Raw genomic sequence first — 55,819 nt, 5'->3', positions numbered from 1 at the left:
CGACAAGGCCGGCCGCAAGACCGAGCAGCCGCGCGAACTGATCGCCGCGCTGGAGTACGACAAGCTGGTGGAGGAACGCAGGCGCACCGAACGCCGCGCCGCGCTGACGCAGGTGGCCGAACGCGCCGCCGCCGAACAGCGGCGGCAGGAACTGCGCCTGGTCAACGCCGAGCTGAAGCAGGCACAGGCCGACGTGAACCGTCTGCAGGCCTCCATCGCGGCGCTCAACCTGCCCGCGCCGCGCGACGGCGTGATCATGCACAAGAGCAACTGGAACGGCGAGAAGTTCGACGTGGGTTCACAGGTCTGGCGTGGCCAGACCGTGGCCGAGATTCCCGACCCGGCCACGCTGGCGGTGCGCGCGCAGCTGCCCGAGCGCGACCTGCAACGGGTGAAGGTGGGCGTGCCCGCGCGCATCGTGGTGGAAGGCGGTGGCGGCAGCGTGCACCACGGCAAGGTGGCCGGCATCGGGCGCGCCGTACGCAGCAAATCGCAGGTGCAGCCGGTGCCGGTTCTCGACCTGGAGATCCGGCTGGACGACGCGAAGGCGAAGCTGCGTCCCGGCCAGGCGGTGCGCGTGGAACTGACCGTGCCCGACATCGGGGGAGGAGCGAAATGATGCCGATCACGCGCGTCGCGTCCGTGCTGGCATGCGCCCTGGCGGTGACGGCCTGCGGTGCGCCGGAAGTGCCCGTTGCCAGTGAGACCGTCGCGCGGGGCGCGCTGACCCTCAGCGTGCGGGGCGAAGGCGAACTGCGTTCGGCCAAGCCCACGCCGCTGATCGTGCCCGGCAAGAACTGGTCCGCGCGCCAGGTGGAATGGATGGTGCCGGAAGGCAGCCTGGTGAAGAAGGGCGACCTGCTGGCGCGCTTCATCTCGCCCGAAGGCGAGCAGCAGCTGGCGCAGGCGATGATCGACCTGCAGCGCAATGCGCTGGCGCGCGCGGCGAAGGAAAGCGGACTGGACGCCACCCAGGGCCGCGTGGAAGTGGACCTGTCGCAGGTGGCCGTGCAGCTGGGCATCGCCCAGCGCTACGCCGAAGCCGACCTGAGCACCGTGGCGCGCAACCAGGTGCTGGATGCCATCGAGGACAAGGAATACCTGCAGGTGCGGCAGGGCGTGCTGCAATGGCAGCGCGACCAGTCGGACGTGCGCGGCGGCGCGGAACTGGCCGTGCTGGACGCGCAGCGCGCCACCTTCGACATGAATGCGCAGACCCGCAAGGGCGACCTGGATGCGCTGGAACTGCGCGCGCCCAACGACGGCGTGCTGCTGCTCGCCGCCAACTGGTCCGGCGACAAGCCGATGGTGGGTGCGAACCTGCGCGCGGGCTTCGAGTTCGGCAGCCTGCCGGATACCTCGGCGATGGAAGTGGAGATCGAGCTGCCGCAGATCGAGGCGCAGGGCGTGCAGGCGGGCGATGCGGTGGTGCTGCACCCGCTGGGCCGGCCCGACCAGCGCATCGACAGCAAGCTCTCGTGGGTGGCCAGCGCGGCCAAGGTGCGCAATCGCGAGAGCCCGGTGAAGTTCCTGTCGATGCGCGCACCGATTCCGTCCTCGGCGGTGGAGAAGTACCGCCTGATCCCCGGCCAGCGTTTCGCCGCCGCCGTGGTGCTGCTGGAGGCGAAGGACGCAATGGCGGTACCGAACGTGGCCATCGAACAACGCGACGACCGCCATTGGGTGCAGGTGAAGCAGGGCAACGACTACGTGGCGCGCGAAGTGAAACTCGGCGTGCGCGGTACCGCGCGTTCGCAGGTGCTGTCGGGATTGAAACCCGGCGACCAGGTACGCCTGTCGCAGATCGAAGTGCCTGCACCCGGCGACGACGACAAGGAACAGGACAAGACCGACGACGCCGGTGACGATGCCGAAGGGAAGAACGCATGACCGGACTGCTCAACCGCCTGCCCACCGTCTGGCGTGAAGCGGTGGAAGAACTGTGGCGGCGGCGCCTGCGTACGCTGCTCACCTTGCTGGGCATGATCTTCGGCGTGGGCGCCATCGTGGCGATGCAGGCGGTGGGCGAAGGCAGCCGGCGCGAAGCGCTGCGCCTGGTGGAAGGCCTGGGCCTGCACAACCTGATCGCCGAGGCCAAGCCCCAGGACGAGGACACGCTGAAGGAGACGCGCGAGCGCAGCGTCGGCCTGACCGTCGCCGATGCGGACGCTGCGCTCAGCGTGGTGCCCGGTGCCGAACGCCATGCCGCCGAAAAACAGGTACGCACGCATACGGTCTTCAGCGACACCGGCCGCAGCGATGCGCAGGCCAGCGGCGTGAGCGCGAACTGGTTCGACCTGTCGTCGCTGAAGATCGCGCAGGGCCGCGCGTTCACCGCCGACGACGAGGCCGCGCTGGCGCCCGTCGCGGTGCTGGGCCACCAGGCGGCCATCAGCCTGTTTCCGAAAGGCGGTGCCGTGGGTGGGCTGGTGAAGGTCAACCATGTCTGGCTGGAGGTGATCGGTGTGCTGACCGACCGCGACCTGGGCCAGGACGATTTCGAGGGCGTGCAACTGGGCTCGGAGAGCAACCGCATCTACGTGCCGCTGGCGAGCGCGCGCGCACGCTTCCGCTTCCAGCCGCAGGAAGACGAAGTGGACCGCTTCCTGCTGCGCCTGGACGATCCGCAGCGGCTGGCGGCCGGCGCGGGCGTGCTGTCGGCGGTGCTGGACCAGCGCCACGCCGGCATGGCGGACTATCAGCTGATCGTGCCGCAGCAGCTGTTCCAGCAGCATCAGCAGACGCAGCGCATCTTCCAGGTGGTGATGGGCGCGATCGCCGGTGTCAGCCTGCTGGTGGGCGGCATCGGCATCATGAACATCATGCTGGCCAATGTGCTGGAACGGCGCCGCGAGATCGGCCTGCTGCGTGCGTTGGGCGCGCGCAGGCGCGACGTGATCGCGCAGTTCCTGCGCGAGGCCACGGTCATCTGCATCGCCGGGGCGTTGCTGGGCCTGGTGTTCGGCGGCGTGCTGGCTTACCTGATCGCCACGTTCGCCGACTGGCAGGTCGCGTGGGCCCCGGTGCCGATCCTGCTGTCGGCGGGTTTCTGCGCGGTGGTCGGCCTGGGCTTCGGCGTGTACCCGGCGCGGCAAGCGGCGCAGCTGGACCCCATCGCGGCGCTGCGGCATGACTGAGTCAGGGTGTGGCGGGTGCCGGACATCGTGACGGCTCGCGGCAAGGCACCGTCGCGCGCTGGGTTATATTCCAGATCATCCTTTGTCGGAATCGCCGCCATGCGCGTGCACGCTTCGTGCGGCCTTGCTCTCTTGCTGGCCATGCTGCAGATCGCCGCTCCCGCGCGCGCCGACAGCTGGCGCGCGCCGACCACACTGCAGTACCGCTCCGCTGACGGCACGTGGCGACTCACCGTCGAGCCTCGCGCACTGTCGGACCAGCGCACCTTTTTCCGCGACCAGCTCGACGGCAAGGATCGGCCCGGCGGTGTCGTCGGCGATACCCGGACAGCCGCGATCGGCACGATGGAGCACTGCATTCGGGACGCCTGCAAGCGGGCATGGCAGCGCAACCTGCTCAATGGCGTGGCCCCGGTAAATGCCATCGTGACGGACAGCGGCCACGTGATGACGTTCGACAACTGGCACAGCATGGGCTTCGGTCCGCATGCCGTCGTGCTGTACGACCCCGCGGGATCTCTGGTTGCGAATTACGCCCTGACCGACTTCTTGCCCAAGGAGTACGTGATGGCCCTGCCCCGTAGCGTGAGCTCGCTGCACTGGCGCAGCAGCCCGCGGGTCCACGAAGACGGCGTGCGGATCGTGGTGCCCGTGGTCGTGCCTTCCGAGGCCGCCGAAGAAGAGGACGATGCACACACGAGGTACGTGAGTGTGATATTCGACCCGCGCGACGGAGCGGTGGCGCTGCCGGCGGCGGATGTCTGGGCTCCGGCCTTGCAGCAGGCAGCGTCGGCGCTGGCTTTACAGCGTGTAGTGCTCGCCGGGGAGATCGAGAAAGCACTTGCCCCCCTGCTTCCGCCTGACTCCATTGATCTCACCGACTGGCATGCCTACCTGCGGGATGCGTATTGGCGGCTGGAAGAAGACAACACCGGATTTCCCGCCACCCTCGTCCTGCCGCAGCCGGCGGCGCCCGACTACGAGAAGGAAGCGAAAAGGTTCCGTACCCGCCTCTATGAGACGCACGACCCTGACGTGATCATGCTTGCAGCGCTTTCGCAGGACACGCTGCTGGATGTGCTGAGGCAGGAAGCCACCAAGTTCCGACGTGGCGTGCCTGCGTGGCCGCGCATCTACCTGCTGCTCGACGAGAAACGCTTCCAGCAAGCAAGCGTGCTGCTCGCGCCCTCACGCGCCACGCTGATACGACTCGATCCGACGCGCGCGATCCTGCAACGACCGGACTACCTCGAGGCGTGGGAGGATTACCTGCAGGGCAGACCGGACAGCCAATGACGGCCTGGCGGCCAATAGGGGAACAACGCTGCCGCCAAACGCGCGCCCGCTTCACTGAACCCCCTGCGATGGGTATCGCCTGCGGCTCCCCCCATCCTGCGTGCTGAGTCAGGCCGCGACGTCCATCTGCACCGCAGTGCCGCTCACGCGGATGCCATCGCGCGGATCATCCGGCACCTGGACATGCAGCAGGCTGGGCCGGCCAATGTCTTCGCCCTGGTGAATGGTGAAGCGGCGCGTGGCAGGCAGCGCGCCACGTGCCGCGAGATACGCGCCCAGTGCAGCCGCCGCGGCGCCGGTCGCGGGGTCTTCCACCACGCCGCCGGGCGGGAATGGATTGCGGGCGTGCACCGTGTGGGCATCCTCGCGCCACACCAGGTTCACCGTGGTCCAGCCGCGTGCCGCCATCAACGCGGCCAGCGTTTCGAAGTCGTAGTGCAGGTCCGCCAAGCGTGCGCGCGAAGCCGCCACGATGACGGGATGCCACGCGCCGGCATAGGACAGCTGCGGCGGCAGGGCAGGATCTAGGTCGTCGCGGTGCCAGTTGAGCGCCTTCAGGAGCAGGTCGAGATCACCGGCGTCCAGCGCTTCGACACGCGGCGTCACGCTCGTCAGGGTGGCGACGCAGGCGGCATCGACCGACACGCGCACACGCCCGGCAAGCGCATGCAGGACGAAGTCGCCCGGAGCATGGTGGCGTGCATGCGCCACCATCGCCGCGATGGTGGCATGTCCGCAGAAGCTCACTTCGGCCAGCGGACTGAAATAGCGCACATCGAGATCCCCGTCCGCGCGCGGCAGAAGGAAGGCGGTTTCCGAATAGCCCACCTCGGTGGCGATGCGCTGCATGGCGTCGCCGTCGAGGCCACGCGCGTCCAGCACCACGCCGGCGGGATTGCCGCCCTGCGGATCGGTGGTGAACGCGCTGTAGCGCAGGATCACAGGGGTCATCGTGTTTCTCCTTCGAGCACGACGGTCGCCGGCTTTTCCAGACGCACCACCAGGTAGCGCAGGAAGAATTGCGTCAGCGGCCCCACGCCGAAGGCGAACACCAGCGTGCCCACGCCCACGACGCCGCCAAGCAACACACCGATGGCGAGTACGGCGACTTCGATCAGCGTGCGGATACTGCGGATCGACCAGCCGGTACGGCGCGCGAGTCCCGTCATCAATCCGTCGCGCGGACCCGGTCCCAGCTGCGCGCCGATGTACATCGCCGTGGCGAGGGCGCAGGCCACCACGCCGGCCAGCAGGTAGGCGCAGCGCAGGGGCAGGCTCTCCGGCGTAACGAGCAGGGCGAGGTTGAGGTCCGCGAACGGACCCAGCAGCAGCGTGTTGGCCACCGTCCCCAGGCCGGGCATCTGGCGCAGGGGAATCCAGGCCAGCAACACGGCGACGGCGGTGACCACCATGACCATGCCGAAGGACAGCGGCACGTGCTGCGATACACCCAGGTGGAAGACATCCCAGGGCGAAGCGCCGACGGCCCCTTCGATCATCAGCGCGATGGCCAGGCCATACAGCCACAGGCCCACGCCCAGCCGCAGCAGGCGTTCGGGCAGGCGGCCGGCCTTCAGTTGCGCGAGCGGTCCGAGATTGGCGAGTCCGACGGGAGAGGTGAGCGGTTTCATGGGGCCACCATCGTTCCGATTGGCTCTTTCTGATAGAGCCAATTCTGCGATAGTGGCTCCATGGACAGATCCCTGGCACCCGGCCACCTCGCCACCCTCGTGGGTGATTTCCCGCGCACCCCGGCCTACCGGGGCCTGCGCAAGGCGCTGGAGGAACTGATCGGCGATGGCCGCATCCCGCTCGGCACCCGCCTGCCCAGCGAGCGCGCCGTCACCCAGGTGCTGGGCGTGTCCCGCAACACTGTCACCCGGGCCTACGCGGACCTGGTCGCGGCCGGGTTCGCCACCGCCCGCCAAGGGGCCGGCACGTATGCGGCCGTACCGCTCGACCGCCGGCGCGCACACGACCATGCCCTGCACGCCCTCGGCACGGCGTCGTCGACGGAAGGCGTGATCGACCTCAACTGCGCCGCCGGTGCGGCCACGCCCGGCGTCGCCGCAGCCTACGAGCGCGCCATGGCCGCACTGCCGGCCTACCTGGCCAGCGACGGCTACCTGCCCTCGGGCCTGCCGGCGCTGCGCGCGCTCATCGCGGCATCGTACGTGCGGCGGGGACTGCCCACCGCGCCTGAGCAGATCGTGATCACCTCGGGGGCGCTGTCGGCCATCGCCATCATCGCGCGCGCACTGTCGCGACCCGGCGACCGCATCATGATCGAGTCGCCGGTGTATTCGAACGCGATCGAAGCGCTGCGCCTGGGCGGTGGCCGCCTGGTGAGCGCGCCGATGGCCGATCCGCTCGGCGACGAAGGCTGGGACCTGGCGGCCATCGAGGCCACGCTCAGGCAGACATCGCCACGCGCGGCCTACCTGATTCCGGATTTCCAGAACCCCACCGGCTTCCTGATGCGCGACGGCCAGCGTGCCCACTACGCCGCCGCGCTGCAGGCGACACGGACGACCGCGATCATCGACGAGACGCTGCAGTCGACCTGCCTGTCGGACGATCCCATGCCCGCGCCCTTCGCCGCGCACGCGACGGATGCCTTCACCATCGGCAGTGCATCGAAGCTGTGCTGGGGTGGCCTGCGCGTGGGCTGGATCCGCGCACCACGGCCGGCGGTCGACCGCATCATCGCCGCGCGCGTGCAGATGGACCTGGGCAGTTCCCTGTTCGACCAGTTGGTGGTCGCGGAAATGCTCGAGGCGGACAGCGCACTCGCCACCCGGCGCACGCAGCTGCGGCAACGGCGCGACGCGCTGGCGCAGGCACTGCATGAGCACCTGCCCGGGTGGTGTTTCCGCCTGCCAGACGGCGGCCTGACGTTATGGGTGAAGATGCCGCATGGCAGCGCCACGCAGCTGGCCGCCGACGTGGAGCGCAAGGGCGTCTATCTGGCGCCGGGCCCCGTCTTCAGCGTGGAAGGTGGCGCCGACACCTGGTTGCGGATTCCGTATGCCAAGCCGGAAGAGCAGCTGGTGCAGGCGGTCCGGATCATCGCCGAGGCGTGGTCGGAGAGCGCCCGCGATACCGGGCACCGCCGCAACGCCACGCGGCGACTGATCGCGTGATGATCGCCATCGCGCTGTCCGGCGAGCTTCGCGACGCCTGACCGTTAGCCCGCGTCATCGCGCCGTGTCACGCGACGCTCCAGCCACGCGAGCAGCGACAACACACCGAAGGTCAGCAGCGTGGCGAGCAGGGCCAGCCAGCCGTGACCGAAGCCGACCGCCACGCCGATCACCGCCACCATCAGCAGCGAGGCGGCCGTGGTGATGCCGGCGACCACGCGGCCGCGGTGCGCGATCATGGTGCCCGCACCGATGAAGGCGACACCGGCGATCACCGCTTCCACCAGCCGGAAGGGATCGATCTGCACGCGACCGTCATGGCCGTGCTGCGCCTGCGCCAGCATCATGTCGCCCATGCCGGTGAGCATGGCCGCCGCACCGGCCACCAGCGTGTGCGTACGGAAGCCGGCCGGCCGGTCCTTCATCTCGCGCTCCAGGCCGATGACACCCCCCAGCAGCATGGCGAACGCGATGCGTGCGACCACCGCCGCCTGCGCTTCCCATCCATCGAACATGGCGTGATCCTCCTGCGGCGATGCTTCCATCGGCCAGGTCAACGCGATGCGAAGGCGGATGCCGGTGTCTGCCTGCTCAGGCGAACCGCCCCACCACCCACGCCCACAACGGCAGCGTGACCAGCGACAGCAGGATGCCGTAGCCCACCAGCGCGGCGGCCAGGCGCGGGGCAAGCTGGTGCGAAATCGCGAGCGCCGCCGCCGTGATCATGGTGGGCATGGCCGATTCCAGCACGTTGGCCTGCAGCATCTCGCCGGTCATGCCGAAGGCGAGCGACAGCGGCAGCGCGAGGGCCGGCATGACGATGAGCCGCAGCAGCAGGCCGACCGCGAGCGGCTTCACCTCGTCGCGCGGCAGCTTCAGCTGGATGGTCAGGCCCACCGCCAGCATCACCAGCGGCAGCAGCGCGTCGGCAAGCTTCTGCAATGCGGACGCGATCCAGGCCGGCGGCTGTTCCGGCATCAGTGTCAGCCCGAACAGCAGCGCCCATACCGGCGGGAACTTCACGATGCGCAGGCCGATCTCGCGCGCGGTCGGGGGCGCATCGCCGCCGTAGCGCGCTAGCACGTACAGGCCGAAGGTGGACAGAAGGACGAAGGTGCCGAACTGGTCGTAGACGACCGCGTAAGGCAGCGCGTGCTCGCCCAGCAGCGCGCGCACCATCGGATAGCCGATGAAACTGCTGTTGCACAGCGCCACACAGAGCAGCAGCACGGCATGCTCGTCGCGGCGGAACCTGAAGATACGCGTGGCCAGCGCGACCAGCGCCACGGTGGCGACGGTCAGCACCCACGGCGTGGCGATCACGCCGAGCAGCGAAGCATCCACGTGCAGGCGTGGCACGTACGTCAGCACGGCGGCGGGCAGGCAGACGTACAGCACCACACGATTCAGCACATCCGCCGCGTTGTCGGGGAACACGCGCAGGCGCGCGAACACCATGCCGAGCGCCAGCATGGTGAGGATCAGGGCGAAGGCATCGAATGCCATGGACATCGGAGCATTGCGTGGGGATGGCAGGATCGCACAGGCGCTTACGGGTGCGCCTGCGCCTTTCGTCGATACTCGCGCATTCCGCAGGCGCCGCATCGCCGCGGGCCGCGCCTGACCGCGATGCGGGCAACCATCACGCTTCCCTCCCGGATGGAAGCACGCCCATGGCACGCACGATCCCGGTTCCTGCCGGTTCCAACACGGTCAACCCGTTCCTGATCACCGATCACGCCAGCGACCTGATCGCGTTTCTTGTCGAGGTCTTCGGCGCGGTAGAGGTCCCCGAAGCGCGCACACTGGATGCCGACGGCCTGGTCCTGCACGCCGAACTGCGGATCGGCGATTCGCTGCTGACCCTCGCCGACCGCAAACCGGGCTGGCCGTTCACGCCGGCGCTGACGCGTGTCTACGTGGCGGATGCGGCCGCGACCCTGGTGCACGCCGTGCAATGCGGCGCACACGTGGTGACGCGACCCACGCCGTTCTTCGGCGACACGCTGGCGCGCTTCCAGGATCCTTCCGGCAACCTGTGGTGGATCCAGCAGCACGATCCCCTCGCGGTCACCTCGTGGGACGACGGAGCGGGCACCCTGGAGGATGCGCACGGCGATGGGTGGGCATATTCGAATCCGGATCTGGACGAGATCCACGCCACCCTGATGGTCGCCATGGCCCGCCTGCGCGATCCGCGCACCGCGCCCGGCTGATCCCACCGCGCCGTGCCGGCGCACCGGCCGCGGCCCTGCTGGCTCTGGGCTTATCATGGCGGCATGAACGCCCCTGCATTCCCCACCGCGTCCAGCCCGATCACGCTGGCAGGCCCCGAGGGCCCCTTGGAAGCCCACGTCGACTGGCCCGAAGACGGCGAACCGGTAAAGCCGGTCACCGCCGTGATCTGCCATCCGCTGCCCACCGAGGGCGGCACGATGCACAACAAGGTCGTGGTGATGGCAGCACGCAGCCTGCGCGAGCTCGGCGCGGTGACGGTACGGTTCAACTTCCGCGGCACCGGGGCGTCCGCCGGATTGTTCGACCAGGGCGATGGCGAAGTGGATGACCTGCGCGCCGTGGTGCAGTGGATTCGCGAACAGCGGCCCGGCACACAACTGTGGCTGGCCGGTTTCAGTTTCGGCGCCTATGTGTCGCTGCGCGCCACCGAAGGACTGCAGCCCGATGCGCTGGTGTCGATCGCGCCGCCCGCCGGGCGCTGGGATTTCAAGGCGATCACGCCGCCGGCCTGCCCGTGGCTGGTGATCCAGGGCGAGGAGGACGAGATCGTCGAACCGCAGGCGGTGTACGACTGGATCGATTCGCTGAAGCAGCCGCCGGAACTGATCCGCATGCCGGAAACCAGTCACTTCTTCCACCGCAAGCTGATGGACCTGCGCGGCGCCATCAAGCACGCCATGAAAGCCTACGTGCCGGCGTGATGGGGGACGACGCACGGGGGGCGACATCCACGCCGTCGCAGGTCTACGCGCGCGGCGCCTCGGAAGGCCAATGGCAGGACGACCCGGCGCAACATCCCGCGCTGGCCGAGCTCGACCGCATCCATGCGGCGCTGCTGGCGGAGCCGGCGTCGCCCGGCCTGTTCGGCAGGCTGTTCGGCAAGCCACCGGAAACCGTCAAGGGGCTGTACTACTGGGGCGAGGTCGGTCGCGGCAAGACGTTCCTGGTGGACCTGTTCTACGACAACCTGCCGCTGCCCACCTATTCGGTCTCGCAGAACAAGGCGCATGGCGAAGGCGGGGGCAAGTACCGCACCCACTTCCACCGCTTCATGCGCGGCGTGCACGAACGCCTGCGCCTGCATGCGGGTGAAAGCGACCCGCTGGCGAAGATCGTGCGCGAGGTGCGCGGCAAGCTGCGGGTGCTGGTGCTGGACGAGTTCTTCGTCACCGACATCGGCGACGCGATGCTGCTGGCGCGACTGCTGGAGCGCATGTTCGCCGAGGGCATCGCGCTGGTGACCACGTCCAACACCGCGCCGGAGAACCTGTACCGTGACGGGCTGCAGCGTGCCGGGTTCCTGCCCGCCATCGACCTGCTGCAGCAGCACTGCGTGGTGCTGCGCTCGGACGGGCAGGAAGACTACCGCCTGCGCGCGCTGACGCGTTCGCCGGTATACCGCGCGCCACTGGACGGCGCGGCCGACGACTGGCTGGCGATGCGCTGGCGCGAACTCAGTGGCGGCGAAGCGGCACACGGCGGCAACATCGAGATCGACAGCCGCAAGATTCCGGTACGCGGGCGTGGCAAGAGCATCGCGTGGTTCGATTTCGGCGCGCTGTGCGAAGGTCCTCGCGGCACCACGGACTACATCGAGATCGCGCACGAGTTCAATACCCTGCTGCTCGGCGACATCCCGCGCTTCGATGCGCTGAATGAAGATGCCGCGCGCCGCTTCGTCAACCTGGTCGACGAGCTCTACGACCGCCACGTCAACCTGGTCTGCACCGCGGCGGAAGCGCCGACGGCGCTGTACACCGGCACGCGGCTGCAGGGCGCGTTCGAGCGTACCGCCTCGCGCCTGATCGAGATGCAGAGCGCCGAGTACCTGGCCACGCCGCACAAGGCCTGAGCACATGCGCGCCGTGCCCGCCGCGATCGACGACGTGCTGCATCGGACGATCGACAACGGCGGCCACGTCTGCGTGCTGACCGGCGCCGGCATGTCGGCCGAGAGCGGCATCCCCACCTTCCGCGGTACCCACGACAGCCTGTGGTCGCGGTTCGATCCGATACGGTTGGCGACGGCCGGGGCGTGGCGCGAGGATCCTGCGCTGGTCTGGGGCTGGTACCGCTGGCGGATGCACCGGGTCCGCGAGGCGCAGCCGAATGCCGGCCATCGTGCGCTCGCGCAGCTGGCGCGCCGCGTGCCGCTTTGGCTGGTCACCCAGAATGTGGACGACCTGCACGAGCGCGGCGGCAGCACGATCGACGCACATGTGCACGGCAGCCTGTTCGCGTTGCGCTGCTTCGCCTGCGGGCGCACGCACGAGGGCCCGCTCGACGAGTACGTGGACGATGCGCAGCGTGTCGAGCCGATGCGTTGCGTCGCCTGCGGTGATCGCATCCGCCCGGGCGTGGTGTGGTTCGGCGAGATGCTGCCCGAGGATGCCTGGTCAACGGCGGTGGACGCGGCAACGTGTTGCTCGCTGATGCTGGTGGTGGGCACGTCGGGGCTGGTGTATCCCGCGGCAGGTCTCCCCGCGCTCGCCCGCCGCCATGGCGCGGTCGTGGTGGAGATCAATCCCGAGCCGACCGCGCTGTCTGCGGACGCGGATCATGTGTGGTGCGCGACGGCGGCGCAGGCGCTGCCGTTGCTGGCGCGCTAGGGATTGCTGCTTTCCTTCTCCCCGCAAGCGGGGAGACGGTGCCCGGAGAGCCTGCCCCGTACTGGATAGGGGGGCGGATGAGGGGCGAGTGCGGTGTGGGCGGATACGTCGCTCTGGGGTTCACCGTCATGCATGGTGCGACGCCAGCGGCACGCATGAAACACGACGCCGTTCGCCCCTCACCCGCCTTCGGCACCCTCTCCCCGCTGCGCAGGGAGAGGGGAGTTGCCTCGCTGTGCTTGTGCCTGAAAGAAAACGACGCTCTCGTGTCCTTCTCCCCGCAAGCGGGGAGAAGGTGCCCGAAGAGCCTGTCCCGTACTGGATACGGGAGTGGATGAGGGGCGCTCTTCGCGCAGAACGCTTGGTGTTCGTTGAAGGCGGGCATGCGCAACCACCTCAACGCTTCCTGCTGCGCCTGAATCAAGACAGTTGCTCTCCCCGAGCACGGGGAGAGGGATACTTCGTGCTGCGGGGATGCCTAGTGCAGCTGTCTATGGACAAACGCATCCACCGCGTCCGTGTAACCGGAAGGCGTCCCCAGCAATCGATTCACTTCCGCATGCGAAAGATCCTCGGGCAGCACCTCCATCGCCACCCCCAACGTCTTCGCCTTCTCCACCATCGCGCGGCCCTGCGGACAGGCGTCCTTGCGGCGCGAGGAGCAGACGAACAGCATCGGCACGGCATCGCGGGTGAGCTGGTGGTAGGGCGATGCGGCGATCCAGTCGCCGCGGTTCCTGCCGAACGCGCGGTCGTAGATGCCGGGCAGCGGCGGCTTCTGCATGGTCAGCGGCACGTCCAGCGCTCCGCTGTCCAGCGACACCACGCCACGCGGCTTCGTTGCGCCAGCCTCGCGCCAGAGCGTGGAGGAGGCGCCGACCAGCGCGGCCAGGTGTGCGCCGGCGGAATGTCCCATCAACAGCACGCGCAAGCGATCGGCGTTCCATTCCGGCGCGCGCTGCTGCACGGCGGCCAGCGCGCGCGCCACGTCGCGCGCCTGCTCCAGCGGCGCGGTGTCCGGCCGCATGCGGTAATTCGTGGACACGAGGATGTACCCCTTCGGCAGCCAGTACGCCGCCTTGTTTTCCACCACCCCGGGATTGTCCTTGTTGCCGTTCTCCCAGCCACCGCCGTGTACGAACAGGATCACCGGCGCGTTGCGCGGCTGCGCGGGCAGGTAGACATCGAACCGCTGGCGCGGATCCGCGCCATAGGCGATATCGCGCAGCGCGCGCGCACCCGCTGGCAGCACGGGCGCACGCGCGGCGGGCTGGCGCGAAGCCTCACGCGCCTGTTGCAGGCGTTCGCGGAAGGTCTGCGCGGCCAGCGGCGGCAGCGCAGCGAGCAAGGCGCATGCCACCAGGCCCGTGCGGAACAGCATCGTCTTCATGGCATCACCTCGATGGGGAGATCAGCCCGCGCGCAACCACAATTGCGCACGCAGGCCGTAGGGGGTGTTCGGCAGCAGGCGCAGTTCGCCGCCGTGCTGGCGGGCCACGCGGTCGACGATGGGCAGGCCCAGCCCGCTGCCGCCCTGCGCCTGGTCGTGGACGAACGGCTGGCGTGCGCGTTCGGCCGCTTCGGCGGAGAGACCGGAGCCGCCGTCGGCGACCTCGACCACCCATGCCGATCCTTCGGCGCACAGCTGCAGTGACAAGGGCAACGCGCCATGCCGCTCGGCGTTGACCAGCAGGTTCTCCACCGCGCGCAGCAGCGCCATCGGCTTGCCGGGGAGCAGCGCATGTTCCGGCAGGTCCACCCGCCAGGCTTTCGAAGCGGCGGCGACCGCATGGCGGCAGATCGCGGCCAGGTCGACGCTCTCGCTGCCTTCGTCGCGGCCATCGCGTGCGAAGGCGATGAACTGGCCGAGGATGGCATCCATCTCGGCGATGTCGCGATGCATGCTGCGGGTCAGGCCGGGATCGGTGTCCGGCACCATCTCCAGCGCGAACTGCAGGCGCGTGAGCGGTGTGCGCAGGTCGTGCGAGATGCCGGCGAGCAGCAGCGCGCGTTCTTCCGCCGCCGCGCGTACATCGCGGCTGGCCTCGCCCAGCGCGTGTGCCAGGTCCGCCACTTCGCGCGGGCCACTTGCGTGCACCGGCGGCGGCGCATCGCCACGCACGATGGCCGGGGCCGCGGCCGCAAGCTGGCGCAACGGCTGCACGAGCCGGCGCGCGAAGTACGCGGCGGCCAGCCATACCAGCGCCACGCAACCAACCAGCATGAACACGGAGAAACGACGCATGCCGGTGGCCGGGCGGTCATAGGCGAACGACACCCACAGCGGTTCGCGCGTGGCCGGTTTCAGCCAGATCACCCGCAATCCACGCCCGGCATCCATCCGCAGTTCGCGCCCGGCGCCCAGCGTGCCTGCTGCCTGTTCGCGCAGTTCGCGCAGCAAGGGGGCGAAGCGCGGTCGTGCATCGGCGGGTGGCGTGCTGCGCACCTCCAGCCCGGCGTCACGCAGCTGCGCGACGGTGCGCGCATGCGACTGGTGGTGATCGAGCGCTTCGACGACTTCGGCGAACCCCTGCATCGCGCGCAGCAACTGGTCGGCCGCCGGCCGCGTGGCCAGTTCGCGCCCCAACAGCAGTGCCAGCACTCCGGCACCGACCAGCACCAGCGCGATCACCAGCGCGAGCTGGCCGAACACGCTGCGCGGCAGCGGCGACCTCACGGCGCGGCCTCCGGTGGCACGAACACATAACCCACGCCCCATACGGTCTGGATCAGGCGCGGCTGGCGCGGATCGTCTTCCAGCAGCCGGCGCAGGCGCGCGATGGTGACGTCCATGCTCCGCTCGAACGCATCGTGTTCGCGGCCGCGTGCCAGGCTCATCAGGCGGTCGCGGCTCAGCGGATGGCGCGGATGGCGCAGCAGCACCGACAGCACGGCGAACTCGCCGCTGGTCAAGCGCAACAGCACGCCGTCGCGGGTCAGTTCACGCCGGCCCAGATCGAGGCGGAACGGGCCGAAGCTCAGTTCGCCGCCTTCGGCCTGCGGTGCACCGGGTGCAGGACGCGTGCGCCGCAGCACCGAGCGGATGCGGGCCAGCAGTTCGCGCGGATTGACCGGCTTGGGCAGGTAGTCGTCGGCGCCGATCTCCAGCCCGACGATGCGGTCGATCTCGTCGCCCTTCGCGGTCAGCATGACGATGGGCGTGGCGTCGCCCTGGCCGCGCAGGCGGCGGCAGATCTCCAGGCCGTTCTCGCCGGGCAGCATCAGGTCCAGCACGATCAGGTCGAAGTGGCCGCGATCCAGCGCCTGCCGCATCTGCGCGCCATCGCCCGCGCCACGCACGTCGAAGCCCTGCGACTGCAGGTAGCGCACCAGCAGCTCGCGCAGCCGCACGTCGTCGTCCACCAGCAGGATGCGCGCCGAAGTTTCGTCCATGCGGCCACTATCGCCCGCCGCCGCGATGCCCGGCAAACCCTGCCGGCGGCCCGTTTGTAAGCAGATGTTTCCAGCACCGCCGGCAGACACATCTGCTGTCAACGGCGACACACCTGCCACCGTTGCCCGCCCTACCGTGGTCCTGCCGCCGCTTCCCTGCGCGGCCATCCCACACCCCAACGAGGATTCCGCCATGAGCAAGACCCCGTTCCTGATCGCCACCGCCTTCGCCCTGTGCGCCACCACCCTGTTCGCCGACCACGCCGAAGCGCGCGAGCGCAGCCGCGCCGTGCAGCGCACCGCCCAGGGCGGCAGCGTCGCCACCGAGCGCAGCAACGCGCGCTTCGACAGCCAGCGCCAGCGCAACTGGCAGGCCGACGGCCAGGGCAATGCGACCGCCGCGCGCAGCGGCAGCATCAGCGGCGCCAACGGCGGCAATGCCGGTTACGAAGGCAGCGCCTACCGCAACGCCGATGGCAGCGCCGGCCGCCAGGGCAGCGCCTACGCCAACGGTCCGAACGGCGGCACCGCCAGCACCAGCGGCGGCATCAGCCGTGATGCCGACGGCAACGTTAGCGGTGCGCGCAGCACCACCGCCACCGGCGCGAACGGCAACAGTTACAACGGCAGCACGACGGTGTCCGGCGGCACGGTGACGCACACCGGCGCCTGCACCAATGCCAGCGGCGAGACCATCGCCTGTCCGCGCGGCAACTGATCGGCCGGCTGCACCCGCTTTCCCGCAGGCGCGGCAGCATGGCACTCCCCCCTGTCGCACGGATGCATTCCCGCACCGCCGCGCCTGCACCTTTTCCTTCCCTCACCCGGAGATTCCCGATGTCCCGTTCCATCCTGCTCCCCCTCGCCACCACGCTGTCCATCTTCGTGCTGGTGGCCGCCCCCGCCGGCGCGCAGCAGCGCACGCTGACCGAAGAACAGAAGACCAAGCTGCAGGAACGGTTGAAAGCCGCCGATGCCAATGGCGATGGCCTGATCGACAAGGCGGAAGCCGAGGCCAGGCTGCCGCGCGTGGCGAAGAACTTCGACACGCTGGACGCCAATGGCGACGGCAGGTTGTCGCCTGACGAGATGCGGGCGATGGCCACGCAGCTGGCCGAACGCCGTCGCCAGCGTTGAGGCCGCGACGATGGCATCGCTGCCCCCGCTGTTGGGTGTACCCCTGCTGGTGTTCGCCGGCATCGCCGCGCTGGAAGGCGCATGGCTGATGCGGCGCGGCGGCTATGACTGGAAGAGCTACTGGGCATCGCTGGGCGACGCGGCGGGACGCGCATTGCTGGGCCTGCTGATCCGGGGCGGCGTGGTGGGCGTGCTGCTGCTGGCGATCTGGGATTTCCGGCTGACGACGATCGCGATGGATCGCGGGTGGCACTGGGTGGCGCTCTTCGTCGGCCAGGAGTTCTGCTACTACTGGATGCATCGCGCCGATCACCGCGTGCGCTGGTTCTGGCTGAACCACTCGGTGCACCACTCCTCCGAGCAGTACGCCCTGTCGACCGCGTACCGCTTGGGCTGGACCGGCAAGCTGACCGGCGCCGCGGTGTTCTTCGGGCCGCTGGTGTGGCTGGGCTTCCCGGTGCCGTACGTGGTCGGCGCGCTGGCGGTGAACCTGCTGTACCAGTACTGGCTGCATACCGAATTGGTGCCGCGGCTGGCGCGCCCCATCGAGTTCGTCTTCAACACGCCCGCGCACCACCGCGTGCACCATGCCAGCAATCCGGAGTACCTGGACTGCAACTATGGCGGCGTGCTGATCGTGTTCGACCGTCTGTTCGGCACCTGCCGCGAGGAAATCCCCGGCGTACCGCTCCGCTACGGGCTGGTCGAGCCGGTGCGCAGCTACAACCCGGTGACGCTTGCCTTCCATGCCTGGGTGAAGCTGGGCCGCGACCTGCGCCGGGCGCGCGGCCTGCGGCAGGTCGTGATGACGCTGTTCGGACCGCCCGGGTATGTCCCGGACGGCGCGGAAGCGGTCCGCCCGCGCCGTTGAGAGTGGCTCGCGCCCGCCCGGGCGGCGACAATACGCGCCCCCGGCGGCCCCACGCCGCCCGCATGCCGAGCCCCATGACCGCTTTCGTTTCCCCCGACCGCATCCGCGGCCTGTTCGCGCAGGCCATGTCCGACATGTACCGCGCCGAGGTGCCGCTGTACGGCGACCTGATCACGCTGGTCGGCGAGATCAATACCGTGACGCTGGAGAACGATGCCGCGCTGGCCGCACGCCTGCAGCGCACGGGCGAAACCGAACGGCTGGACCTGGAGCGCCATGGCGCGATCCGGGTGGGCACGCCGGCGGAACTGGCGATGCTGGGCCGCGTGTTCGCGCTGATGGGCATGCATCCGGTGGGCTACTACGACCTGACCGTGGCCGGCGTGCCGGTGCACGCCACCGCCTTCCGGCCGCTGAGCGAGGACGCGCTGGCCGCCAACCCGTTCCGCATCTTCACCTCGCTGCTGCGGCTGGAGCTGATCGCGGACGCGGCCTTGCGCACGGAAGCCGAGGCCATCCTGGCCCGCCGCGACATCTTCACCGCGGGCGCGCGCGCCCTGGTGGCGCAGGCCGAACGCGATGGCGGACTGGGTGAGGCCGACGCGCAGCGCTTCGTCGCCGAAGTACTCGAGACCTTCCGCTGGCACGGCGATGCCACCGTCTCGCTGCAGACCTACCAGGCCCTGCACGGCCTGCACCGGCTGGTCGCCGACGTGGTCAGCTTCCGTGGGCCGCATATCAACCACCTCACCCCGCGCACGCTGGACATCGATGCCGCGCAGGCGGCGATGCTGGAGCGTGGCATCCAGGCCAAGGCGCTGATCGAAGGCCCGCCGCGCCGCGCCGTGCCGATCCTGCTGCGCCAGACCAGCTTCAAGGCGCTGGAAGAGGAAGTCGCCTTCCCCGACGCCACCGGCACGCTGGTACCCGGCAGCCACAGCGCGCGCTTCGGCGAGATCGAACAGCGCGGCCTGGCGCTGACGCCGGCCGGACGCGAACTCTACGACCGCCTGCTCGCGCAGGTGCGCCAGGCCGGCAGTGCCGGCAATACCTCGGCCGACTATCCGCAGCGGCTGGCAGCCGCGTTCGCCGCGTTCCCGGACGACGAGGACACGCTGCGCCGTGAAGGCCTCGGCTACTTCCGCTACCGCCTGACCGACGCCGGCGCAGCACTGCCCGCCAGCGAACGTGCGGCGATGACGCCTGATGCACTGGTCGAGGCGGGCCACGCCGTGGTCGATCCCATCGTCTACGAAGACTTCCTCCCGGTCAGCGCGGCGGGCATCTTCCAGTCCAACCTGGGCGGCGGCGAGCAGCGCGCGTACAACGCGCACGCCAACCAGGAAGCGTTCGAGGCGGCACTGGGCAAGACGATCCACGATCCTTTCGCGCTGTATGCGCAGGCGCAGGACGCCTCGATCGCGACGCTGCGCGCCTGATGCTCACCCCTCTCCCTGCGCCAGCGGGGAGAGGGTGCCGAAGGCGGATGAGGGGCGAACGGAGTCCGGGCACCCAATGCGTCGGATCGCGACAGCGCTTTTGATGCCAAAGAGCTTCACGCACGAATCATCACCGCGCCTGCCCCTCATCCGCCCTCCGGGCACCTTCTCCCCGCCGCGCGGGGAGAAGGACGCAAGTGCGTCGCTTTCTTTGAGGCACAAGCACGGCCAGACAGCTCCCCTCTCCCTGCGCAGCGGGGAGAGGGTGCCGAAGGCGGGTGAGGGGCGAACGGAGTTGGAGCACCTGACGCGTCGGATCGGGACAACATCCCTTGGTGCAGAAGGGCCTGACACACGAGTCACTACCGCGCTGCCCCTCATCCGCCCCCGTATCCAGTACGGGGCAGGCTCTCCGGGCACCTTCTCCCCGCCAAGCGGGGAGAAGGAGTCAATGCGGGAGGAGAAATCCGTGAAACCCGCATCGCGTCGACATCGGCTGTTCCACACAACATTTGGTGTTGACGCTTCCATACACCCCCACTATCTTGTGGCCGTCGGTTCCGGAGATGGCTAGTCTCCGGATGAAAAGGGAAGCCGGTGCGGCCTTCGGGCCCACTCCGGCACTGCCCCGCAGCGGTAATTGGGAACGACCCCGCCACACAGCACTGAGGCCCACGCCTCGGGAAGCGGCGGACTAGGAGGAAGGCACCGCCTTCCACGCCCATGAGTCCGAAGACCTGCCGACAGCCGCGCGTTGCACACCGCGCGGTGCCGGCCGCGGATTCTCCGGGGGGAGATGGCTGGCGAAGCAGGGCACCCGCAGTCCGACTGCGTGGTCTCGCCGCCTGCGACGCCGCTTCCCCACTGTGATTCCCCATCCGGCCTTCCGCTGCCCCGCGAGGGACGGGCCGCCGCGTGCACCACGCATGGAGGAATCTCGTGACCCAGATCGACAGCGCCGTCGCCGACGCCGGCACCACCCCGTCCCAGAAGGACGCGTTTTCGCTGACCCCGCCGCCCACCGCCACCGCGATGAGCGTGACCAAGCGCAATGGCGGCCGCGAGCCGGTGGACCTCAACAAGATCGTGCGCGCGGTGCAGCGCAACTGCGAAGGCCTGCACGCCATCGACCCGATGCGCGTGGCCACGCGCACCATCTCCGGGCTGTACGACGGCGCCAGCACGCGCGAACTGGACGAACTGTCGATCCGCACCGCTGCCCTGCTGACCGGCGAGGAACCCGAGTACAGCCGCCTGGCCGCGCGCCTGCTGGCCGCCTACATCACCAAGGAAGTGACCGGCCAGGAAATCCACGCGTTCTCGCAGTCGGTGACGCGTGGCCACGAAGTCGGCCTGATCAACGACCGCCTGCTGAACTTCGTGCAGACCAATGCACGCAAGCTCAACGATGCGCTGGACGCCTCGCTCGACCTGCACTTCGACTACTTCGGCCTGCGCACGCTGTACGACCGCTACCTGCTGCGCCATCCGCACACGCGCAAGGTGATCGAAACGCCGCAGCAGTTCTTCCTGCGCATCGCCTGCGCGCTGAGCGAGGACGTGCCGGAGGCGCTGGCGCTGTACCGCCGCATGGGCCACCTGGACTACCTGCCCAGCTCGCCCACGCTGTTCAACAGCGGCACGACGCACGAGCAGTTGTCGTCGTGCTTCCTGCTGGATTCGCCGCAGGACACGCTGGAGTCCATCTACGCCAAGTACGGCGACATCGCGCAGCTGAGCAAGTTCAGCGGCGGTATCGGCGTGAGCTACACGCGCGTGCGTTCGCGCGGCTCGCTGATCAAGTCCACCAACGGCCACAGCAACGGCATCGTGCCGTGGCTGAAGACGCTGGATTCCTCGGTCGCGGCGGTCAACCAGGGCGGCAAGCGCAAGGGCGCGGCCTGCGTGTACCTGGAAACCTGGCATGCCGACATCGAGGACTTCCTCGAGCTGCGCGACAACACCGGCGACGAAGCCCGCCGTACGCACAACCTCAACCTGGCCAACTGGGTGCCGGACCTCTTCATGAAGCGCGTGGAGGCCGACCAGGAATGGTCGCTGTTCGATCCGCGCGTGGTGCCGGAGTTGACCGACCTGTACGGCGTTGCATTCGAGCTCGCGTACACGCAGGCCGAGACGCAGGGCAAGGCGATGAAGACCATCTCCGCCCGCAAGCTGTACGGCCGCATGATGCGCACGCTGGCCGAGACCGGTAACGGCTGGATGACCTTCAAGGACAAGTGCAACGCCGCCAGCAACCAGACCCTGCGCGCCGGCAACGTCATCCACCTGTCGAACCTGTGCACCGAGATCCTCGAGGTCACCTCGGCCGAAGAGACGGCGGTGTGCAACCTGGGCTCGATCAACCTCGCCCGCCACTTCGACGAGGACGGGTATTTCGACTTCGACAAGCTGGCCGAGACCGTCCGCCTGGCCGTGCGCCAGCTGGACCGCGTGATCGACCTGAATTTCTATCCGATCGAAACCGCGCGCCGCGGTAACCTGCGCTGGCGCCCGGTGGGCCTGGGCTGCATGGGCCTGCAGGATGTGTTCTTCAAACTGCGCCTGCCGTTCGACAGCGCCGAAGCGCGTGCGATGTCGGCGAAGATCGCCGAGACCATCTACTTCCACGCACTCGAAACCTCGGTGGAACTGGCGCAGGAACGCGGCCGCCATCCTTCCTTCGCCGACACCCGTGCGGCGAACGGCGAACTGCAGTTCGATGCCTGGAACGTGGTGCCGGAGAACGTGGAGCGCTGGGACGCGCTGCGCGCGCGCATCAAGGAACACGGCCTGCGCAACTCGCTGCTGATCGCCATCGCGCCGACCGCGACCATCGCCTCGATCGCCGGCTGCTACGAATGCGTGGAGCCGCAGGTGTCCAACCTGTTCAAGCGCGAGACGCTGTCGGGCGATTTCCTGCAGGTCAACCGCTACCTGGTGGACGAGTTGAAGAAGCTGGGCCTGTGGACGGCGGAGACGCGCGACGCGATCAAGCTGTCCGAAGGCTCGGTACAGGGCCTGGCGCAGGTGCCGGACACGCTGCAGCAGATCTATCGCACCGCGTGGGAGATCCCGATGCGTTCGCTGATCGACATGGCCGCCGGCCGTGGCGCTTTCATCGACCAGTCGGCCTCGCTCAACCTGTTCATGGAGAGCCCGAACATCGGCGCAATGTCGTCCATGTACATGTACGCGTGGAAGCAGGGCATCAAGACCACCTATTACCTGCGGTCGCGCCCGGCCACCCGCATCGCCAAGACTACGGTGAGCGCGGCGGCGACCACCGCGCCGAAGCGCGACTACACCCCGACCGAAGCCATCGCCTGCTCGCTGGAGAACCCGGAAGCCTGCGAGGCGTGCCAGTAACGCATCCCCGCGCCGGCATCCCCGACGGACTACGGGACACGGAGGTTCCGGGCGCAAGGAAGCGCCGACCCACGTAGATCGTCCCCTCCCCCGCGTGCGGGGGAGGGCTGGGGTGGGGGCCAGCCGACGACTCCGACGGCAAACCACCACAGGCTCGGCCGAAACCTTCGCTGCTCTTTCCGCTCCAGCAAACGAACGCCTAACGGCTTCGTTCGCCCCCATCCCAGCCTTCCCCCGCACGCGGGGGAAGGAGCAGAACAGGAACACCGCACCATGTCCGCCCAACCCAAGCAGATGCTGCTAGACCCCGGTTTCGAACTGACCCTGCGCCCGATGCGCTACCCGCAGTTCTATGACATGTACCGCGACGCGATCAAGAACACGTGGACGGTGGAAGAGATCAACTTCCAGATCGACATCACCGACCTGCATTCGAAGATGACGCCGGCCGACCGCCACCTGATCCACCGGCTGGTCGCGTTCTTCGCCACCGGCGATTCCATCGTGTCGAACAACCTGGTGCTGAACCTGTATCAGCACCTGAATGCGCCCGAAGCGCGCATGTACCTGTCGCGCCAGCTGTACGAGGAAGCGCTGCACGTGCAGTTCTACCTGACGCTACTGGACAACTACCTGCCCGACCCGTCCGAGCGCTTCAAGGCGTTCGCGGCGGTGGAGAACATCCCGGCGATCAAAAAGAAGGCCGACTTCTGCTTCAAGTGGATCGACAGCATCCAGGACATGAAGCGGATCGAGACGCGCGACCAGCGCCGGCAGTTCCTACTCAACCAGATCTGCTTCGCCGCGTGCATCGAAGGCCTGTTCTTCTTCGCCGCGTTCGCCTACGTGTACTACTTCCGCTCGCGCGGCCTGCTGCCGGGCCTGGCCAGCGGCACCAACTGGGTGTTCCGCGACGAGAGCTGCCACATGGAGTTCGCGTTCGAGTGCGTGCGGACCGTGCGCGAGGAAGAGCCCGACCTGTTCGACGACGCCATGCAGCAGCAGGTCTACGACATGCTGGAGGAAGCGATCGAGTGCGAAGTGCAGTTCGCCGAGGACGTCCTGTCTGGCGGCGTGGCCGGCATCTCCACGCGCGACATGCGGCAGTACCTGCAGCACTGCGCGGACCAGCACTTCGCCAAGCTCGGCATGCCCAAGCGCTACGACGTGCGCAACCCGCTGCCCTTCATGGAGCTGCAGGACGTGCAGGAGCTGACCAACTTCTTCGAGCGCCGCGTGTCGGCCTACCAGTTGGGCGTGCAGGGCGAGGTGGGCTTCGACCACGCGTTCTAGCGCAGGCCCCTTGCAGGAGCGACGTGAGTCGCGACCGCACGAATGACGGGGCCTGGCCTCGGATCACTTCAAGGCAACCCAAACAAGCGGCCGCCGTCATCCGTGACGCTGTAGGGCCGGAGAGGGATTCATTGCCGCGGTCGCGACTCACGTCGCTCCTACACCAGCACCACATCCGGCGCGCTATGCTGCCGCCGGGAGCACGCGAACCGGAGCACCACCATGACCGAACTGGCCAACGCCGAAGTGCGTCCCCTCGAGGCGCGCCTGCTGCACATGGTCTTCCCCGACCACACCAACCACCTGGGCACGCTGTTCGGCGGACAGGCGCTGGCGTGGATGGACATGTCGGCCTTCATCGCCGCCTCCCGCTATGCGCGCACGACCGTGGTCACCGCGCGCTCGGAACAGGTGGACTTCAACCAGCCCATCCACAAGGGCGACCTGGTCGAAGTGGTGGCGCGCGTGGTGAAGGTGGGGCGCAGCTCGATGAATGTCGACGTGGAAGTCATCACCGAGAACCTGCTGACCGGCGAACGCAAACTGTGCACGCGCGGCCACTTCGTGATGATCGCGCTGGATCCACTGGGCCGGCCGACGCAGGCACCGCCGTTGCCCCCGGCGATTGCGCAGGACTGACCGCCGCGACGTTCAGAGGGTGGATGTGGTCTCGTTGCCCGCCTGCGCCAGGATGCGTTCGGCCTCGCGCTTCTGCTCTGCGGACAGCGCGTGCACGACCACGGCGGAGTCGCCCTCCCGCAGCGCACCGAGCACTTTCATCACGTAGGGATCGTGATCGGGTCGCAAGGTGACCAGCCCGCCGACCATCAGGCCGGCGATGCCGCCGAAGAACGCCAGCGCCGCCAGCGACAGCCCCGGCGATTGCGTGATCATCGGCACCGCCTGCATGCGCAGCACGGCGTAGGCAAGTATGCCGGCAAGCGCACCCACGGCACCCAGCTTGGCGTGCGACCAGAGCATGGTGCGATAGATGCCGTGGCTTTCAGGCTCCAGCATGCGGCCCGGCTTCGTATCGCCGGGCGTGAGGACCTGGACCTGGCTCGCCGGCAGGCCCATCGCCTCACGCACGCGCGCCGCCTGCAGGCGCGCCACCGCCACGCTCGGACAGATGGCCGCCACCTTGCTGTTGGAAACCTCTTCGGTGAAGAACACGGATCCGGTCATGACGACGGCTCGCGGTGGGGTGTAAGCCCACCGTGATGCCGGCGGCGTTGGCGAAGGGTGAAACCCGTGTGCAGCCGATGTTGCGCGCCTGCCGGTGTTCACGCTGGGCCATGCGTGCGAACGCGCCCCTGCGCGATGCCCCGCGCCACGCGGGGCACCCGCTTCGCCTAAGCCGCGCGGACCTCCCCCTGGCGCACGGCCCGTGCCGCTTCGACCATGCGCTCCAGAGCCGTGCGTACCTCCGGCCAGCCCCGCGTCTTCAGGCCGCAATCGGGATTGACCCAGATCTGCTCCGGCGCCAGCACCGCACGCGCCTTCTCCAGCAAGCCGATCATCTCGCCGACCGAGGGAATGCGCGGTGAGTGGATGTCATACACGCCCGGCCCGATGTCGTTGGGATAGCGGAATTTCACGAAGGCATCCAGCAGTTCCATGCGCGAGCGCGAGGTTTCGATGGAGATCACGTCAGCGTCCATCGCCGCAACGGCGTCCATGATGTCGTTGAACTCGGAATAGCACATGTGCGTGTGCACCTGGGTGTCGTCGGCCACGCCGGCGGCGGTGATGCGGAAACACTCCACCGCCCAGTCGAGGTATGAAGACCAGTCGGCGCGCCGCAGCGGCAGGCCTTCGCGCAGTGCAGGCTCGTCGATCTGGATGACGCAGATGCCGGCCGCTTCCAGATCCAGCACTTCGTCGCGCAGCGCCAGCGCGATCTGCCGGCAGGTCTGCGCGCGGGACTGGTCGTCGCGGACGAAGGACCACTGCAGCACCGTCACCGGGCCGGTCAGCATGCCCTTCATCGGCCGGTCGGTCAGCGACTGCGCGTACTGCGACCAGCGCACCGTCATCGGCGCCGGGCGCTGTACGTCGCCGTAGATCACCGGCGGCTTCACGCAGCGCGAGCCGTAGCTCTGCACCCAGCCATTCCGGGTGAAAGCGAAGCCCTCCAGCTGTTCGCCGAAGTACTCCACCATGTCGTTGCGTTCAAACTCGCCATGCACCAGCACGTCGATGCCGATCTCTTCCTGGAAGCGCACGCAGCGCCCGGTTTCCTCGCGCAGGAAGGTGTCGTAGTCGGCGTCGGACAGTCTGCCGCTCTTGTGCCTGGCCCGTGCTTCGCGCACCTGGTGCGTCTGCGGGAACGAGCCGATGGTGGTGGTGGGGAAGTCCGGCAATCCGAAGCGCGCCGCCTGCGCGGCACGGCGTTGCGGGTAAGGCGAATCGCGATGGATGTCGGCGACATCGGGCGATGCCAGGCGCGCCGCCACTGCAGGACGATGCACGCGCGCCGAATGCCGGCGCGATTCGATCCGGTCACGGGCGATGGCCAGGTCCGGCTCCGCCGCGCGCGGATCGCGCAGGGCATCGGACAGCAGGCGCAGTTCTTCGATCTTCTGGCGCGCAAAGGCCAGCCATGATCGCAGGTCGGAAGGCAGCGCCTTCTCGCCGGCCACGTCGACCGGCACGTGCAGCAGCGAACACGACGGCGCCAACCACAACGCGATGTCGCCGACATGGCCCTGCGCGTACTTCGCCAGGATCAACGCGTTGTCCAGGTTCGTGCGCCAGATGTTGCGGCCGTCCACCAGCCCCGCCGACAGCACGCGGCCCTTCGGCAGATGCTTCAACACCTCGTCCAGTTGCTCCTTGCCACGCACCAGGTCGACATGCAGGCCATCCACCGGCAGCGCGCACGCGAGCGGCAGGTTGTCGCCGAGGCGGCCGAAGTAGGTCGCCAGCAGCAGCGAGGGCCGCGTCCCTTTCGCCAGCGTGGCGTAGGCCTGCACATAGGCGGCGCGTGCCGCATCATCCAGGTCCAGCACCAGGCAGGGTTCGTCGATCTGCACCCAGTCCGCGCCCGCGTCGTGCAGCCTGGCCAGCAGCGCCGCGTACACCGGCAGCAATGCTTCCAGCAGCGCGAGACGATCGCTGCCATCCACCGTCTTGGCCAACAGCAGGAAACTCACCGGCCCCAGCAGCACGGGCCGCGCGGCATGGCCGGCGGCGCGCGCTTCCAGGAATTCCGCCACCGGCTTGTCGCCACGCAGGCGGAAGGTCTGCCCGGCGTGCAGCTCCGGCACCAGGTAGTGGTAGTTGGTGTCGAACCATTTGGTCATCTCCAGCGCGCGCAGGTCAGCACCGCCGTCCTGCACGCCGCGTGCGAGTGCGAAATAGCCGGCCAGCGGATCGGCGTCGGCCAGCGCGCGGTAGGCGTCCGGGATGGCATCGAACAGGAAGGCGGTGTCCAGCACGTGGTCGTACAGCGCGAAGTCGTTGCACGGCACGACATCGGCGCCGGCCTCGCGCTGCAGTTGCCAGTGGCGATGGCGCAGGTCGCGCGCGGTGCGCTGGAGGTCGTCGGCGGTGCTTTCGCCACGCCAGTAGCTTTCCAGGGCGGATTTCAGTTCGCGCTTCACGCCGATGCGCGGGAAGCCGAGGGTGGTAACGGTGGTCATGGTGCGTGTCCTCATGCGGTAGCGGATGAGGAACGAAGGAACCGCGCGCCAGGCCAGGGCCCGCCACGCCAGCGACCTTCGCCCCCGCGGGCGAGCCGGAGTGCCGAAGTCGGGCGCAGGAGGACGCATCCGGGCAGGCGCGCACGGACACGGGCTCCGGCCACCTCCCCTCGGAAGCTCCAGGTCAGTCGGAGGACGGTCGTGTCCTCCGGCCAGGGCAGGTCTTCGGGCTCATGGACGGGCGCGGGTGCGCTGGCCTACTTCCCGCCGCTTCCCGGTCCGCGAGGACCAGTGCTGTTGGCGAGGTTCGTTTCCAAATACCGCTGCGGGGCAGCGCCGGAATAGGCCCATGGAACAGGCCGCACCGGCTTCCCTTTTAATTCCATCGCTATATCTGGATAAAGCGATGGAAACCTTGGCGATGGGCAAATTACCCCCGGCATGGTGGTACGTCAAGTGCAGCCATGACGATCTCGCGGCGGGGTTTGGGGTCGCTCGTTCGTCCACCTCCATGACGCCACGATCTTCAACCAGGCCCGCATGAATCATCCCTCCCTGTCTTCCCCCCCGCGCCGCCGCTGGCTGAAGACCGCCGCCCTGTCGACCCTGGCAGCCGCGACCTGGCCGCAGGTCACCCGCGCCGCCGCCTGCGACGATGCTGCCGGCTGGATCCCGCCCGATCCTTTCCTCGCCGACCTGCCACGCCTGATGCAGGCGTTGCGTGTCCCGGCCATCGGCCTGGCGGTGGTGGAACATGGCGAGGTGGTGTGGTCGCGCAACCTCGGCGTGTCGAACGCGCAGACGCATACGCCGATGGCGGACGACACGCTGTTCGAGGATGCCTCGCTCAGCAAGCCCGTGTTCGCCTACCTGGTGCTGCAACTGGCGGACCAGGGCGTGATCGATCTCGACGCGCCGCTGGTGCGTTACCGGCGGATGGACTACCTGGCCGATCACCCCTGGGTGGACCTGGTCACCGCGCGCGACGTGCTGCGCCATTCCACCGGCATGCCGAACTGGCGCAAGGATCCGGCAAACGAAAAACTGGTGCCCGCAGTGAAGCCCGGCTCGCGCATCGACTATTCGGGCGAGGCGATCTTCTGGCTGCAACTGGTGGTGGAGACGCTGACCGGCGAGAGCCTGGACGAGTCCATGCACCGCCTGTTGTTCGGTCCGGCCGGCATGCGCGACAGCAGCTACACGTGGAGCGCGGACCTCGCCGCGCGTTCGGTCCATGGCCATCGTGCCGTCGAGGACGAAGAGCCCGGCATGCCACCGCAGATGCTGCGCGAACAGTGGAGCGCGGCGCAGGTCGTCGCTGGTCGCTGGGGCAGGCCGCTGTCCGCGTGGCGTTACGAAGACGCCGCGCGTGCGCTGCCGGACGTGCAGGCGATCACGCCGAAGGGCCTGGTGAACTGGCCCGGCGACATCCTGGCCAATGCCGCGGCCAGTCTGCGTACCACGCCGACGGACTATGCCCGCTTCATGGCGCTGTTGGTGCGTACGCCGCGCGAGCCCTGGCAGATCACCGCGACCACGCGCACGGCGATGCTGACGAAGCAGATCGACGTGCCCGGCCGCTGGACCGACAAGGGCCTGGGCTGGAACCTGGAAGCCACGCCACGCGGGCCCGTGTTCTACCACTCGGGCAGCAATGGCGGCATCTTCAAGAACTTCGCCCTGGGCGATCTTTCCGGCCAGCGCGCGCTGGTGGCGCTGACCAATGGCGGCAGCGGCAACGTGCTGTACCGGCGCGTGGTGCGCGCGGCCACCGGTCACGACCTGCTGGCGTTCGACCTCTGACTACAGGCCCAGAAACTCGAACGGCTCGGCCGGCCTGAAGTCCTTCACCGCGTTGCCGGCGAACACGTTGCGCTGGTCCGGGCCCAGGTCCAGCCGCAGTACCTTGCCGGTCTCCTTCGAGAAGTCCACGTCCTTCAGGTCCACCCAGAAGGTGTTGGGCGTCAATGCGGATTCGAAGAAGTACAGCTTGCGCTTGTGGTCGGCGACCGTGCGCCAGCGGGTGGAGGAGATGTTCGGCTCTTCCGGCGTGTTGATGCCGAATGGCACCGATGCATTGCGGATCACGCTGAAGACGCTGGCCAGTGCCTTCACCGGATCTTCGCTCTTCGGAATCGCGTTGACGTAGAACGACGCGCGCGCGAAGCGGTCCGCGGCGCGGTTGGTACCCGGCAGCATCACCGTGCCCCCGATCTGCTTCCAGTACGCGTTGAGCGCGAGCTGCTGGTCGAACACCGGCGAATTGGTCATCACCTGGTACTGGCGGCCGTGATGGATCACCTGCTTCCCGCCGATGTACTCGATGATGGCGCTGTCGCCGCTGGCGTCAGACAGCGACAGGTGCAGCGTGGCCAACCGGTCCTCGCCGGGCACCTTGTCGGTCACCAGGGTGAAGGGTTCCTTGCGCAGCGCCTCGACGGCCTCCTTCACGCTGCCGTAGTTGTCCAGCGCGTATTGCGCCCACGCCGCGATGCTCAGGCCCGGGCCGCGCCCGTTGTAGACCGGGTATTCGGATTCCACCAGCCACAGCACGTTCGCCATCAGACCGGCTTCGTTCATGCCGTCGGTGGTGGAGACCTCGTAGCCGGTAGCGATGACGCTGCCGTACTTCGATGTCCACTTCACCGAGTCGGGTCCGGCCTGTCCGCTGCGCTGCATGCCGCGCGGGAAGATCCACAGGTTGGTCGCCACATCGTTCTTCCAGTCCATCGAACGCGCGGTGATGACGTCGCTGTCCGCCCCCAGATAGACCAGCCGGGTGCAAGCGGCGGCGGAGCGGGAGGACAGGCTGGGCAACAGCACGGCGGCAAGGGCAAGCAGCAGAACGAAGCGACGATCCATGGCGATCTCCGTAGGCGCGGGACGGCAGCAAGCGATGGCGGCGGGGGCTCGCCTTTTGAGCCAGCGAGTGTGTTAAACAGCGATCTTCCCCCGCATCCGGAGATGCTGCCATGACATCCCCCCGCCCGTTGCGCCGTTCGTCTTTCCACGCCTTCCTGCTGACAGGCGCCGCCTTCGCCCTGTCTTCCTGCGTCAGCACCCCTGGCCCCCAGGTGGAGGGCAGCGGGCGCTGCAGCGATAGCGCACTTGGCTGGGCGACGGGTCAACCTGCGGATGAGGCCACGCTCAAGCGCCTGTCGCGCGAGAGCGGCGCCGGACTGGTCAACCCCATCGGCCCGAAGACGGTCGTGAAGCACGACGCGCGCAACGACCGCCTGCGTGTCTTCCTCGACGCCGACAACCGCATCACCGCGGCCCGCTGCGAGTAAGCAGACCCCCATGCGCCGCGACCACATCCTCACGCTCTCCTGCCCGGATACCACCGGCATCGTCTATCGCGTCACCGGCCTGCTGTTCGACGCGGGCTGCAACATCCTGGACGCCCAGCAGTTCGGCGACGACGAATCCGGCCGCTTCTTCCTGCGTGTGCATTTCGACCTGCCGGAGGCGATTGCCGCCGATGCCCTGCGCGCACGCTTCGCACCGCTGGCCGACGCGTTCGCGATGGAATGGCAGATCCACGACGCACGCCGCAAGGCGCGGCTGATGGTGCTGGTGAGCAAGCAGGGCCATTGCCTCAACGACCTGCTGTTCCGCGTGCACAGCCGACAGCTGCCGGTGGAGATCGCCTGCGTCGCGTCCAACCACGACGACTTCGCGGCGCTGGCGCAATCCTACGGCGTGGCGTTCCACCACCTGCCCGTCTCCGCGGCGCATCGGGATGAGCAGGAGCAGCGCATCATCGACCTGGTCGAACGCGAGCAGATCGACCTGGTCGTGCTGGCCCGCTACATGCAGATCCTCTCGCCCACGCTGTGCGATGCGCTGGCCGGCCGCGCGATCAACATCCACCACAGCTTCCTGCCCAGCTTCAAGGGCGCCCGGCCCTACCACCAGGCGCACCAGCGCGGGGTCAAGATCATCGGCGCCACCGCGCACTACGTGACCCGCGACCTGGACGAAGGTCCGATCATCGAACAGGACGTCGCCCGCGTGGACCACGCGATGACGCCGAAGGAACTGGTCCGCATGGGCAGCGATATCGAATCGCTGGTGTTGGCCCGCGCCGTCCGTCGCCACGTGGAACACCGGATCCTGTTGAATGGGCACCGGACGGTGGTGTTCCGCTGAGCAGGGGACGGGCTTCCTGCAGGAGTGACGTCAGTCGCGACCGGGTAGCTGCCGCCCGATCCAGGAAAGCATCGCCTCGCCTCAGCGATAAAAGCGCACGTCACCGGATATCGCGCGAGCGCGAGCCGAGCGGTCGCGACTGACGTCGCTCCTACAGATCAGGCCCCAACGCGCCGACGCAGCCCCACCAGCACCGCGTACACCACCGCCAGCACCACCACCGCCACGCCGATTGCCGTCCATTCGCGCGCGCTCAGCGTGGTCAGGATGGCCACCATGCCGACCACCGCCAACCCCGGCACCAGCGGACCGCCGCGCAGCACGAAGGGCTCACCGCGCTCGCGCAGGTCGCTTCGCTGCGCGCGCCATGCCGCCACGCACACCATCACGTACACCAGGCACACGGCACCGCCCGAGATCAGCACCAGTGCTTCGAAGTTGCCCACCACCGCCAGCAGGCAGGCAATGCCGGCGTGCGTGGCCAGCGCCAGCAGCGGTACGCGGTGGGTGGCGCTGACGCGGCCGAAGGCCTGCGGCAGGTAGCCATCGCGCCCCAGTGCGAACAGCAGCCGCGACGAGCCCAGCAGGTTGCCCAGCAGGAAACCCGCCATCGAGATGCTCGCGGTCACTAGCAGCGCGATGCGCGCGGGGTCCCACAGCCGACCCGCCGCCTCGGCGATGGGCACACTGCTGCTCGCCAGGGCCGGGCCCAGCACGCCCTGGCAGACGATCTGCAGGCCCAGGTACAGCAGCACCACCAGCAGGATGGCGCTCATCGCCGCGCGCGGTACGCTGCGCGAGGGATCGCGCACTTCGCCACCGGGAATCAGCGCCGTCTCCACGCCGGAGTACGCGAACACCACCATCACCATAGCCGCGCCCAACGCCGTCCATGACGGCACGTCGCTGAAGGCAAAGCTGACCTGCGTGGTGTCGACGAAGGCCAGGCCCACGAGCACCAGCAGGAACAGCGGCACCAATTTCAACGTGGCCAGCGTCATTACGGCGCGCGCGCCCAGCTTCACGCCGAAGGCGTTCAGTGCGTAGATCGCGGCGTACACGCCCAACAGCAACAGCGCGCGCGGCACCGGCGCGGCGAACACTGGCCACAGGCTGGCGACCTGCAGCGACAGTGCAGCCGCCACGCCGGCACTGGAGGCCACGTTGCAGATCCACATCAGCGCTCCGGCGAGGAACCCCGGCAGCGTGCCGAACACCGCGCTGACATAGGTGTACGGGCCACCGGTCGCGGAGGCGCGGCTGCCGATGGCGGCGAAGCACAACGCCACCGGCACCATCACCACCGCGCCGGCCAGCAGCGCCAGCGGCGCGGCCGCACCGACCTGCGATGACAGCGCCGCGGGCATCTTGAAGATGCCGCCGCCGACGATGATGTTGATGACGGCCGCCGCCAGCGCCAGGCTGCCCACCGCACGCAGCAATGCAGCATCGCCCTGCAGCGGACTGGAGGAAGCAGGATCGGCGTCGCGGGTCATGGGTATACGGGCTGCTCAGTGGCCTGCGAGCCTGCCACGCGCGCGTATCGAATGCGAGCCGCGCGCGGGCATGCGCTCATGGTGATTTGCCATTGGACGCGCGCCCCGCAGGGACTAGCATCGTGCTCCCCGCACGCCCCGGATGCCACCATGCTTCGCGCCCACCGCCTGTTCGCCGCCCTGCTCGTCGTCACCGCCGCACTGGCGGGTGCCGACGTCCGTGCTCAGGACGCCGCCGCGCTCGCTGCGCTCGAGCGTGCGCAACCGCAGCTGGTGCAATGGCGCCGCGACTTCCACCAGCATCCCGAGCTGGGCGAGCAGGAAGTCCGCACCGCCAAGCGCGTCGCCGACCACCTGCGCTCACTGGGCCTGACGGTCCGCACCGGCGTCGGCAAGACCGGCGTGGTCGCGGTGTTGAAGGGCGCGAAGCCGGGTCCGCGCATCGCTTTGCGCGCGGACATGGACGCGTTGCCCGTCACCGAACAGACGGGCCTGCCGTTCGCCTCGAAGGTGAAGGCCGACTACCGCGGCCAACCGGTCGGCGTGATGCACGCCTGCGGCCACGATGCGCATGTCGCCATCCTGATGGGCGTGGCGCAGGCGCTGGTCGCGGCGAAGGACGAACTGGCCGGCGAAGTGATGTTCGTCTTCCAGCCGGCGGAAGAAGGTCCGCCGGTCGCGGGTGAAGTATTCGGCGCGGCGTTGATGCTGCAGGAGGGCGTGTTCAAGGACTTCACCCCGGACGCCGTGTTCGGCCTGCATGTCTGGGCCGGCCTGCCGGTGGGCAGCGTGGGCTACCGCAGCGGGCCACTGCTGGCTGCGGCGGACGAATGGTCGCTGGTGGTGAAGGGCAAGCAGACGCACGGCTCGCGGCCGTGGGATGGCGTGGACCCGATCACCCTGGGCGCGCAGATCCTGCTCGGCACGCAGAGCATGATTGCGCGCCAGGTGAACATCGCCACCAGCCCGGTGGTGCTGACCGCGGGCCAGTTCCAGGCCGGCGTACGCTTCAACATCATCCCGGACGAAGCGACGCTGGTCGGCACGCTGCGCACGTTCGACCCGGCCGTGCGCGAGGACGTGATCGCACGCTTCCGCCGCATCGCCGACGACTACAGCCATGCCAGCGGTGGCAGCGCCGAGCTGAAGGTGGCCAACAACGCGCCGGCCACCATCAACCAGCCCGCGCTCACCCAGCGCGTGCGGCCTTCGCTGGACAAGGCCGTCGGCGCAGCCAGCGTGGTCGAGATGCCATTGGTAACCGTGGCCGAGGACTTCTCGCAGTTCGCCAACACGGTGCCGGGTTTCTACTTCTTCGTGGGCTCGACGTCGAAGGGCATCGATCCGGCCACCGCACCGATCAACCATTCGCCGCAGTTCCTGCTGGACGAACAGGCGCTGCAGACCGGCAGCCGGGCGATGCTGCAGGTGGCGCTGGACTATCTCGCTACGAAGCCTTGATCTTCCCCTCTCCCCGCCTGCGGGGAGAGGGTGCCGAAGGCGGGTGAGGGGCAGACGAAGCCGTCGACCCCGACGTGTGCAGGACGCAATCGAAGCATCGCGCTCGCCCCTCATCCGCCCTCCGGGCACCTTCTCCCCGCCTCGCGGGGAGAAGGACTACAGGCCCACCCACATCCGCAACGGATGCTGCGGATCGGCCAGCAGGCGGATCGCCAGCGCGATCGACACCGTGACCAGCAGCGGCTTGATGATGCGGGCGCCCTGCTTCATCGCGAAGCGCGAGCCCAGCTGCGCGCCGAGGAACTGCCCCGCGCCCATCACCAGTCCCACCTTCCACAGCACCGCGCCGAACGCGAGGAACACCGCGAACGCGCCGAGGTTGGAGCCGAAGTTGAGGAACTTGGTATGCGCCGTGGCCTTGAGGATGCCGAACCCCGCCAGCGCCACGAAGCCGAGCATCAGGAACGACCCCGTGCCGGGACCGAACACGCCGTCATAGAAGCCGATCACCGGCACGAAGGTCAGCCCGAACACGAGCGGGCGCATGCGCTGGTGCCGGTCCACATGGCCGATGTCAGGCTTCAGCCCGAAATAGATGGCGATGCCCACCAGCAGGAACGGCAGCGCCAGCTTCAGCCACTCCACCGGGATGATGGTCGCCAGCAGCGCGCCACCCACCGCGCCCAACGCCGCGGTGAGTGCCATCGGCAGCTGGCCTTTCAGGTCGACATGCCCATGCCGCGCGTAGGCCCAACTGGCCGAGGCCGAACCGAACAGCGACTGCAGCTTGTTGGTGCCCAGCACGTGCAGCGGCGGAATGCCGGCCAACAGCATCGCCGGGATGGTGACCATGCCACCGCCGCCGGCGATGGCATCGATGAAGCCCGCCAGCATCGCGGCGAGGAACAGCAGCAGGAGTACCTGCAGGGCGAGGTCGGGCATGAGGTTTCCGCAGCGGACGATGATGCGCGTCCGCCCGGGAACCAGCACGTGCGACGCTTGCGCATTCTAGAAGCTGCGATGCCGTTGTAGGAGGGGCTTTAGCCCCGACTGGAGGCGCTCGCCAAAGCGTCGGGGCTAAAGCCCCTCCTACATGCCCCATTGCGGTTAGCATCGGGCATCCCTCCAGGAGCAGATCCGATGCGTACAGCTCGTCCCCTCGCCATTTCCCTGCTCACCGTCGCGCTGGCCTGCGCACTGCCCGCCGCCGCGCAGGACGCCGCACCCGCGCAACGAGCGGAAGTCGCTGCCGCCGGCAAGGCCGTGCAGCAGCAGGTCGTGGACTGGCGCCGGCACTTCCACCAGCATCCGGAGCTGTCCAACCGCGAGGAGCAGACAGCCAAGCGCGTTGCGGAAGAGTTGCGCAAGCTCGGCCTGCAACCGCGCACCGGCATCGCGCACCACGGCGTCACCGCCATCATCAAGGGCGGCATGCCGGGTCCGCGCATCGCGCTGCGGGCGGACATGGATGCGCTGCCGGTGACCGAACGCAACAGCCTGCCGTTCGCATCGAAGGCCACCGCGACCTATCGCGGCGAAACCGTCGGCGTCATGCATGCCTGCGGCCACGACGCGCACACCGGCATCCTGCTGGGCGTGGCGAAATCGCTGGTGGCGATGAAGGACACGCTGGCCGGCGAAGTGCTGCTGGTGTTCCAGCCTTCCGAGGAAGGCGCGCCCGCCGGCGAAGAAGGCGGCGCATCGCTGATGCTGAAGGAAGGCCTGTTCAAGGACTTCAAGCCGGACGCGATGTTCGGCCTGCACGTGTTCTCGTCGATTCCCGTCGGCCAGATCGGCGCGCGCCAGGGCCCGCTGATGGCGGCATCGGACAGCTTCAACCTGAAGGTCGTCGGCCGGCAGACGCATGGCTCGCGGCCATGGGGCGGCGTGGACCCGATCGTGGCGATGGCCGACGTCATCGGCACCACGCAGACGATCGTCAGCCGCCGCACCGACATCTCCCGGCAACCCGCGGTGGTCAGCTTCGGCGCCATCAAGGGCGGCATCCGCTACAACATCATCCCCGACGACGTGGAAGTGGTCGGCACCATCCGCACTTTCGACGAAGGCATGCGGCAGAAGATCTTCGCCGATCTGAAGAACGTCGCCAGCCATGTGTCCGCCGCGCACGGCGCGAAGGTGGAAGCCAACGTGCCCGACCGCAGCGGCAACCCCGCCACCATCAACGATCCCGCGCTCACCGCGCGCATGACGCCGAGCCTGCAGGCCGTGGTCGGCGCGGACAACGTCATCACCCCACCGCTGCAGATGGGCGCCGAAGACTTTTCGTTCTACGCGCTGGAAGTGCCGTCGATGTTCTTCTTCGTCGGCAGCACGGCGAAGGGCACCGACCCGGTGACCGCCCCCAGCAACCATTCCCCGGAGTTCATGCTGGACGAAGCCTCGCTCGACGTCGGCGTGCGCGCACTGCTGCAGGTCACGCTGGATTACCTGGAGACGCCGAAGGGTTGAGCATCTCTCTCCCCGCTTGCGGGGAGAGCAACTGTATTGATCCAGACGCAACACGAAGTGTTGAGGTGGTTGCGCATGCGCGCCTTCAATCAGCACCAAGCGTGCTGCGCGAAGAGCGCCCCTCATCCGCCCTTCGGGCACCTTCTCCCCGCTTGCGGGGAGAAGGGAGCATCCATCACCGATGCTCGCCGTCCACGTACAGCCACCGCCCGTCGAGGCGGACGAAGCGGCTGCGCTCGTGCAGCCGCACGGCGCTGCCACCTCCGACGCGGTAGCGGGCAACGAACTCCACCTCCGCAGTATCCGGCCCGGTGACGCGATGCTGCTTCACCGACAGGCCCAGCCACGTGGTGCGTAGCGCACCGGGCGCGTCCAGGCCCAGCTCGGCCGGACAGGTGTCGGGATGCCAGGTGGCGCGCAGGTAACCGGCATCAGCCGTGACAAAGGCGCTGTAGCGCGAACGCATCAGCGCTTCGGCATCCGGCGCGATGCCGCCGGCGTGGTAGCGGCCGCAGCAGGCCGCGTAATCGCGGCCAGTGCCGCAGGGGCAGGTGGTCATGCTTGTGCCCTTTGTAGGAGCGACGTGAGTCGCGACCGTACACCTCCCGATAACAGGAAAGCGGGCACCACTGGATACGGCAGGCGAATGGACGCAGACGTCATCCGGTCGCGACTCACGTCGCTCCTACAACGTCGCCCGCCCTCACCGCCGTCCGTTGCCGGTCTCGATGAAGCGCAGGAATTCGGCGCGGGTGCGTGCGTCTTCGCGGAAGGTGCCCAGCATCTTGCTGGTCACCATGCTGACGCCGCGCTTGTGCACGCCGCGCGTGGTCATGCATTCGTGCGCGCCATCGACGACGACCGCCACGCCGCGCGGCTGCAGCACGTCCTGGATGCACTGCGCGATCTGCGCGGTCATCTTCTCCTGCACCTGGAAACGGCGCGCATACACGTCCACCACGCGCGCCAGCTTGCTGATGCCCACTACCTTGCCGTCAGGCAGGTAACCCACATGCGCCTTGCCGATGATCGGCGCCATGTGGTGCTCGCAATGGCTTTCGAACTCGATGTCGCGCAGCACGATCATCTCGTCGTAGCCGGCCACTTCCTCGAACGTGCGCGCCAGGTACTCGCGCGGATCCATCTGGTAGCCACTGAACCAGTCGCGGTAGGCCTTGGCCACGCGCTTGGGCGTGTCCAGCAGGCCCTCGCGCGCCGGGTCTTCGCCGGCCCATTCGAGCAGCACGCGCACGGCATCCTCGGCCTGCGCCTGGGTGACCTTGCCGGGGTTGTCGTCGGACTGGCTCATCGCATCGATTCCTGCGGGGGGCGTGGAGGATAACCCATCATGCCGGACATGGCCCGGGCGGCCCCGGGCTGGGCCGCGTTCACCACTACGGAACGGGGCAACATCCGGATGCGCGCCTCCACAGCGCGCGGCGCACCCAGCCGGCATCCGTTGCCGGAACAAGACTGCGGGTACGTGCCCGGTAACCACGAAATGGCGCCTCGCGTTGGCGCGTGACATGCGCTTCACCGACGCGTGCGCAGTTGGCTATGTGAACGTCGTGCATGCGTCGCCGTCACATCGTGTTTTCGCGCCTGCGCCTAGAACGGTTACTCCTTTCACAGCCACGGAGTACCGCCATGGCACGTTCCCGCACCGTCAACACCGCGCAAGTCCACGAACTGCTGCTGCAGGCCATCGAAACCGAACGCGGCGGCATCCAGATCTACACCACGGCGATCAAGGCCGCAGTGAACAAGGACCTGAAGAAGGAGTGGGGTGAGTACCTCGACGAAACACGCACGCACGAAGAAGTGCTTACCCGCGTGTTCGAGCAACTCGGCATGGATACCGAAGAGAAGTCGCCAGGCCGCAGCGTGGTCGCGCACCAGGGCGCTTCGCTGGTGAAGGCCATCGAGATGGCCATGAAGAGCGACACACCGGAAGCCGCCGAACTGGTTGCTGCCGAATGCGTCGTACTGGCCGAAACCAAGGACCACCAGAACTGGGAACTGATCGGCAAGGTCGTGGAACAGGGCGGCGAACTGGCCAAGGTGCTGGAGCCCGCGTACAAGGCCGTGGAAAGCGACGAAGACCACCACCTGTACCACACGATGGGCTGGTGCCGGGAGCTGTGGATCCAGTCGCTGGGCATGCCCGCAGTGCTGCCGCCGCCGGAAGAGGTCAAGAAGGTCGAGACCGCGATCGGTGCGTCGCGCGCCGAACAGAGCCGCGACGAGATGCTCGGGCACAAGCACTGAGTTTCCACCGGCCGCACGCCCGGTCTCCGGCCATCCTTCTCCCCGCGCAACGGGGAGAAGGAATGGACGCACCGTCTTGCCGCCCACCTGGCTACCCGATCAGGGCTTCCTGCCGATGAAGGTGATCTCGCCCGAGGTTTCCAGCACGGCCAGTTCGATTTCCCCCAGCGTGGCGTAGCCTGCGGAACGGCGCGCGATGGCGAAGTCGTGCTCGCTCAGCGACTGGCGCGCCAGCTCATCGCGGAAGAGTTCGCCATGCCGCAGCAGGATCACCGGCTTGCCCTCCACCACCTGGTCGAAGCGGCGGCTGCGCGCGGAAAGTTTGCCCACGCTCCAGTTCAGGCCCAGCAGCGTTGCCGCCAGGATCAGGCCGCCCAGCAACGATGTGTCCTCGCCGATCAGCGAGTTCTGCACCGCCGTGCCCAGCAGCACCACCACCAGCAGATCGAACGGCGTGAACTGGCCTACGGTGCGCTTGCCGGTCAGGCGCACCATCAGCAGCACCACCACGTAGACGGCGACGGCACGCAACACGAATTCCCACCACGGCATGCCCAGTTCGAACAGGCTGCGCGCCACGCTCTCCATCGTCGTCACCTCGTCGTGTCTCAGGGTTTGCCCGCCGGCCGCTCATCGCCGTCGGGCGTGTAGGCGGGCGGGGAATAGAAGTTGACCGTCTTCAGCGGCGTACGGCCGGTGGCGCGGATCTCGTGCCGTTCGCCGCGTTCGATCAGCAGCAGGCTGCCGGGCTTCAGCGCGCGGCGCGCGCCTTCCACGATGGCCACGCCCTGGCCCTCGGCGACGAACAGCCACTGATCGGCGCCGCGATGGCGATTGTCCGGTCCGCCTTCCCTGCCACCGCGCCTGATGACCATCTGCGCCGCCTGCACACCGTTCGCCTCGAAGATCGGCAGGAAGCCGACGCCCATGCGCAGATGCCTGGATTTCATGGATCGTTTCTCGCCTCTTACGCGGACCGTGCGCAGCATCGGTCGTCGCGCGTGCAGGTTCCGTCAAAAAAAAACGGCGGGGATTGCTCCCCGCCGCGTGCATTCCCTTGCTGCCTCACCTCAGTGAGGCCTGGAATCCGGAATGTTCACTTTGTCGATGCCGTGGATCACGCCATTCCTGGCCATGATGTCGGGCCGGGTGAGGTGGGCGCCGTCGATGCTGATCTGTCCGTCGGCAATCCTGATCGGCGCGCCCTGGCCCTGCACGGTGCGCGCGGACTGCCACTTGCCCACGTCGGCCGTGGTCTTGCGGCCTGTGACCAGGTGATAGTTCACCAGCGCGGTGAGCTCATCCTTGTTGGACGGTTCCAGCAGGCGGTCCAGCGCCCCGGCGGGCAACGCCGAGAACGCATCATCGGTCGGCGCGAACAGGGTGTATTGATCGCTGCCATTGAGGGATGCGGTCAGCCCTGCCTTGTCGATGGCATGGGCGAACGTGCCGAACGTGTGGTGGCTCCTCAGGGTGCCTACCAGGTTCTGTTGCACGAGGCCTTCTTTCTGCTGCATTTCCATGGGGGGTTCCTGCGGGATGGACCCTTCCTGGGTCTCGTGGACGGCCAAGGCCGTGACCCGGCGCGACGCCAGGTGCAGCTCAATGCGGAGGATGGGGAAAGACGTGGCGCGCGGCTGAGCAGCCGATACGGTATTGCACCGTAGCGGCGCCACGATGCGCGCCCCACCGTGACCATGGCGTGACGCCCGCCTGTCCGAAACCGCGCCGTGCATGCTGGCGACGTGCTAGCGTGGCTTCACGCGGGATTCCGAGATTGGTTAGCTTCCGCGCCCGCAGTGTGCCGGCTCGCACAACGTCCGGAGCCGCCATGAACACCAAGCTGCATCGCGTCATCTCGAATGCATCCGGCTTCCAGCGCGTGGCGCACCTGCTGAATGACCGCGCGGTGGAATGCGCCGAAAACGAAGGCTGGCCCATTCCGGCCGAGGCGCGCGAACCCATGCTGGTGGTCGTGCAGACCGGCGTGGTGCAACGCGTGGCGGTGTTCTTCGGGCAACACCTCAAGCGCGAGATCCATTTCTGGTCCGGGCGCAAGGATGCACTGCGCAGGGCGAGGCCGCGGCGCGCGCTTCCGTCGCTCCTGCTGCACGCATCCGCCTCACCGTGATCACGCCGCACGGGTGAGGCCACGGCCGCACCCGGCACTGCACATCCCGATACCCCGCTTGGCCCCGGGCGCGTTGCGCATGCCGGGGCTGCATGGCTGGACAGTATTGCGGATGGAATGGCATGGTCGCCCTGCCCGCGACGGATGCGGTTCCCGCCGCCATCGCGCCACCCTGCACGGAGGCTCCATGAAGACCACGTTCCTCGCCCTGTTGGCCGCACTCGCCCTGCACGCCGCGCCCGCGTTCGCCGCATCACCGCTGGTCGGCCGCTGGGCACTGGATGTGGCGACGTTGCCGATGCCACCCGACGCACGCCCGCGCAGCGTCACGATGGAATTCAGGCAGCCCGGCGACGGGATGTGGTCGACGCATATCGAGATCGTCGATCCCAATGGCGGCACAATGGATTCGGACGCCACCCTGGCGCTGGACGGGACACCCGGCAAGATCACCGGCAGCTACTGGGCCGACGTCGGCACGGCGAAGATGCCTGCCCCCAACGTGGTGGTGCTGCAGCTCGCCTACCAGGGCACGCCCTCCTCGACCCGCATCTACTCGGTCACGGAAGACGGCGGCACGCTGACCGAAACCAAGGCCGCCTTCCACAAGGACGGCACTCCGTTCCTGCAGACGACGACGTTCAAGCGGTTGCCCTGAGGGCGCGCCCGCTTCACCTGCGGACCACCCGCCGACGAAAGGAACGTCGAAGTCCCGCCCGCCTCCCTCCGACTCCCCCATGCACAAGGAACGCGCATTCGTGAAGCTACGCACCCGCCTTTCCGCCATCGCCCTGGTCCTGTTCGCCTGCGCGCCACCGCTCCATGCGGCGGACGCCATCCTTGATGAAGTCATCGCAGCGGCACGCACGCGAGGCGTGAATGGCCACCTGCCGGATTGGCCCGTCGTTGAACGCGAGGCGTACGCGTTGCTGGCGGCCTCGCCCGGCGAAGCCGGTCGCACCGCTGCCATCCGACATGTCCTTGGCGCCCTCAAGGATGGGCATTCCTTCTACATGCCACCCCCGCCTTCGTCAGTGCCGTCCGGAGCAGCGGCCGGCACGTCCACCGGCAACCCGGCGGCACGCACGCCGAAGCCCATCGCGCAGGCGCATGGCACCGTCGAAGGCGTCGGCCATCTGGCGATCAACGCCTGGAGCGGCGGGTCGGCCGAGACGCCCGCGGCGACGCGCGATGTGCGCGATGCACTCAACCAGTCACTGGCCAACGCCCCCTGCGGATTGATCGTCGACGTCGCCCACAATCCGGGTGGCAACATGTGGCCGATGATGGGCGGCATCGCGCCACTGTACGACGAGGGCGTGCTGGAGACCTTCCAGGGACGCAGCGGAGCGCCGCAGGTGGTCAACGTCCGCGACGGACAGCTGCGGATGAACGAAAGCGTGTTTCCGCGCGTGGAGCTGCCGGCCCTGGTGCGCAAGCCCGCGCACCTCGCCGTCATCCTGGGGCCGGGCACGATGAGCTCCGGCGAGATCCTGGCGCTGGGCTTCAAGGGCCAGCGCAACGTGCGCTTCTTCGGCCAGCCCACGCGGGGCGCCACCACCGCCAACGCGAGCATGCGCCTGTCGAACGGCGGCATGGTGGCGTTGACCACCGCGCATATCCAGGACCGGCGCGGCGTGATCCACCAGGGGCCCGTCGTGCCCGACGAGACCACGGACCAGCCGCTGCAGGCCGCACGCACGTGGCTGGTCAAGCAGTGCGCGCAACACTGACGACGAGGCTGGCGTGAGCCTTCGAGCGATCCGCGGGGGTCCGGGCACAAGGAGGCACGGCACCGCGCGAAGCGGTGGCGCACGCTCCCGGCATTGCTGCACGTGCCGTCCGCATCGCCCGGATCGCGCCGCACGGGTGACGTCATCGCTTCATCCGATGCTGCCAGACACCGACCTCTCCGTTCGCAGGCATGGCAAGGATGCCTGCGCCCAACGCAGGCGTGCGGCGTCCATGGCTGCGGCCAACCGCACCACCGCATGGCGTCACCGCCCTGGCGCAGCGCGCTGGTGGCGGTGCCGGCGGCCATGCTGAGCTGGCGCCCAGAGCATCCGCCATTGCGCGTCCGTGCGCTCCCCGCCGACCATGGCCGTCGTACGACCGCGCATGGACGCGCGCCATGCCTCATCCACTCCGAGCCCGCCCCTCGCCCATGTGTCCGTCTGAACGTCCTTCAACCTGTTGCGAACACGGTGCGGCATGCCGATGACGCCTGCACGCGCCGGCCGGCACGCGCTGCCGCCGTTCTGGCTGCCGGTGCTGGCCGGCCTGCCGCTGGGCGTCTGCCTGCTGGTGATGGCGATGCCGATCCTGGGCCACGGCAACGCCACGCTGGCGCGCACGCTGTACCTGTCGGCGTTCGTGCTGTGGGTGCTGCCGCTGACTGCCCTGCAGCGCTGGCTGTGGCGACGCAGCATGGCGGTGTGGCGGATCGCGCTGGTGCTGCTGCTGACGACCTATGCGATGGCGCTGGCCACGCGCCTGCTCAGTGTCGCGCTGCAGGCCGCCACCTCAGGCAGCCTGGCGCGTCTCGTCGCGCCGGGCACGCTGGATGTCGGCTTGCTGTTCCGTGGCCTGGAAGGTGCCTGGCTGGTGCTGGTGGCGTACTGCGCGGTGCATGCGGTGGTGACGTACTGCGCGGAACTGCGCCACGAGCAGGCCCGGCACCTGGAGGCGCGCGCCCTGGCGCGTGATGCCGAATTGCGTGCACTGCGCTACCAGTTGCAGCCGCACTTCCTGTTCAACACGCTGAATGCGGTTTCCGCGCTGGTCGCCGACGAGCGCGGTACGGAAGCGCGACAGATGCTGGCTCGCCTCGGTGACTTCCTGCGCGCGGTGCTCGATGCACGCGCGGGGCATGAGGTGACGCTGGCCGAAGAGATCGCCATGACCGAAGCCTATCTGGAAGTCGAGAAAGCCAGGCTGGGCCGGCGCCTGCTGCTGTCGTGGCATGTCGGTGACGGCGTGCTGGGCGCGCATGTGCCCGGGCTGCTGCTGCAACCGCTGGTGGAGAACGCGATCCGCCATGGCATTGCCCCGCGCAGTGCACCGGGCCGCCTGGATATCCGCATCGCCCGCGACGGTACGCAGCTGGACATCCGCATCGACAACGACCTCCCTGCGCCCGGCGAAGCACCACCACGATCGGAGGACGCGCGTACCGCCGTCGGCCTGGACAACGTGCGTGGCCGCCTCGCCCGGCTTTATCCGGACCGCGCCAGCCTGCAGGCCGACATCGACGCGGGGCGCTACCGCGTCCGGCTGACGTTGCCGCTGCGCACCGCGCCGGAGCCGGCTACGTGATCCGCGTCTGCGTGGTCGACGACGAACCGCTCGCACGGCGTGGCGTGCTGTCGTTGCTGGCCGCCTTCGATGATCTGCAGGTGGTGGGCGAATACGAAGACGGCACCACCGCGCTGGCCGGCCTGCAGGCGCAACCGCCGGACCTGGTTTTCATGGACGTGCAGATGCCGGGCATGACCGGTCTGGACGTGCTGGCGGCGCTGTCGCCGCAACAGCGACCGCTGGCGATCCTGCTGACCGCGCACGACAGCTTCGCGGTCAGGGCGTTCGCCTTGAACGCCGTCGACTACCTGCTCAAGCCCGTCGACGACGTGCGCTTTGCCGAAGCGCTGGCCCGCGCGCGCCAGCTGCTGCGTCTGCGCGACCTGGACACGGCACGCACGCCACCCACCGCCACCCCGGCGCGGCACCTGGAGAAATTCTTGGTGCGGATCGGCCATCGCACGCTCTTCATCCGGGCCGCCAGCGTGGCGTGGATCGGCGCCGACGGCGACTATGCCGTGCTGCACGTGGGCGAACGCACGTACATCGTGCGCGAGTCCCTGCACCAGCTCGCTGCGCAGCTGGACCCGGCGCGCTTCGTGCGCGTACACCGCTCCTCCATCGTGCGCCTGGACCAGGTGGCGGAACTGCAGCCGCTGACCAACCGCGATGCGGTGCTGCGGCTGCACGACGGCACGCCGGTGCGCGTCAGCCGCACCTATATCGACGCGCTGCTGTCTGCGCTGCACGCGGGCGGCTGACCCCGGTAACGGCGCGGACGCTCGCCGTCTTGTCCTCCGCGCGAACACCGCCCCACCGGATCGGCGCAGCGCGTGCACGTGCAGCCGCACGCGCAACGACAACGCAGGATCGCGCTATTAGGGTGAGGGCTCCCCTTCCGGAGCCGTCCGATGCGCGTCACTTTTTTCCGTCCGTTCGCGCCACTGCGCTTCACCGCATGCGTACTCGCGCTGTCCTGCACGGCGACGCCCGCGCTTGCCGCCGACACCTGCGATGGGCCGTCCGACGATGCCGCCGCCATGACTGCGCAAAAATTGCTGCAGGCACTGGTCGCCACCAACGGTGTGCCGGGCATGGGCGCCGCCGTGTGGCGCGACGGCCGCGTGGTGTGGACCGGCTGCGCGGGATTGCGCGATGTCGAAGCCCGCTCGCCGGTGCAGCGCGACACCGTGTTCCGGCTGGCCAGCGTCTCCAAGGTCATCGCCGCCACCGCGGCGGCGAAACTGGCGGAAGAAGGTCGTATCGACATCGATGCGCCCGTCGGCGACGCGCTGCCCTGGCTGCCGGCGACGTGGTCGCCCGTGACGGTGCGCCAGCTTGCCTCGCACACATCCGGCGCACCGCACTACGCCGGCAACGACCTGCAGGTGCTCGGTCGCGTCCGCTATCCGACCGCGCGCGATGCGGTGGGCATTTTCTCCGGCCGCGCGCTGCTGTCGGCCCCCGGTACCACCTACCGCTATTCGTCGTGGGGCTACACGCTGCTCGGCGCGGTGATCGAAGCGCGTTCGGGCGAACACTTCCTCGACTACGTCCGCCACCACGTCACCGATGGCCTGGCGATCGGTGCAGACGGCGAAACGGATGGCGGACGCGCGTCGCAGCTGTACGACATCGAACACGGCGCTGTGCGCCACGTACCGCGCACCGACATGAGCTATACCTGGCCCGGGGGTGGACTGGCCGCCACACCCGAGGCGCTGGCCACCTTCGGCGGCCGCGTGCTGGAGCACCGCATCGTCGGCGCCGCGCGCTGGCAGGCGATGCGACAACCCATGCGACTGGCCAGCGGCGAGCCCGCGCATGACAGCACCTACGACGTCGGCTTCGGCTGGCGCATCGGCCGCGATGCCGACGGCGAGCCCGTCGCGCACCACGCCGGCATCACCACCGGCGCGCGCAGCGTGCTGATGCTGTGGCCGGCGCAGGACACCGCGGCCAGCGTGTTGTCCAACGCGATGTGGGCATCGGCGATGGAGCCCACTGCGCAGGTGTTGGCGGCGCCATTCCGATCGCAACCGGACGGACTGGTCGCGGCGGCCTGCCCCGCCTCGGGTCGCCTGGCCGGCACGCTGAAGGGCGCGCGCTTCGACACCGAGGCTTCGTTCCGCATCGAGCACGGCCGCTGCGTCGGCGAACTGGCCGGTGCCGAACCGCTGCGCGCCTTCTTCGCCAACGCCTACGCGTGGCCCGGCCAGCGCCTGCGCATCGTCTCGCTGGCTGCCGACGGCTCGCTGTCGCGTGCCGCACTGGCCACGCCCTACGGCCTGTACGACCTGCGCGCCACCGGCGCAGGGCGCTGGTCGGCCACGTTCAACGCCGAGGCGACGCTCGAACTGGCGCTGTGATCCACCCGCGCGCGCTTCCGGGGTCTGCGCGCGCGTTGCCTCTCCGACCCCCATCATGAAAAGGAATCACACGATGCGTTTTCGCACCCTCGCCTGGAATGTCCTGGCACTCGGCTGCCTCACTGCTGCCGGCTGCAGCTCCATTGCCAGCCGCACCAACACCTTGTCGGACGAACGCATCCTGTCCGAAACCGGTGGCGTGCTCGGTCTGTCCCCCTCGGAACTGACGATCGCGGAACGCCGCACCGAGGGCACCAACACCTACGTCACCCTCAAGGCCCGCAACGGCAAAACGTATGCCTGCACCGTCAACGGCGGCAACCTGCTGTCGTTCGGCATGACCAACCCGCCGGTGTGCCAGCCGCGCTGACGCCGTGCACGTCACCGGACGCTGACGGCGAACAGCGAGTGGACGTACCTCCGCTCCGTTCGCCCCTCACCCGCCTTCGGCGCCCTCTCCCTGCAAGCGGGGCGAGGGAGAACTCTCCCGCCATGCCTCCTTTTCCCCACAGACGATGAGGGGAAGAAAAACGCCCCGCGCCATGAATCCTTCTCCCCGTTCACGGGGAGAAGGTGCCCGGAGGGCGGATGAGGGGCGAGCAGAAAGGCGGTGCTGAAGCCACGTAGCCCGGGTAAGCACAGCGCACCCGGGGCATCGGGACATGTCCGGCCCCGTGTGCCCAGATGCGGCCGCTGGCCTTATTCGGGCTACGCCGGCTTCGAATGCATCATGCACGCGCGACACGCAGCGGCGGTTGCGTCGCCCCTGGATCAAGACAGTTGCTCCACCGCGCGCGGGGCGAGGGAGAAGCATGAGCACTGCACGCCCCCCTTTTCATACCCCGGGTGCGTTGCACTTGCGCGTGCTACCTGCCCGCACCCATCTCCAGATGGGTCAGGTACAGCCGCAGATCGAACTCCAGCTGGTGGTAGTCGGGTTCCATGTGCGTGCACAGCTGGTAGAAGGCCTTGTTGTGGTCGGCTTCCTTCAGGTGCGCCAGTTCATGCACCACGATCATCTTCAGGAACTCGGCGGGGGCGTCGCGGAAGACGGTGGCGATGCGGATCTCGCGGCTGGTCTTGAGCCGGCTGCCGTGCACGCGCGAAATCGCGGTGTGGGTGCCCAGCGCGTGCTTCATCACCTGCAGCGTGCTGTCGTAAGCCACCTTGCCCAGCGGCACCGAGCGGCGCAGGTGGCGTTCCTTCAACGCCTGCACGTAGTCGTACAGCTGGCCGTCGCTGCGCACCATATGCAGCTGGCCGTACTTGTCGGCCAGCATCGGGCCCAGCCGCTCCTGCGCGATCAGCGCACGCACGCGTGCCTGCAGGTCGGCGGGGTAACCGGCGAGGTATTTCAGGGCATCCATCGTGGGCGTGGACGGCAGGTTGCGGGCGGGGACGGCGGGTATGATGGCCCGGAAACCTCCTGCACGACACCACGACATGGCAAAGGGAAATCCGTTACAGGAACAGCTGCTCAAGGCAGGCCTGGTCAAGAAATCCAAACTGGCCGAGGTCGCGCGCGAGCAGAACAAGGCGCGCCACGGCAAGGGACCGGCCGCGCCCAACGACATCCAGCGCGATGCGGAACGGGCACGCGCCGAGAAGGCCGAACGCGACCGCGCCATCGAAGCCGAACGCAAGGCGCAGGCGCGCAGCGCGGAACTGCGTGCACAGGCGCGGCAGATCATCGAAGACCGCAAGGTGCCGCGCACGGGTGAAGTCGAATACCGCTTCACCGCCCACGGCGCCATCCGTACCGTGCTGGTCAACGATGACTTGCGCAGGAAGCTGTCTGCCGGCGCGCTGGTGATTGCCCATATCGATGACCGCTACGAACTGCTGCCGCGCGTGGCCGCCGACAAGGTGCGCGAACGCGATGCCGGCATGATCGTGCTGGACCACGGCCAGGGCACCGACACCGGGGCCGCCACCTCCGAGGACGATGCGTACTACGCGCAGTTCCAGGTACCCGACGACCTGATGTGGTGACAGCGACCGCCGCATCGCTTTGACAAGGAGTTCCACCATGCGCCTGCACCGCCTGCTCACCTGCCTGCCGATCGCGTTGCTGCTGGCGTTGCCGCCGGCACATGCCGTGGATGCCTCCACGGCGGTGGCACCGCCGGTGGAAGACACCGGCACGTTGGCCGCTGCGCCGTACCGCATCGACATTCCCGCCGACTGGAATGGCGAGCTGGTCATGCTGGTGCACGGCTTCGAGCCGGTCGGCGTGCCGCGCGCGTCGCCGTGGCCGGCGAACGAGGCCACGCCGGTGTTCCTGTCGAAGGGTTACGCGGTGGCGCAGAGCGGATTCGCGACGCAGGGCTGGGCGATGCGCGATGGCATCGACGATACCGAGCGCCTGCGCGCGCACTTCGTCGAACGCCATGGCGCACCGCGTCGCACGTGGCTGGTGGGTTTCTCGATGGGCGGCGGCATCGCCGTGGCCAGTCTTGAACAGCAGCCGGCGCAGTACGACGGTGCGCTGTCGCTGTGCGGCGCCAACGTGCCGGGCGCACGGTTGGCGGAAGAGTTGTTCACCACGCTGGTGGCGTTCGATGCGTTCTTCCCCGGAGCCACGGGCGTACCCGACGGTGGGCTGTCCGGTCCTGCCGCGGCGGAGCTCGGGCAGATGGACGTGATGAACGCGGTGACCGGCGCGTTGCCCGGCAACCCGGACGCCGCCGCGTTGCTGGCCAAGCACATGGAGGTGCCTGTCGACGCGATGCCCGGCATCGTCAGCCTGCATGCCCTGGTATTCAACGACATGCGACGCCGCGCGGGTGGGCTGCCGGTGGACAACACGCGCACGGTGTACACGGGGTTCGGCGACAACGCAGTGTTCAATGCAGCGGTGCCACGCCATGCAGGCGATGCGGCGGCGATGGCCTATGCAGCCACCGCACCGGCACTTACCGGGCAGATGCGCAAGCCGCTGGTCATCCAGTACAACGCCGGCGACCCGACCATCGCGCCGCGTCTGCAGCCCCTCTATGCGGCCCTCGTGCGCGCGGGCGGGGACGTCATCGCACCGCTGGTGCTGCCCGACGCGGGCGAAGGGCATTGTGGGTTTTCCCCGGAGCAGATCGGCGAGGCCTTCCGCACGCTGACGCAGTGGTCGGTCACGGGGAAACGGCCGGGCGGGGAGTGAGGCGCGGCCGGTATCGCCGGCCACGCAGAGTGGTATTGCCGCAAAAGAAAGGCCCCGCGTTGCGGGGCCTTCTGCTGTCTGGGGCGGTCGCGCGTCAGTCGTTGCCGCCGCTCCCAGTGTCGGGTGTTCGGTGCGTGGTTGCGGCCAAAGCGCGAGGTCAGTTCGCGCCAGGCTCCATCGAGGCCCTCGTCCTTGCCGGCACCAGGGGAGGGCTTGAGCCAGGGCCGATTCGACGCGCGCTGCAGTCCGGGCTTTGTCGGCCATGGCGCCGACGGTATGGTCGAACTCAACGGCTTCCACGTTGCGCTTCCAGACCGGAAGGTGGCCGTCGACAGCACGCTCGCCGAAAGGCTGGAGATGCGCACCGGACATCGCAGGCGATCAACACAGGCGCTATTCGCTTCCGGATGGCCGATGGGCGCATTGCCGAGGGATCGATGTGCGACGACTCGTTCGGGGGGATGGAGCAATTGGGTATGCTGCCAACGCCGGCGACGGGATCGGCGACGGGAGGCAGCTCGGCCGGTGGCACACCTCGCTGGAAAAGAGCCCGACATGGCGACACCGACGATGGAGAACGGGTCCGGATTCGGTCGCCGGGGCGTGGTCATCCTCGGGGCATGGACCTTGGTCGCGATGCTCTTCGCCGGGCAGGCCTGGTTTGCCGCCCAGGTGCGGGGCGAACCGCTGGCGTGGGTCCGCGCCAGTGTCATCTGGCTCGTCTGGGCCGGCGTCTGGGCTGCCCTCACGCCGGCCGCCCTCCGGCTTGCGGCACGGTTTCCGCTACAACGACCGCAGATCCTCCGCGCGCTCGTGGTCCACGGCCTCGCTTCGGGGATCTGCGCCTTGGTCAACCTGGCGCTCTTCGCGCTGGCGGCGCCGATGATCGGCGCGGCCCAGGTCGAGCCCACCTGGTTCGGCACCTTCAACCGGCTGCTCGGCACGACGTTTCTCCTGAATCTCCCGGTGTACTGGCTCATCGTCGCCGCGGCACACGTGGAGCGTCTGGTGCGGACCGCCCGCGAAAAGGATCGTCGGCAGCTCCGCATGGAAGCGCAGCTGGCGGACGCCCGCTTGCAGACATTGCGCACCCAGTTGCAGCCTCACTTCCTTTTCAATGCCCTGAATACGATCTCCGTGCTGATGCACGAGAATGCCGACTCGGCGGATCGGATCCTCTTGCAACTGAGCGCCCTGCTGCGCCGCTCGCTCGACAGCAGCGAGGCGCATGAGGTGCCGCTTGGCGAGGAGATCGGCTTTCTGGAAAGCTATCTCGAGATCGAGCAGGCCCGCTTCGAGGGGCGTCTGAGCTACCGAATCGCAGTCCCCGACGAGGTGCGTGAAGCACGGGTCCCCAACCTGATCCTCCAGCCCCTGGTTGAGAACGCCCTGCGCCATGGACTGGCCACGCGCGCGGGACCTGGGCACATTGAAATCAGGGCGGACCGGCAGGACGATGCCCTGCTGCTGCGCGTTTCGGATGACGGCCGGGGATTGCCACCGTCGACGACCGAACGCATCGGCCTGGCGAACACGCGGGCGAGGTTGCGCTTGCTGTATGCGGACAGGCAACGCTTCGAAGTGCGAAATTCCGACGACGGCGGCGTCATCGCCGAGATCGAGTTACCCTGGCACACTGTCGCATGACCCTCCGCGTACTGATCGTTGACGATGAACCGGTCGCCCGCCGCGGGATAGTGCGGCTCCTGCGGCAGGAGCCGGACATCGAAGTCGTAGAAGAGTGCGATGACGGTGGAGCGGCCATATCGGCGATCAGCGCGCATTCGCCCGACCTCGTCTTCCTCGATGTGCAGATGCCCGAACTCGATGGCTTCGCCGTCATCGAAGCCATCGGCGGCAACCGCATGCCGGCGGTCGTGTTCGTGACCGCATTCGATCAACACGCTGTGCGCGCGTTCGATGCCCAAGCGATCGACTACGTGCTGAAGCCGATCGATCCGGAACGCTTTCGCCGTGCGCTGCAGCGCGCCCGTTCGCACGTTGGCCATCCCGATGACAGCTTCGCCCGCCGCGTTTCCGAGGTGCTGAAATCGATCGATCGAAGTGCACCTCAGCGCTATCCCACGCGACTCGCAATCCGTTCAGAGGGACGCGTTCGATTGCTCGACATCGACGAGGTCGATCGTATCGTCGCTGCAGGAAACTACGTCGAGATCCACACAGGCGCGAAACAGCACCTGCTGCGCGAAACGATGGCCAGCCTCGAGTCCCGCCTGGATCCACAATGTTTCATCCGGGTATCACGCGCAGCGATCGTCAGCATCGCCCGGATTCGCGAAGTCCAGCCACTGTTCAATGGCGACTTCGTCGTTCTCCTCAAGAACGGGGCACAGGTCAACGGCAGTCGTCGTTATCGAGCGGCGCTCGACGTGTTGTTTCGCTGAGCCCTTTTTCCGCTCAGCTCGCTGTGCGGGCGACACGGTAGAGTGCGCTCCGCCGCTTGGGAGAGGCGATCTCAACCGTAACCTCCAGGGTCGCGGCCAACGCGGCCGCTGCATGAAGCCCTACGGCAGCGCCGACGTGTGACGCGCGCCCGTCACTCCGCAGCCGCCACTCATCCCACCACCACGTCCGCCCGACACCAGGGGCGCGCGAGCAGTCGTACACGGCTCCATCATCCGCAACACGCACTTCCGCGTTTCGGAGATGGTCATGAAAACCTGCAACATTCTGCTTTCCGCAATGGCAACACTCGTCGCCTTCACCGGCATGACCCCATGCGGAGCCACTGCATCCGACGGCGTTCGCGCCGAGTCTCTGGAACTCAACAAGTCGGTCACCCGCAGGGTGTACGAGGAAGGCCTGAATCAGGGTCGATTCGAAGTGCCGTACAGCGCGGACTTCGTTGGCCACGGCGGCAGGAGAAACTTTACCCATGCCGACGGCATGGCAGAAGCCAAGGGATGGCGCGAGGCGTTTCCGGATCTCAACATCACGGTCGACAAACAGGTTGCCGAGCGCGATCTGGTGGCCGTGCACTGGACGGCGCGCGGGACCAACACCGGCACAGGGAATGGCATTCCGGCGACCGGTCGCGCAGTGCAGATCACGGGCACGACGCTGTTTCGAATGGCGGACGGACGAATCGCCGAAGAATGGACCTGCGCCGATTCGTTTGGGCTGATGAAGCAACTGGGTCTGTTGGCGACGCCGGCAGCAGCGCCAGCGCGATAGGCTGGCATGAGCGTGCGAACCCCGACGTCGGGCACGCACCATTCGTCGGCCGGCGTGGGGCCGCTTCGGTCATCGGGAAGGCGCAACCACCATCTGACGGCGCGTGCCGGGGCACGCGCGGGAGGTTCTCAGCGCCAGCTCGCCTTGCGCGAGGGCTGGGGGGGCGTCGGGGTGGGGTCGATGGTGGGCACCAGCATCGACAGGCGTGCCTTGGCGAACTCGCCACCGCCGGCCACATCCAGCTTGCCCACGCTGTTGGCGTTGATCAGGCCGGTGTCCAGGAACACCTCCTCGCCCACCGTCAACGGATGACGGGCACTGCACAGCTTCGACGGCACATGCAGCACGCTGATGCCATCACGCTGCCATTTGGTCTCCGGCACCAGCCGGCGGACGATGGAACCATCCACCCAGACTTCCACCGAATCCGACGACACCGACCGGCACTTGCCGATCCCAACATCAAAAGCCATGCACCCTCCTACAGGGCGGTATGCGTAAGCGTGAACAGGAAACCACGCGCTTCAAGCAGGGCACGCATCCGCCTTTCGGCCGGTGCGCGATGGAATTGGCGGCCCGCCCACAGACTGAAGCACGGGCGACCGGTGTTGTGACCGTGGCCAAGCTCGCGCCGGGACACCGCGATATCGAGCGATTCGCACGCCGTGGCCCACATCACCCGCAGGTCACCGGGACCAATGGATTGCTGCGATCCCAGATGGAGAATGAACACCTGGACCTGCTGGTTCGTCATACACACCTCCTCGGCACGCGCTCAGTCGCGTTCGGTAAGCCGAGAGGGAGAGAAATCGGCCCGCGGGAGGCGGCGGAGGAGACTGCCAGTCAGCCAGGACAGGTATACGCCCTTGGGGGCGTGACCGCAAACCCGTGTTCATGCTTTGCGACGCGCGTGCGATGCGGTTGCACCGCACTGCGGTGTTACGACGCGATGCGTGGACGCGCCAACCGCCAGCCCAGCCCCGACCACCGGCTTGCATGCCGCGACAGTGCGTCGCGGATCACCGCTTCGCTGCCGGCGACGTGCAGTTCGCGTCGGGCGCGGGTGATGCCGGTGTAGACCAGCTCGCGCGACAGCACGCGGTTGCCGCGTGCCGGCAGCAGCAGCCAGACCGCGTCGAACTCGCTGCCCTGCGCCTTGTGCACGGTCATGGCGAACGCGGACTCATGCGCGGGCAACGATGCGGGGTGGAACGCGCGCGGCTGTGCGGGTGTGTCGCCCGGAAACCAGGCCAGCAACACGCCTTTCGCATCGCGGAAACACAGCCCGATGTCGCCGTTGAACAGGCGGTGGCGATAGCTGTTCTCGGTGACGATGACGAGCTGTCCGTGGAAGTGGCCCTGCCCGGCGCGCTGCAGGCCGGTGCCGCCCTCCACCAGCAGGCGCTCGATGCGGGCGTTCAACGTGCGTGCGCCCTGCGGGCCTTCACGCACGGCGGTGAGGATGCGCAGGCGCGCAGACAGCGACAGCGCGTCGGTGGGCGTGGCGGCTTCGCCCAGCGCGCGCCAGTGCGACAGCAGGTCTTCGCGCTGCGCGTCGAGAGGATCGGCCAGGTCTTCGTGGAACCGCACGCCGGCAAGCGTGTCGCCGCGCAGCTGCGACAGCGTGGCGGAGGCATCGCCTTCGCGCACCGCAGCGGCCAGCGGCGTCAGCTGCAGGGCCTCGCTCTGGCGCCAGCCGCGCTGCAGGTGCACGCGGATGCCGGCGAAGCGGCCCTGTCGATGATCCTCGCTTGCCTTGTGATCAGCGGGCGGTACATCACCGAGCAGCGGGCGGAGCGCCCCGGCATCCTGCATGCCGAGGTCGTTGCCTTGCCCCGCCGCGCTGAGGATGGCCGCCAGCACGTCGCCCGCTTCCACCGATGGCAACTGGTCCGGATCGCCCAGCAGCACCAGGCGCGTGCCATCGGCCACGGCGTCCACCAGCTTGGCCATCAGCGGCAGGTCGATCATCGAGGCTTCGTCGACGACCACCACGTCGAACGGCAGCGGATTGTCGGCGTGATGGCGGAAGCGGGGCAAATCCGGAATCGTGCCGAGCAACCGGTGCAGCGTCGTACCCGTGGTGGGCAGCGTCGCGAGCAGGTCGGCGTCCACGCCCTGCGCCGCCAAGGCCTGCACCGCATGGCGGACGCTCTCGGCCATGCGTTCGGCGGCGCGGCCGGTAGGCGCGGCCAGGGCGATGCGCGTCGCGGCACGGCCCGCGTGCTGCGCCTGTGCGACCAGCAGCACCAGCA

Annotated in this window: 55 protein-coding genes and 2 riboswitches (2 of these 57 only partly in view); of the genes, 34 read left to right on the top strand and 21 right to left on the bottom strand. The window is 68.4% G+C overall.

The window, feature by feature from the left end; genetic code table 11:
• The 4 genes from IB223_RS18325 to IB223_RS18310 all read left to right on the top strand — a co-directional run.
• Positions 1-619: the 3' portion of an HlyD family efflux transporter periplasmic adaptor subunit gene (locus tag IB223_RS18325; RefSeq protein WP_192203216.1), read on the top strand. Its footprint begins 356 nt before the window's first position; 619 of the gene's 975 nt are visible here — the last part of the coding sequence; the start codon falls outside the window, past its left edge; it ends in the stop codon at positions 617-619.
• Positions 619-1,890: a hypothetical protein gene (locus IB223_RS18320; RefSeq protein ID WP_192203215.1), complete on the top strand. Its 1,272-nt coding sequence runs from the start codon at positions 619-621 to the stop codon at positions 1,888-1,890. The genes IB223_RS18325 and IB223_RS18320 overlap by 1 nt, the downstream gene beginning before the upstream one ends.
• Positions 1,887-3,137 carry an ABC transporter permease gene (locus tag IB223_RS18315; RefSeq protein ID WP_192203214.1) on the top strand — a complete coding sequence of 417 codons (1,251 nt, stop codon included), beginning with the start codon at positions 1,887-1,889 and terminating at the stop codon, positions 3,135-3,137. Before IB223_RS18320 ends, IB223_RS18315 begins: the two co-directional genes overlap by 4 nt.
• A gap of 99 nt (positions 3,138-3,236) precedes the next feature.
• Entirely contained in the window at positions 3,237-4,433 is a 1,197-nt protein-coding gene (locus tag IB223_RS18310; RefSeq protein ID WP_192203213.1) for a hypothetical protein, read from the top strand.
• 108 nt (positions 4,434-4,541) lie between these two features.
• Here IB223_RS18310 and IB223_RS18305 read toward each other — a convergent pair whose 3' ends face one another.
• Both IB223_RS18305 and IB223_RS18300 read right to left on the bottom strand, forming a co-directional pair.
• Positions 4,542-5,384 carry a PhzF family phenazine biosynthesis isomerase gene (locus tag IB223_RS18305; RefSeq protein WP_192203212.1) on the bottom strand — a complete coding sequence of 281 codons (843 nt, stop codon included), beginning with the start codon at positions 5,382-5,384 and terminating at the stop codon, positions 4,542-4,544.
• A complete protein-coding gene (locus IB223_RS18300) occupies positions 5,381-6,064 on the bottom strand; it encodes a hypothetical protein (protein WP_192203211.1) in 684 nt (227 codons plus the stop codon). Before IB223_RS18300 ends, IB223_RS18305 begins: the two co-directional genes overlap by 4 nt.
• A 60-nt stretch (positions 6,065-6,124) precedes the next feature.
• Here IB223_RS18300 and IB223_RS18295 point away from each other — a divergent pair, with 60 nt between their 5' ends.
• A complete protein-coding gene (locus tag IB223_RS18295) occupies positions 6,125-7,576 on the top strand; it encodes a PLP-dependent aminotransferase family protein (RefSeq protein WP_192203210.1) in 1,452 nt (483 codons plus the stop codon).
• Positions 7,577-7,620: 44 nt separating this feature from the next.
• Here the strand turns inward: IB223_RS18295 and IB223_RS18290 are convergent, their stop codons facing one another.
• Complete coding sequence (locus IB223_RS18290; RefSeq protein ID WP_192203209.1) at positions 7,621-8,091, bottom strand: MgtC/SapB family protein; 471 nt, start codon at positions 8,089-8,091, stop codon at positions 7,621-7,623.
• Positions 8,092-8,167: 76 nt separating this feature from the next.
• On the bottom strand, positions 8,168-9,082 hold the full coding sequence (locus IB223_RS18285) for an AEC family transporter (RefSeq protein ID WP_192203238.1): 915 nt from the start codon (positions 9,080-9,082) through the stop codon (positions 8,168-8,170).
• A gap of 167 nt (positions 9,083-9,249) precedes the next feature.
• On the opposite strand from IB223_RS18285, the gene IB223_RS18280 reads away from it, so the two are divergent.
• The 4 genes from IB223_RS18280 (at position 9,250) to IB223_RS18265 (ending at position 12,423) form a co-directional block, all read left to right on the top strand.
• Positions 9,250-9,792: a VOC family protein gene (locus IB223_RS18280; RefSeq protein WP_192203208.1), complete on the top strand. Its 543-nt coding sequence runs from the start codon at positions 9,250-9,252 to the stop codon at positions 9,790-9,792.
• 63 nt (positions 9,793-9,855) lie between these two features.
• Positions 9,856-10,515 (top strand): alpha/beta fold hydrolase, encoded by a 660-nt coding sequence (locus IB223_RS18275; RefSeq protein ID WP_192203207.1) that lies wholly within the window; start codon positions 9,856-9,858, stop codon positions 10,513-10,515.
• Positions 10,515-11,666: a cell division protein ZapE gene (gene zapE / locus IB223_RS18270; RefSeq protein WP_192203206.1), complete on the top strand. Its 1,152-nt coding sequence runs from the start codon at positions 10,515-10,517 to the stop codon at positions 11,664-11,666. The genes IB223_RS18275 and zapE overlap by 1 nt, the downstream gene beginning before the upstream one ends.
• Before the next feature lie 4 nt (positions 11,667-11,670).
• Complete coding sequence (locus IB223_RS18265; RefSeq protein ID WP_192203205.1) at positions 11,671-12,423, top strand: NAD-dependent deacylase; 753 nt, start codon at positions 11,671-11,673, stop codon at positions 12,421-12,423.
• Positions 12,424-12,901: 478 nt separating this feature from the next.
• Here IB223_RS18265 and IB223_RS18260 read toward each other — a convergent pair whose 3' ends face one another.
• Genes IB223_RS18260 through ompR form a run of 3 tightly spaced genes read right to left on the bottom strand, consistent with a single transcriptional unit; the run spans position 12,902 to position 15,816 of the window.
• The gene (locus IB223_RS18260; RefSeq protein WP_225591198.1) at positions 12,902-13,813 is read right to left on the bottom strand and encodes an alpha/beta hydrolase; all 912 of its coding nucleotides are present in this window, start codon (positions 13,811-13,813) and stop codon (positions 12,902-12,904) included.
• A gap of 21 nt (positions 13,814-13,834) precedes the next feature.
• Positions 13,835-15,100: an ATP-binding protein gene (locus IB223_RS19065; RefSeq protein ID WP_192203204.1), complete on the bottom strand. Its 1,266-nt coding sequence runs from the start codon at positions 15,098-15,100 to the stop codon at positions 13,835-13,837.
• Positions 15,097-15,816 carry a two-component system response regulator OmpR gene (gene ompR, locus IB223_RS18250; RefSeq protein ID WP_192203203.1) on the bottom strand — a complete coding sequence of 240 codons (720 nt, stop codon included), beginning with the start codon at positions 15,814-15,816 and terminating at the stop codon, positions 15,097-15,099. Before ompR ends, IB223_RS19065 begins: the two co-directional genes overlap by 4 nt.
• Positions 15,817-16,009: 193 nt before the next feature.
• On the opposite strand from ompR, the gene IB223_RS18245 reads away from it, so the two are divergent.
• The 7 genes from IB223_RS18245 to IB223_RS18215 all read left to right on the top strand — a co-directional run bounded on the left by IB223_RS18245 (position 16,010) and on the right by IB223_RS18215 (position 24,564).
• Positions 16,010-16,534 (top strand): hypothetical protein, encoded by a 525-nt coding sequence (locus IB223_RS18245; RefSeq protein WP_225591197.1) that lies wholly within the window; start codon positions 16,010-16,012, stop codon positions 16,532-16,534.
• A 119-nt stretch (positions 16,535-16,653) separates the two neighbouring features.
• Entirely contained in the window at positions 16,654-16,953 is a 300-nt protein-coding gene (locus IB223_RS18990) for an EF-hand domain-containing protein (RefSeq protein ID WP_255431500.1), read from the top strand.
• Between the two features lie 10 nt (positions 16,954-16,963).
• Positions 16,964-17,824: a sterol desaturase family protein gene (locus tag IB223_RS18235; RefSeq protein ID WP_192203201.1), complete on the top strand. Its 861-nt coding sequence runs from the start codon at positions 16,964-16,966 to the stop codon at positions 17,822-17,824.
• Positions 17,825-17,898: 74 nt separating this feature from the next.
• Positions 17,899-19,263, top strand: a complete 1,365-nt coding sequence (locus IB223_RS18230; RefSeq protein WP_192203200.1) for a VOC family protein — start codon at positions 17,899-17,901, stop codon at positions 19,261-19,263.
• A gap of 538 nt (positions 19,264-19,801) precedes the next feature.
• Positions 19,802-20,023, top strand: a riboswitch (cobalamin riboswitch).
• Between the two features lie 272 nt (positions 20,024-20,295).
• Positions 20,296-22,632, top strand: coding sequence for a ribonucleoside-diphosphate reductase subunit alpha (locus IB223_RS18225; RefSeq protein WP_192203235.1), 2,337 nt, complete (start codon positions 20,296-20,298; stop codon positions 22,630-22,632).
• A gap of 273 nt (positions 22,633-22,905) precedes the next feature.
• Complete coding sequence (locus IB223_RS18220; protein ID WP_192203199.1) at positions 22,906-23,925, top strand: ribonucleotide-diphosphate reductase subunit beta; 1,020 nt, start codon at positions 22,906-22,908, stop codon at positions 23,923-23,925.
• A gap of 222 nt (positions 23,926-24,147) precedes the next feature.
• The gene (locus tag IB223_RS18215; protein WP_192203198.1) at positions 24,148-24,564 is read left to right on the top strand and encodes an acyl-CoA thioesterase; all 417 of its coding nucleotides are present in this window, start codon (positions 24,148-24,150) and stop codon (positions 24,562-24,564) included.
• Between the two features lie 12 nt (positions 24,565-24,576).
• On the opposite strand, the gene IB223_RS18210 is transcribed toward IB223_RS18215, so the two are convergent.
• The gene (locus tag IB223_RS18210; RefSeq protein ID WP_192203197.1) at positions 24,577-25,110 is read right to left on the bottom strand and encodes a hypothetical protein; all 534 of its coding nucleotides are present in this window, start codon (positions 25,108-25,110) and stop codon (positions 24,577-24,579) included.
• Positions 25,111-25,277: 167 nt separating this feature from the next.
• Positions 25,278-27,569: a 5-methyltetrahydropteroyltriglutamate--homocysteine S-methyltransferase gene (gene metE / locus IB223_RS18205; protein ID WP_192203196.1), complete on the bottom strand. Its 2,292-nt coding sequence runs from the start codon at positions 27,567-27,569 to the stop codon at positions 25,278-25,280.
• 198 nt (positions 27,570-27,767) lie between these two features.
• A riboswitch (cobalamin riboswitch) is annotated at positions 27,768-28,002 on the bottom strand.
• A 107-nt stretch (positions 28,003-28,109) separates the two neighbouring features.
• On the opposite strand from metE, the gene IB223_RS18200 reads away from it, so the two are divergent.
• On the top strand, positions 28,110-29,372 hold the full coding sequence (locus tag IB223_RS18200) for a serine hydrolase domain-containing protein (protein WP_192203195.1): 1,263 nt from the start codon (positions 28,110-28,112) through the stop codon (positions 29,370-29,372).
• Here IB223_RS18200 and IB223_RS18195 read toward each other — a convergent pair whose 3' ends face one another.
• Positions 29,373-30,431: a linear amide C-N hydrolase gene (locus IB223_RS18195; protein WP_192203194.1), complete on the bottom strand. Its 1,059-nt coding sequence runs from the start codon at positions 30,429-30,431 to the stop codon at positions 29,373-29,375. It lies immediately after the preceding gene.
• 110 nt (positions 30,432-30,541) lie between these two features.
• On the opposite strand from IB223_RS18195, the gene IB223_RS18190 reads away from it, so the two are divergent.
• Both IB223_RS18190 and purU read left to right on the top strand, forming a co-directional pair.
• On the top strand, positions 30,542-30,859 hold the full coding sequence (locus IB223_RS18190) for a hypothetical protein (RefSeq protein WP_192203193.1): 318 nt from the start codon (positions 30,542-30,544) through the stop codon (positions 30,857-30,859).
• A 10-nt stretch (positions 30,860-30,869) separates the two neighbouring features.
• Positions 30,870-31,721, top strand: coding sequence for a formyltetrahydrofolate deformylase (gene purU, locus IB223_RS18185; RefSeq protein WP_192203192.1), 852 nt, complete (start codon positions 30,870-30,872; stop codon positions 31,719-31,721).
• Between the two features lie 158 nt (positions 31,722-31,879).
• Here purU and IB223_RS18180 read toward each other — a convergent pair whose 3' ends face one another.
• On the bottom strand, positions 31,880-33,217 hold the full coding sequence (locus IB223_RS18180) for an APC family permease (RefSeq protein ID WP_192203191.1): 1,338 nt from the start codon (positions 33,215-33,217) through the stop codon (positions 31,880-31,882).
• A gap of 150 nt (positions 33,218-33,367) precedes the next feature.
• On the opposite strand from IB223_RS18180, the gene IB223_RS18175 reads away from it, so the two are divergent.
• Entirely contained in the window at positions 33,368-34,678 is a 1,311-nt protein-coding gene (locus IB223_RS18175; protein WP_192203190.1) for an amidohydrolase, read from the top strand.
• Positions 34,679-34,834: 156 nt separating this feature from the next.
• Here the strand turns inward: IB223_RS18175 and IB223_RS18170 are convergent, their stop codons facing one another.
• The gene (locus tag IB223_RS18170; RefSeq protein ID WP_192203189.1) at positions 34,835-35,620 is read right to left on the bottom strand and encodes a TSUP family transporter; all 786 of its coding nucleotides are present in this window, start codon (positions 35,618-35,620) and stop codon (positions 34,835-34,837) included.
• A 198-nt stretch (positions 35,621-35,818) separates the two neighbouring features.
• Between IB223_RS18170 and IB223_RS18165 the strand changes: the two genes are divergently transcribed.
• Positions 35,819-37,150, top strand: coding sequence for a M20 family metallopeptidase (locus tag IB223_RS18165; protein WP_192203188.1), 1,332 nt, complete (start codon positions 35,819-35,821; stop codon positions 37,148-37,150).
• A gap of 175 nt (positions 37,151-37,325) precedes the next feature.
• On the opposite strand, the gene IB223_RS18160 is transcribed toward IB223_RS18165, so the two are convergent.
• Together IB223_RS18160 and folE are read right to left on the bottom strand one after the other, a co-directional pair.
• Positions 37,326-37,709, bottom strand: a complete 384-nt coding sequence (locus IB223_RS18160; protein ID WP_192203187.1) for a YchJ family metal-binding protein — start codon at positions 37,707-37,709, stop codon at positions 37,326-37,328.
• Between the two features lie 144 nt (positions 37,710-37,853).
• Complete coding sequence (gene folE / locus IB223_RS18155) at positions 37,854-38,459, bottom strand: GTP cyclohydrolase I FolE (protein WP_142122915.1); 606 nt, start codon at positions 38,457-38,459, stop codon at positions 37,854-37,856.
• A 338-nt stretch (positions 38,460-38,797) separates the two neighbouring features.
• Here folE and IB223_RS18150 point away from each other — a divergent pair, with 338 nt between their 5' ends.
• Complete coding sequence (locus tag IB223_RS18150) at positions 38,798-39,418, top strand: hypothetical protein (RefSeq protein WP_142122914.1); 621 nt, start codon at positions 38,798-38,800, stop codon at positions 39,416-39,418.
• Positions 39,419-39,517: 99 nt separating this feature from the next.
• Here IB223_RS18150 and IB223_RS18145 read toward each other — a convergent pair whose 3' ends face one another.
• The 3 genes from IB223_RS18145 to IB223_RS18135 all read right to left on the bottom strand — a co-directional run bounded on the left by IB223_RS18145 (position 39,518) and on the right by IB223_RS18135 (position 40,941).
• The gene (locus IB223_RS18145) at positions 39,518-40,006 is read right to left on the bottom strand and encodes a YetF domain-containing protein (protein ID WP_192203234.1); all 489 of its coding nucleotides are present in this window, start codon (positions 40,004-40,006) and stop codon (positions 39,518-39,520) included.
• Positions 40,007-40,026: 20 nt separating this feature from the next.
• Positions 40,027-40,368 (bottom strand): cupin domain-containing protein, encoded by a 342-nt coding sequence (locus tag IB223_RS18140; RefSeq protein WP_192203186.1) that lies wholly within the window; start codon positions 40,366-40,368, stop codon positions 40,027-40,029.
• 120 nt (positions 40,369-40,488) lie between these two features.
• Complete coding sequence (locus tag IB223_RS18135; protein ID WP_225591196.1) at positions 40,489-40,941, bottom strand: fasciclin domain-containing protein; 453 nt, start codon at positions 40,939-40,941, stop codon at positions 40,489-40,491.
• A gap of 308 nt (positions 40,942-41,249) precedes the next feature.
• Here IB223_RS18135 and IB223_RS18130 point away from each other — a divergent pair, with 308 nt between their 5' ends.
• The 7 genes from IB223_RS18130 (at position 41,250) to IB223_RS18100 (ending at position 47,585) form a co-directional block, all read left to right on the top strand.
• Positions 41,250-41,549, top strand: a complete 300-nt coding sequence (locus IB223_RS18130) for a hypothetical protein (RefSeq protein WP_192203185.1) — start codon at positions 41,250-41,252, stop codon at positions 41,547-41,549.
• A 211-nt stretch (positions 41,550-41,760) separates the two neighbouring features.
• On the top strand, positions 41,761-42,207 hold the full coding sequence (locus tag IB223_RS18125) for a LuxR family transcriptional regulator (RefSeq protein ID WP_192203232.1): 447 nt from the start codon (positions 41,761-41,763) through the stop codon (positions 42,205-42,207).
• Between the two features lie 100 nt (positions 42,208-42,307).
• Complete coding sequence (locus tag IB223_RS18120; protein ID WP_192203184.1) at positions 42,308-43,282, top strand: S41 family peptidase; 975 nt, start codon at positions 42,308-42,310, stop codon at positions 43,280-43,282.
• A gap of 484 nt (positions 43,283-43,766) precedes the next feature.
• The gene (locus IB223_RS18115) at positions 43,767-44,864 is read left to right on the top strand and encodes a histidine kinase (protein ID WP_192203183.1); all 1,098 of its coding nucleotides are present in this window, start codon (positions 43,767-43,769) and stop codon (positions 44,862-44,864) included.
• Entirely contained in the window at positions 44,861-45,607 is a 747-nt protein-coding gene (locus tag IB223_RS19060; RefSeq protein ID WP_192203182.1) for a LytTR family DNA-binding domain-containing protein, read from the top strand. Before IB223_RS18115 ends, IB223_RS19060 begins: the two co-directional genes overlap by 4 nt.
• Before the next feature lie 150 nt (positions 45,608-45,757).
• Complete coding sequence (locus IB223_RS18105; RefSeq protein WP_192203181.1) at positions 45,758-47,215, top strand: serine hydrolase domain-containing protein; 1,458 nt, start codon at positions 45,758-45,760, stop codon at positions 47,213-47,215.
• Between the two features lie 73 nt (positions 47,216-47,288).
• Positions 47,289-47,585, top strand: coding sequence for a hypothetical protein (locus tag IB223_RS18100; RefSeq protein WP_192203180.1), 297 nt, complete (start codon positions 47,289-47,291; stop codon positions 47,583-47,585).
• A gap of 496 nt (positions 47,586-48,081) precedes the next feature.
• Here IB223_RS18100 and IB223_RS18095 read toward each other — a convergent pair whose 3' ends face one another.
• Positions 48,082-48,582, bottom strand: coding sequence for a M48 family metallopeptidase (locus tag IB223_RS18095; RefSeq protein WP_192203231.1), 501 nt, complete (start codon positions 48,580-48,582; stop codon positions 48,082-48,084).
• A 76-nt stretch (positions 48,583-48,658) separates the two neighbouring features.
• On the opposite strand from IB223_RS18095, the gene IB223_RS18090 reads away from it, so the two are divergent.
• The 5 genes from IB223_RS18090 to IB223_RS18070 all read left to right on the top strand — a co-directional run bounded on the left by IB223_RS18090 (position 48,659) and on the right by IB223_RS18070 (position 53,564).
• Entirely contained in the window at positions 48,659-49,207 is a 549-nt protein-coding gene (locus tag IB223_RS18090; protein ID WP_192203179.1) for a DUF2058 domain-containing protein, read from the top strand.
• 37 nt (positions 49,208-49,244) lie between these two features.
• Positions 49,245-50,369, top strand: coding sequence for a hypothetical protein (locus IB223_RS18085; protein WP_225591195.1), 1,125 nt, complete (start codon positions 49,245-49,247; stop codon positions 50,367-50,369).
• A 555-nt stretch (positions 50,370-50,924) separates the two neighbouring features.
• Positions 50,925-52,016, top strand: a complete 1,092-nt coding sequence (locus IB223_RS18080; protein ID WP_192203178.1) for a histidine kinase — start codon at positions 50,925-50,927, stop codon at positions 52,014-52,016.
• Positions 52,013-52,774 (top strand): response regulator, encoded by a 762-nt coding sequence (locus tag IB223_RS18075; protein ID WP_192203177.1) that lies wholly within the window; start codon positions 52,013-52,015, stop codon positions 52,772-52,774. The genes IB223_RS18080 and IB223_RS18075 overlap by 4 nt, the downstream gene beginning before the upstream one ends.
• 268 nt (positions 52,775-53,042) lie before the next feature.
• A complete protein-coding gene (locus tag IB223_RS18070) occupies positions 53,043-53,564 on the top strand; it encodes an ester cyclase (RefSeq protein WP_192203176.1) in 522 nt (173 codons plus the stop codon).
• Positions 53,565-53,692: 128 nt separating this feature from the next.
• Here IB223_RS18070 and IB223_RS18065 read toward each other — a convergent pair whose 3' ends face one another.
• The 3 genes from IB223_RS18065 to recD form a co-directional block, all read right to left on the bottom strand.
• The gene (locus IB223_RS18065; protein WP_142122902.1) at positions 53,693-54,037 is read right to left on the bottom strand and encodes a hypothetical protein; all 345 of its coding nucleotides are present in this window, start codon (positions 54,035-54,037) and stop codon (positions 53,693-53,695) included.
• Between the two features lie 8 nt (positions 54,038-54,045).
• Positions 54,046-54,318 carry a hypothetical protein gene (locus tag IB223_RS18060; RefSeq protein WP_142122901.1) on the bottom strand — a complete coding sequence of 91 codons (273 nt, stop codon included), beginning with the start codon at positions 54,316-54,318 and terminating at the stop codon, positions 54,046-54,048.
• 185 nt (positions 54,319-54,503) lie between these two features.
• Positions 54,504-55,819, bottom strand: the 3' portion of a protein-coding gene (recD, locus tag IB223_RS18055) for an exodeoxyribonuclease V subunit alpha (RefSeq protein ID WP_192203175.1). It continues 562 nt past the right edge of the window; the window shows 1,316 of its 1,878 coding nt (coding positions 563-1,878); its start codon lies off the right edge, out of view — the gene reads right to left on this strand; its stop codon occupies positions 54,504-54,506.

The organism is Pseudoxanthomonas sp. PXM03 (genome assembly GCF_014852005.1).
Classification (GTDB): Bacteria; Pseudomonadota; Gammaproteobacteria; order Xanthomonadales; family Xanthomonadaceae; genus Pseudoxanthomonas_A.
Note: the sequence above shows the minus strand (reverse complement) of the source record. Positions and strands in the feature narration are given on the sequence as shown.

Coding starts and splice junctions, on each gene's coding strand:
- IB223_RS18200 (WP_192203195.1), top strand. CDS start 28,110: ATGAATCATCCCTCCCTGTCTTCCCCCCCGCGCCGCCGCTGGCTGAAG.
- IB223_RS18295 (WP_192203210.1), top strand. CDS start 6,125: ATGGACAGATCCCTGGCACCCGGCCACCTCGCCACCCTCGTGGGTGAT.
- IB223_RS18080 (WP_192203178.1), top strand. CDS start 50,925: ATGGCGACACCGACGATGGAGAACGGGTCCGGATTCGGTCGCCGGGGC.
- IB223_RS18100 (WP_192203180.1), top strand. CDS start 47,289: ATGCGTTTTCGCACCCTCGCCTGGAATGTCCTGGCACTCGGCTGCCTC.
- IB223_RS18315 (WP_192203214.1), top strand. CDS start 1,887: ATGACCGGACTGCTCAACCGCCTGCCCACCGTCTGGCGTGAAGCGGTG.
- IB223_RS18195 (WP_192203194.1), bottom strand. CDS start 30,431: ATGGATCGTCGCTTCGTTCTGCTGCTTGCCCTTGCCGCCGTGCTGTTG.
- IB223_RS18275 (WP_192203207.1), top strand. CDS start 9,856: ATGAACGCCCCTGCATTCCCCACCGCGTCCAGCCCGATCACGCTGGCA.
- IB223_RS18070 (WP_192203176.1), top strand. CDS start 53,043: ATGAAAACCTGCAACATTCTGCTTTCCGCAATGGCAACACTCGTCGCC.
- metE (WP_192203196.1), bottom strand. CDS start 27,569: ATGACCACCGTTACCACCCTCGGCTTCCCGCGCATCGGCGTGAAGCGC.
- IB223_RS18085 (WP_225591195.1), top strand. CDS start 49,245: ATGCGCCTGCACCGCCTGCTCACCTGCCTGCCGATCGCGTTGCTGCTG.
- IB223_RS18230 (WP_192203200.1), top strand. CDS start 17,899: ATGACCGCTTTCGTTTCCCCCGACCGCATCCGCGGCCTGTTCGCGCAG.
- IB223_RS18285 (WP_192203238.1), bottom strand. CDS start 9,082: ATGGCATTCGATGCCTTCGCCCTGATCCTCACCATGCTGGCGCTCGGC.
- IB223_RS18260 (WP_225591198.1), bottom strand. CDS start 13,813: ATGAAGACGATGCTGTTCCGCACGGGCCTGGTGGCATGCGCCTTGCTC.
- IB223_RS18190 (WP_192203193.1), top strand. CDS start 30,542: ATGACATCCCCCCGCCCGTTGCGCCGTTCGTCTTTCCACGCCTTCCTG.
- IB223_RS18235 (WP_192203201.1), top strand. CDS start 16,964: ATGGCATCGCTGCCCCCGCTGTTGGGTGTACCCCTGCTGGTGTTCGCC.
- IB223_RS18245 (WP_225591197.1), top strand. CDS start 16,010: ATGAGCAAGACCCCGTTCCTGATCGCCACCGCCTTCGCCCTGTGCGCC.
- IB223_RS18130 (WP_192203185.1), top strand. CDS start 41,250: ATGAACACCAAGCTGCATCGCGTCATCTCGAATGCATCCGGCTTCCAG.
- purU (WP_192203192.1), top strand. CDS start 30,870: ATGCGCCGCGACCACATCCTCACGCTCTCCTGCCCGGATACCACCGGC.
- IB223_RS18065 (WP_142122902.1), bottom strand. CDS start 54,037: ATGGCTTTTGATGTTGGGATCGGCAAGTGCCGGTCGGTGTCGTCGGAT.
- IB223_RS18090 (WP_192203179.1), top strand. CDS start 48,659: ATGGCAAAGGGAAATCCGTTACAGGAACAGCTGCTCAAGGCAGGCCTG.
- IB223_RS18160 (WP_192203187.1), bottom strand. CDS start 37,709: ATGACCACCTGCCCCTGCGGCACTGGCCGCGATTACGCGGCCTGCTGC.
- folE (WP_142122915.1), bottom strand. CDS start 38,459: ATGAGCCAGTCCGACGACAACCCCGGCAAGGTCACCCAGGCGCAGGCC.
- IB223_RS18105 (WP_192203181.1), top strand. CDS start 45,758: ATGCGCGTCACTTTTTTCCGTCCGTTCGCGCCACTGCGCTTCACCGCA.
- ompR (WP_192203203.1), bottom strand. CDS start 15,816: ATGGACGAAACTTCGGCGCGCATCCTGCTGGTGGACGACGACGTGCGG.
- IB223_RS18290 (WP_192203209.1), bottom strand. CDS start 8,091: ATGTTCGATGGATGGGAAGCGCAGGCGGCGGTGGTCGCACGCATCGCG.
- IB223_RS18220 (WP_192203199.1), top strand. CDS start 22,906: ATGTCCGCCCAACCCAAGCAGATGCTGCTAGACCCCGGTTTCGAACTG.
- IB223_RS18990 (WP_255431500.1), top strand. CDS start 16,654: ATGTCCCGTTCCATCCTGCTCCCCCTCGCCACCACGCTGTCCATCTTC.
- IB223_RS18170 (WP_192203189.1), bottom strand. CDS start 35,620: ATGCCCGACCTCGCCCTGCAGGTACTCCTGCTGCTGTTCCTCGCCGCG.
- zapE (WP_192203206.1), top strand. CDS start 10,515: ATGGGGGACGACGCACGGGGGGCGACATCCACGCCGTCGCAGGTCTAC.
- IB223_RS18305 (WP_192203212.1), bottom strand. CDS start 5,384: ATGACCCCTGTGATCCTGCGCTACAGCGCGTTCACCACCGATCCGCAG.
- IB223_RS18215 (WP_192203198.1), top strand. CDS start 24,148: ATGACCGAACTGGCCAACGCCGAAGTGCGTCCCCTCGAGGCGCGCCTG.
- IB223_RS18175 (WP_192203190.1), top strand. CDS start 33,368: ATGCTTCGCGCCCACCGCCTGTTCGCCGCCCTGCTCGTCGTCACCGCC.
- IB223_RS18150 (WP_142122914.1), top strand. CDS start 38,798: ATGGCACGTTCCCGCACCGTCAACACCGCGCAAGTCCACGAACTGCTG.
- IB223_RS18310 (WP_192203213.1), top strand. CDS start 3,237: ATGCGCGTGCACGCTTCGTGCGGCCTTGCTCTCTTGCTGGCCATGCTG.
- IB223_RS18095 (WP_192203231.1), bottom strand. CDS start 48,582: ATGGATGCCCTGAAATACCTCGCCGGTTACCCCGCCGACCTGCAGGCA.
- IB223_RS18165 (WP_192203188.1), top strand. CDS start 35,819: ATGCGTACAGCTCGTCCCCTCGCCATTTCCCTGCTCACCGTCGCGCTG.
- IB223_RS18115 (WP_192203183.1), top strand. CDS start 43,767: ATGACGCCTGCACGCGCCGGCCGGCACGCGCTGCCGCCGTTCTGGCTG.
- IB223_RS18210 (WP_192203197.1), bottom strand. CDS start 25,110: ATGACCGGATCCGTGTTCTTCACCGAAGAGGTTTCCAACAGCAAGGTG.
- IB223_RS18060 (WP_142122901.1), bottom strand. CDS start 54,318: ATGACGAACCAGCAGGTCCAGGTGTTCATTCTCCATCTGGGATCGCAG.
- IB223_RS18135 (WP_225591196.1), bottom strand. CDS start 40,941: ATGGAAATGCAGCAGAAAGAAGGCCTCGTGCAACAGAACCTGGTAGGC.
- IB223_RS18075 (WP_192203177.1), top strand. CDS start 52,013: ATGACCCTCCGCGTACTGATCGTTGACGATGAACCGGTCGCCCGCCGC.
- IB223_RS18300 (WP_192203211.1), bottom strand. CDS start 6,064: ATGAAACCGCTCACCTCTCCCGTCGGACTCGCCAATCTCGGACCGCTC.
- IB223_RS18180 (WP_192203191.1), bottom strand. CDS start 33,217: ATGACCCGCGACGCCGATCCTGCTTCCTCCAGTCCGCTGCAGGGCGAT.
- IB223_RS18225 (WP_192203235.1), top strand. CDS start 20,296: ATGAGCGTGACCAAGCGCAATGGCGGCCGCGAGCCGGTGGACCTCAAC.
- IB223_RS18280 (WP_192203208.1), top strand. CDS start 9,250: ATGGCACGCACGATCCCGGTTCCTGCCGGTTCCAACACGGTCAACCCG.
- IB223_RS18145 (WP_192203234.1), bottom strand. CDS start 40,006: ATGGAGAGCGTGGCGCGCAGCCTGTTCGAACTGGGCATGCCGTGGTGG.
- IB223_RS18320 (WP_192203215.1), top strand. CDS start 619: ATGCCGATCACGCGCGTCGCGTCCGTGCTGGCATGCGCCCTGGCGGTG.
- IB223_RS18265 (WP_192203205.1), top strand. CDS start 11,671: ATGCGCGCCGTGCCCGCCGCGATCGACGACGTGCTGCATCGGACGATC.
- IB223_RS18140 (WP_192203186.1), bottom strand. CDS start 40,368: ATGAAATCCAGGCATCTGCGCATGGGCGTCGGCTTCCTGCCGATCTTC.